The following is a 45,198-nucleotide window of genomic DNA, read 5'->3' as shown; positions in this document are numbered from 1 at the left end:
CCCCGCGGGGGGGGGGGGGGGGGGGGGGGGGGCGCCCCCCCCCCCCCCCCCCGAAACGGCGAAAGGGCGGGGCGGGGAGACGACCCCCCTGTCAGCCCCCGGTGGGACACTCGCACTCGTGAGCGACCACCCCACCCCCTGGGCCCTGACCGAAGCCCCCGACGGCACCTGGCACGCCACCCCGGTCCCCCCTCCCCCCACGGGCCCCCTCACCTTCCGCACCCCCGCGGAAGCGATCCGCACCGCACCCCCCGCCACCCGCTGGATCTGGCGCTCCACCCCCGCCGTCTACCCCCGCCTCCTCGCCGCCGGCCTCCGCGTGGACCGCTGCTACGACGTCGAGGACGCCGAGCTCCTCCTCCTCGGCCACGAGGGCCGCTCCGGCGAACCCCGCTCGGCCGCCGCCGCCTGGGCCCGCCTCACCGGCGCCCCCGTCCCGCCGGACCCCCCGCAGCGCACCGCCGTCCCCGCCACCGCCCGCACCCAGGACTCCCTCTTCGACGCCGCCGGGCTCGCCGACCCGCACCACCGCCCCGCCACCCACCTCCCCCTCGACGCGCTCCTCGCGGTCCACGCCGACCAGGCCCGCCGGCACGCCGCCACGGCCCACCCCGACCGGCTCCGCCTGCTCACCGCCGCCGAGTCGGCGGCGTTCCTGATCGCCGCCGAGATGCACCACACCGGCCTGCCCTGGCGGGCCGACGTGCACCGGGCCCTGCTCACCGAGCTCCTCGGCGAGCGCTACGCCGGCGGCGGCGAACCCCGCCGCCTGGCCCAGCTGGCCGACGAGGTCTCCGCCGCGTTCGGCCGCCGGGTCCGGCCCGACCTGCCCGCCGACGTGCTCAAGGCGTTCGCCGAGGCCGGGATCAAACTCCGCTCGACCCGCCGCTGGGAGCTCCAGGAGGTCGACCACCCGGCGGTCGAGCCGCTCCTCCTCTACAAGAAGCTGTACCGGATCTACACCGCCCACGGCTGGTCCTGGCTCACCGACTGGGTCCACGACGGCCGCTTCCGCCCCGAGTTCGTCCCCGCCGGCACCCTCACGGGCCGCTGGGTGACCCACGGCGGCGGGGCCCTGCAGATCCCCAAGGTGATCCGCCGGGCCGTCGTCGCCGACCCGGGCTGGCGGCTCGTCGTCGCCGACGCCGACCAGATGGAGCCGCGCGTCCTGGCCGCGATCTCCCGCGACCCCGCCTTCATGGAGGTGGCCGGCCGTCCGGAGGACCTCTACACGGCCGTCTCGCGCCAGGGCTTCTCCGGCGACCGGGAGCAGGCGAAGATCGCCGTACTCGGCGCGGTCTACGGGCAGACCTCCGGCGACGGCCTCAAGAACCTCGCCGCCCTGCGCCGCCGCTTCCCCCGCGCGGTGGCGTACGTGGACGACGCGGCCCGCGCCGGCGAGGAGGGGCGCCTGGTGCGCACCTGGCTGGGCCGGACCTGCCCGCCCCCGGCCGGCGCCGCCGAGGACGGCGAGGCGGGCATCCCGCAGGACCGCGACGACGAGGCCGCGGCCACGGGCTGGACCCCGTCCTACGCCTCGACCGACAGCCGCGCCCGGGGCCGCTTCACCCGCAACTTCGTCGTCCAGGGCAGCGCCGCCGACTGGGCCCTGCTGATGCTCGCCGCGCTGCGCCAGGCCACCGCCGGCATGCGCGCGGAGCTGGTCTTCTTCCAGCACGACGAGGTGATCGTGCACTGCCCCGCCGAGGAGGCCGGGGCCGTCGCCGCGGCGATCCGCGCGGCGGGCGACCGCGCGGGCCGCATCGCCTTCGGCGACACCCCGGTCCGCTTCCCGTTCACCACGGCGGTCGTGGAGTGCTACGCGGACGCCAAGTAGGGCTCCTCACCCCAGCTCACGGAAGTAGATGTAGTACCCCTCCCGGACGAACCCCTCCGACTCGTACAGCCCCTGCGCGACCTCGTTGTCGAACCCGGTCTCCAGCTGCACGCCCGCCACCCCGGCCTCCCGCGCCCGCTCCAGCACCTCGCGCAGCAGCGCCCGCCCGGCGCCGGTGCGGCGTCCGGACGGGGCCGTGAACAGGTCGCCCAGCACCCAGACCGGCCGCATCGCCAGCGACGAGAACGTCCGGTAGACCTGCGCGAACCCGACCGTCCCCACGCCCTCCACCTCGGCGAGCAGCACCAGCGACTCGTCCTTGGCGATCCGCTCGGCGAGGAACTCCCGGGGCCGCCCGGGGTCCTCCACGGCCACCTCGTAGAACTCCAGGTACCCGCGGAACAGCTCGGCGGCCACCTCGAGGTCCGCCTCGACGGCGACCCTCACCCGAACCGGAACCGGAACCCCACCCTGCGCAGCCATCCGACGCTCCTCGCTCACTCGCACCTGACGGCCCATTGTGCGCGCGACCGGGAAGCCGGGGCCAGCAGCTTCCTCAGCGCCCGGCGGAGGGCCGGGCGGCCTGCGCCCACTTCTCGCTCGCCGCCATCTCCTTCAGCTGCGCGATCGTCAGCGCCGGCTCCTTGCGGGTCGCGTGGTCTCCTCGACGCTGCGGTCCTCCCAGTACCGCAACACCAGCACCGCCCGGTCCTTCGACGCCAGCTCCCCCAGCGCCTGCAACAGGGTCTCCGGCACCAGGTCCTCCGCGAGGTGCACGTCACCGCTCGCCGGCAGACAGGCCGACGGATACAGAGGCCCCGACCGCCCCGCCGCGAACTCCCGGAACCCGTACCTGCGCCCCTGCCGCATCCACCCCCCCCCTCGCGTCCGTCCCACCCCTTCGACGCGATGACGACCCGGGAATGTTTCAACCGGGTTCACCACTCGGCGTGACGCCTGGTCCACTCGCTCACCGGGGCCCGCCGGGCGGAACCCGGTGCGGCAGTGCTCGCCCCGTGATGAAATCGACACGACCGCCGTGGTCCGGCGGCTCGGCACAACGGACTCGATCATCACGGCAGCGGTGGAACCACTGAGAGTCCAGCAGGACGGGGGAGGAATCGTTGAGCGGGCTGAGCTTCTTCGACGTCTGCTCGGGGGCAGGTGGACTCGCCCTGGGAATGGAACGAGCGGGTTTCACGCCTCGGCTCCTCCTGGACAACGAACCGACTGCCTGCGACACGCTCAAAGCCAACCGGCCGCATTGGAACGTGCTGAAAGCGGACCTTCTCGAGTTCGACCCCGTGGACCATCCCGAGGTGTACGACGTCGATCTGCTGGCAGCCGGCCTCCCCAGGGTGAGGTCGAGCGCGACGGTGACGCGTCGGTCGGACATCGAATCACGCCTCATCGAGGCGACCGCCTACCTGGTCCACGCCGTCCAGCCACGTGCGCTGATCATCGAGAACGTGCCCACCCTGATCGACGAGGCCTCTCTGGCACCGGTACGGGACTTTCTCCGCGAAGAGCTGGAGCACCTCGGCTACGCACTGACCTGGTTCATCCTGAACGCGGCCGACTTCGGAGTGCCCCAGCACCGCTTGCAAGGCATCGTCGTGGCCGTCAAACAGCAGTGGGCCGGTGCCTTCCGACCGCCCCGACCCAGCGTTCGCCGGCACGTGTCGGTCGGGGCGGCACTGGCACCGTCGATGCGTTCCCGCGGCTGGCCGGCCGCCGACCGTTGGGCGGCCCAGGCGACGAGTGTGGCACCCACCTTGGTGGGTGGATCCAAGACGCACGGCGGCCCCGACTTCGGACCGAGCGGTACGAAGGCCAGGTGGCGAAGGATGGGGGTCTACACGAAGTCCTTCGGAAACGAACCGCCCGGCCCCGACTTCACGTGGGATCCGTCACTCGGTGACGACGGACTGGTACGGATCACGGTGGACCAAGCCGCCCTGCTCCAGGCCTTCCCCGAAACGTGGCGGATCTCCGGCCTCAAGACCGCCCGGTACCGCCAGATCGGACATGCGACCCCGCCGCCGGTCGGAGAGGCCCTGGGACGGGCGGTCGCCGAAGCGTTGAACGCGGATCCGCGAGCGCTCGCGGCCGGCTAGACTTCCGCCACATGACCAGCTCGGCACACCATCAGCCCATCCTCGACAATCCCTTTGTCCTGGACCTCTTCGCAGGACCCGGAGGGCTGGACGTCGCCGGGCAGGTGCTCGACATCCCGAGTCTCGGTATCGAGTGGGACAGAAGTGCGTGCCTCACGCGATACGCGGCCGGGCTGGACACCCTTCACGCCGACGTGAGCGCGGTACGCAGGAACTCCTTCGAGTCCCTGCCGCCTGAGATCAACGTGCTCGCAGGTGGCCCTCCATGCCAGACGTACTCGGTGGCCGGGCACGGCGCCGGACGCCAGGCCTTGGACCGGGTCAAGGGGTACATCGAGCGGCTGATGGCGGGCGAGCCCGACGAGAAGATCGACGAGAGCCTCAAAACCCTCCCCGATCCGCGCACCGCGTTGGTTCTCGAACCTCTCCGATACGCGATTCAGGCGACCAGAAGCCCGAATCGGGAGTTCCGCCCGTACGACGTCATCGTCCTGGAGCAGGTCCGCGAGGTCGAAGCGCTCTGGTTGCACTATGCCAAGGTGCTGGAGGAGACCGGGCTCGGCGGGTTCAAGTACGAAGTCGTCGTCGACGTCCTCGACACCGAGACCTACGGGGTTCCACAGACGCGATCCCGCGCTGTGCTGATCGCGCGGCGTCAAGGGCTCGGCAAGCCCTCGCTTCCCTCGCCGACTCATTTTTCCTACGAAGCCAAGGAATGGAACCGAAGGAACGGGAAGAACGGACACGATCAGGTCCACCAGGCGACCCTCTATGAGGACACCGAACCGCAGTCCGACGAGCCCCAGGCAACGAGCGGCAAGGAGCGGCAGGCCTGGAGATCGATGGGTGATGCCCTGGCAGGCCACGGGCGCCCCACTCCGTTCCTGGTCCGCTCGAACTACGGCAGTTCCAGCAACCCGGGACGACGAGGTGTACGAAGCGACCGGCAGCCGGCTTTCACCGTCACCGGCAAGATCAGCCGCTTCGTGGTCTTCCAGCACCTCGACGAGGACATCGTCTACGAGGGCTCGCGGTTCAGCATGAACGAGGCCGGACTGCTGCAGACCTTCCCGCCGGACTATCCGTGGTCCGGTACGGCGCAGGCCCAGCAGGTGGGCAACGCGGTACCGCCGCTGTTCGGTGCCCACCTGCTGAGCGCCGCCCTGGGGCTCCCCCAGCCGGGCCCGGAAGCGTTGCAAAAGCCGTGGCCGCCGGCCACGGAGGACCAGCAGGCCAAGCTTCGGAGCAGTGGCTGTGGGGCCGCCGACGCCTGCACCGACAGGTGCCCGCCCCCCGAGGACCAGGTGCCGCCCCCTTCCTCCGTGCGCCCTCGTAAGAAGAAGGCGTCGGCGAAGTAGTCCGACGCACCACTCCCGGTCAATCCCCGCTCTTCCTGCCCCTGACCGGCGCGGTCTCGAACAGCTCCGCGAAGTAGTCGGTGAGCGCCGCCACGGATTCCTCCGGGACAGGGTCCTCGTCGGGCCCGTCCGGCAGTTCGTACCGCTCGACCGGTGGCGCCGATTCCGCCTCCGCGATCCAGTCCCTCAGTCGGGCGGGGTCACGGGGCTCGTCCGGCGCGAGGATGTCGTAGATCAAGGTCGCTCCCGCCGCATTGATCGCGACGCTGAGGCCGTTGATCGCTCGCCCGCCGGTGACCTGGCCGCTCTCCAGAAGACGGACCAGGGCCTGGGCGGTGGGACGGTGGTCGATCAGCTCGCTTCGGAGAACCGTATGGATGAGGTCCTGATTTCCGCAGGCAACCCCGACCGGCTCGTAGTCGGACCCGTTCCTGAAGAGTTCGGCCGCCCACCACAGGCGCGAGAAACACTGGCGGTCCGCAGGGCCACGGAAGCGCTCGGCGGCGACGCGCTTTTCCGGCCTGTTCGCCGTCGGCTCCGACAGATGCCGCCAGACCACATAGTCCGGGGCCACAGCCAGGGCGAGGTGGGTCCACAGACGTTTGTCCGCCGCTTCTCGCCGCGTCAGACGCAGCGTGGCATGGAGGCGTGGCGCGAGCCAGGCGTCGGCGCGGGTGCGGTCCTCCCGGAACTCGAACATGGCGTCCTCCACCAGGCTCCGGATCGGCTCGACCCGCCACCTGGCGTCGTCCTCGGGGAGCGGGTCGACGACCTTCGCAAGATCGATGCCACCGTGAACCTGGTCGCCTTTGAGCAGCTCCTCGGTGAGGAAGGAATCGACGGCAGAGGTGGCGAGCAGCCCCAGGCGCTCCGGCACGTGGTTCGGTTGGGTGATCACGTCTCACTCTCGCGGTTCATCTGTTCCAGACTGCGGATGACGAAGGCAAGCGCCTTGGTGGCGTCGGCGCGGCGGACCGCCGCGTAATGGATGCGCGTCTGCAACTCCACCCAGCCCGATTCGCCGGTGCGCCGGCGGTGGACCTGCCGTAGGGCCTCCTCGACGTGGACGCCGGGAATCACGTCCGGAAGCATCTCCCGCAACACCTCGCCCTGCCAGTCGGTGGGGAAGACCGGCCCACCACCGGGTTCCACCTCCAGATCGCCGATGGCACCGTGGAAGACCGCGGTCCAGACGTCGGTGGACATCTGGGCGACCAAGAGGTCACGCACCTTGCCGTCCACAGCCGAGCCATTGCCGTCCAGCAGATCGATGACACCTTCGACATCGGTGTTCACGAACACGGTGGGGACTCTGGCCGAGGTGTCCACGATCCAGGGCGCGTCGGCGTAGGCCTGGAGCCATGCCCGGGAGCTCTTCTTGAACGACGCTTTCTGAACGTCGAGCTGGAGCCCGGCGACCGGCTCGTCGGAAACCGTGTCGATGATCCAGCTCCGGTCGGTCTCGGCGATCGACCGTCCGCGCACCCCCTCCACCGTCCCGACGGCGTACACGGCGACGGAAGCCCGCCCCAGGTGATCGTCACGGCAGACCTCCAGCGAACCGGACCAGTCCCGGCCGTCCTCCGCGTCGAGCATGAGATGCACAGAGGTCCGGACATTGGTCTCACCGTCGGTGAGCACGGCGAGGACGCGCAGATCCGACCAGGGCGCGTCCGGTGCGTTCGCTCCGGGCGGCAGCGTCGCCGAAACGCCGATCCTCGCACTCACCCATTCCGTGTGGCCCGCGATGCCGAGCGCGACCGCCTGCTGTTGGTTCGAGTACGCGGTGGTCTCCAACTGGTCGCGGGTGCCGTCGGAGAGCTTGAGGGAAACAGAGGTCACTCTGAGCGTGATCGGCCTGTTGAGCCGCTTGTAAGGGTAGAACTTCACGTGTCACTCCCCCTTACCGGCACGAAGTTCGACGACGAGACGGGTGAGCATGGTCCTGACCGGGTGGCTGGTGACGTCGGTGGTTCCTCGGAACTTCGCACGCCGCGCGCCGGGCGTGAAGCACAGCATTCCATCCACCACCTCGCAGCCCTGGACCCCCACCAGCTCCGCCCAGTCCAGCTTGGGGCGGCTCCCCGAGCGCACGTCCAGCTGGGCCACCGGCACCATCGGGGTGATCTCGTCGCCACGCGGAATGCTCACTTCGCCGGTGATCCTCCACTCCCCGGCCTCGCCGACCGTCGCGTCGAGCCCGTCCAGGAAGGGAACCGCGGGACCGACGGGTGTCTTGGCCTTGGGCCTCGTCCGCACCGTCAACGCCTTGCGCAGCGCCTCACCTCCTTCGCCGCTTCCCCGCTTCGGCCGTGCGACGAGTTCTCGCGCCGCATTGTTGGCCTCGGCGGTCAGGGCGTTGATCCGCCGGTACGCGGACGGTGACCACCGCAGTGTCAGCTCTTCCGTCTGACCCCAACGGTCGTGCTCGGGAGGTTCCGCCGCACGCAGGAAGTCCTCGGCCTCCTTCGCGAAGGGGGCCGTCTCTCCGGCTGCCTCCCCGACCAGCAGAACGGCCTGGAACGGGTTGGTGCTGTTCGGCAGCCGCGGGACCACGGTCTTCTTGACGGTCATGCGATTGCCGCGCAGCGAGTGCATCCGGTTCTTCGCCCCGTCCCTGTCCCCCTCGGCCTCCGTGACGAGCAGGACCGCCTGGTGGGTACCGAAGGTCCCATGGGCGCCCCCGGACAGCGGCAGCTTCAACGGGACGGTCCGCACCGCCACCTGCCCGGCCTCGGTGAGGCGATCCACCGTGGTGCCCTCGTAGTGCGCCCTCAGGGCACGGGTCCGCGCGGGCTGTTGGACAGACGGGTCCACCTGCTGCTCCGCCACGACCTCCTTGCCGTTGCGCAGGGCTCGGACGGAGACCTCCAGGAGGGGGAGCTTGCCGCCCCCGCCGGTCATCGCGGCCCAGAAGTCACGTCCCAGTGCTTCGACCAGTCGGGCATGCATCGTGTTGATGTCACGCGTGTCCTCATCGCTCTCCTCCTCGCCGATGAATCCGTCGTCGGACTCGGAGGAGTTCGCCGCGAGGCCGGCCACATCGTGCGCACCGACGATGAGGAAGGACGTGCCGGGTTCGTCGCTCTCCCGAGCCAGATACAGGTTCTCCACGGTCTCCTCGTCCGCCCACCAGGAGCGGGCGACCATGGCCCCCGGCGAGTCGGGATCAGGGCGCCCGAACCAAGCCGGCCCTGCATACGACTCGCCGTCGACCTCACGCCAGGGAAGTTCGAGGCGGCCGATGACCCGTCGTTCGGTGCGCCCCTCGTGAGGCACGGAGAGAGTGGAGTTGATGAGCACGAGCCCGAGGGAGCTGGTGGCCCACAGCGTCGCCTTGCCCAAGCCGTACGACCCACCGGCACCAGGACCTGACTTGAGGCTCTCGAGTTGGCGTCTGACCACGGCGGCGAACTTGCCGTCCGCGTAATCGTCGCCGATCAGCCCGGAAGCGTTGTAATCGTCGACCCGCAGCAGGATCAAACGTCCCTTTTCGTACATGTCGCGCACCCCGGCGTCCACGACCCGACCGACCTTCTGGTTGCCGGCGGTCTCCGAGACGGCGACGTAGTGCGGAAAGAGATCGTTCCAGAGGATCGCCTCGCGGAAGGCGTCCAGGGCCTCGCCGGTGAGCTCGTGCAGGGTGTAACGGACCTTGACGGGTCGGCCGTTCTCCGTCAGCCGCTCGTCCAGGCTGTTCTGGCACGTCTCTCGCGCGAGGACCTGCACGTCGGCGTCGAAGGCGAAGGCGGCGGCATTGCCCAGGTCGCGGCCGCCATCGGGATAGCCTGGGCGGTGGTACCAGGTGACCGGGAGGCCGGCTTGGGTATCGGTGGTGCGGGTGTGCACCGTACCCACGTCCGTACCGAGCGCACTGGCGATGTCCGTCATGACGATCGGACGAGGAGTCGACCTGCCGGTGATCCATGCGGACACTGCTGCCCGAGTCAGCTTGAGTTCGTCGGCCAGTTCGGCCTGGGTCTTGCCCGCAAGCTTGAGCTGTCGGGCCAGCCAGGGCCCGAACTCCTCACCCGTCTCCACGCGCCGCCTGCTCTCTCCCGGGATTCCCATGCCGGTCGCATGGTGCAGACCACGAGGCTAATTTGACAAGAGCGTGACTGTCAATCAGTAGTTGATTGGGACCGGCCAGCCGAACCATGTCGACTGGATGTCCAACTTGCCCTGAATGGCATGGCATGCGCCCTATGTGCGATGCTTTCACAAGCGGATCCGCCAACTCCCTTCAAGCGGACGGGAGTTCGGGTTGCGCGTTCGACGGAATACCCGATAGCGTCACCGACGATGGGGATCCCATCTCGCTCGCGAAACCCGAAATTCGGGAGGCCGGGCGGCCCGGGGTGAACTCTGCCCAAATTCCGACTCCCTGCCCGGCGGACCCTCCAGAGCCACGGAGAAAATCCTTGCGTAAAGGACTGGCTGCACGCGAACTTCATCCCCTAGCTTGACGGGGCAGAAAGACTCGCCCAAGACTTAGATTTCGCCATCTCGCTCCACACGGGGGATGTAATCCCAAATACACCCCTTTTCAGCTGCAGGATAAAATCGAACAGGGGTGGATCAAGTGAACGAGAATGAGCAGGACAGCGAATCGTTGGACTCGTTCCGGGAGTCGAGTGCATTCGAACTGGCGATCAGGACGGCTGAAAGCAAGGCCGCGATCCTCCGGATCCTTCACGCATACGACCTGACCGAGGAGGATTTCACCAACCGGTTCCCCGTACTGGCGGAGTGGGTCCAAGGCCTGCCGGACGTTCCTGACGAGGCCGCTTCCGCGGCTTGATTCAGCACGTCAAAGGCCTTCAAGTCTCGGTCTCGCAACAAACTGTGCCTTAGCGACGGGCCCTCCGCTCCACGAAGGCATTGTGGAAACAACGCCCAGCGCCCCGACGGACACGGGCCGGCCGGCCCGTGTCCGCTCTTTCATCCGAATCCCTGCCACCCAGGAGCGCAGAAGCAGTGCCGTCATCGTCCTCTTCGGTCGTTCAAACCGTTCTCGAACAGTCCTCGCGCGTCCTGCAGACCTACGCCGTGGACCCCGGTCTCGTGGCCGAGCACGCCAATGGAGAGCGCCGCATCACCCAGGGCGGATATGGCGATCGCCAGCTTTTCGAGCTCGTCCAGAACGCGGCGGACGAAATGGCCGGGGAGTCGGACGGGCGGGTCTACGTCATCCTCACGGAAACCCACCTTTACTGCGCGAACGAGGGTAATCCGGTTACCCCGGAAGGCGCGGAGACAATTCTTCGGATGAGCATGTCGAAGAAACGCGGCGGGCAGATCGGGCGTTTCGGAGTGGGTGTCAAATCAGTCCTCGTGGTGACCGATGCCCCCGAATTCTTCAGCAGCACCGGAAGCTTCGGATTCGACCGCTCCTGGTCGTACGAGCAGATCAGGTCGGTGCCCGGCGTGACGGCGCGCTACGGCCCCGAGTTCGATGCGCCCGTGCTTCGGATGGCCCGACCTCTCGACGTGCAGGCCGAGCGTGCCTCCGACCACGTCCTCAACGAGCTGCTGAACTGGGCCACCACCGTCGTCCGTCTGCCCCTGCTCCCGAAGGCGGACGACCGGCTGGGCCGCGACATGCACGGCGGACGTGGCAAGGACCACGGCGAGCCCCGCGAGGAATTCCCGGTCGGCTTCCAGCTCTTCTCTCCGCACGTCGCAAAAGTAGTGCTGGAGGACCGCCGGCCGCGGCCCATGGCGCGTCGGACACTGACCGCCCGGCGGGCCGGCGACCTGCACACCTTGGTCGAGGAGCGGACCGGGAAATCCGTCGCCACCGACCGGTGGCGCGTGTTCACCACCACCCACGAACCCGGTCCCAGTGCTCGCGCGGACGCCGGCGAGCTGCACGACCGGCTCTCACTCGACCTCGCCTGGGCCGTCCCCGCCCTGGAGAAAGACCCGGAGAGCGGTCTGTACGTCAGCCCGCGTGCACGTGGTCGCGGCACGTTCTGGTCCTTCTTCCCGACCAAGTACGAGATGTCGCTGAGTGGGATCCTCAACGGTGCCTGGAAGACGAACGAGGACCGGCAGAACCTCCTCGACTCCTCTCCCTTCAACCAGGAGATGATCCGGATGTCGGCAAAGCTGGTCGTCGACTCCCTCCCCGCCCTTGCGCCCGACGAGGACCCTGCGGCCTATCTCCCCCTGCTGCCCGGCCGGGCCAAGGAGGCCATCAGCTGGGCCGACGAATTCCTGACCCGAGAAATCTGGGCCCGCACCGCGGACCGGCCGGCGTTGCCCGACCAGGAAGGCGTCCTGCGCATCCCGACGACACTGAAGATCCACCCGCGCCTCGACAGGGACCTGAAGAAACTGTCCAAGTGGCTTCGGATGTGGCATGAGAGTCCCGGGCGCCCCTCGAACTGGCTTCACCCGAGTGTCGAGGCGGACGCCCTGCGCTCCGGCAAGGTCGAGCACATCCTCGGTGCGGCCGGGCATGAGCGGACCGGTGTCCGGGAATGGCTCGAGGCTCTGGTCGGCAGCGGCACCCCCGAGGCGTCGGCGGTGGCCGTCCGCATCCTCGCGGACATGATCGAGAACCGCTCCCCCTATGCAGACGAGGCCCGTAAGGCCCATGTCGTGCTCACCGAAGAGCACGGTCTCGTCGCGCCCGTACACGGCAGGGTGTTCCGCCGTGCCACCCAGGGCGGCCTGCGCGAGACCCTGGTGTACGTGGTCGACGAGCTCGCCCAGGACCCGTCGCTGGCTCACGCCCTCAACGTCCTGGGGATCCGGGAGGCCGATGTCGAGGGCCGGTTCGCCAGCGTCCTCGATCAGGGTTTCGACCACTACGGCGACTCCGACTGGGAACGGTTCTGGGAGCTGTTCCGTCAGGCGGGGGTACGTCGGCTGGCCCACACCGTCCTGGAGAAGGTGCCCACTCCGCGCTCGGCTCTCCGGGTACGCACCGCCGACGGTCGTTTCCGGCCGGTCGAGGACTGCATGCTGCCGGGTGTCGTGGTCGATGCGAAGCGCGACCCCGCCATCGCTGTCGACATGGCGTTCCACTCCGACGACACCCCCTTCTTCTCACAGGTCGGCCTGCGCGAACGGCCGTCCGGTGGGGTCCGCCCCGAGGAAGACGAGGCGTGGTTCGTGGAGTACCGCGAAGCCCTCCACGCCTCCTACCTGCGCGGCTTGGACAGTCGCGCCCCTCGCCCCGCGCTGAGCCGGATGAAGGTCGAGGGCGCCGCGATCGGCGGCCCGCTCCATCTCTTCCGCGCCCTCTCCGAGGAATCCCGTGCCGCCTTCCTGAAGGTGCTGCCCGACGACGCCGTGGTGGACAACTGGACACGCCAGATCGGCGCCCAGACCAACACACGACAGGCCGTACCCTCCCCGATCCGATGGATGCTGAGGAAGTTCGGCACGATCGCCACCTCCCAGGGGATCAAGCCTGTCAAGGAGGCCGTCGGCCCCCAGCTCGCCGGCTACCGAGATGTGTTGCCGGTCGCCGACATCTCGCCCGAGAAGGCCCGCAGGCTGCGCCTCCCGACCACCGTCGACGAGGTCCCCGCCGACCGCTGGGACGCGCTCCTCGAGGAGGTGGCCCGGAGCACGGACGACTCCTTCGTCGGTGCCACCTACGTGATGCTGACCCGATTCGGGGCGGACTTCCCCGAGGACTCCCTGACCCGGTGTCGCATCGGTGACGCCTGGGAGACCCGGCCCGACGGCGAGATCACCGTCGCCGTCGGGAGCGCCCAGTACCAGGCGCTGCGTGCCGAGCAACTCCCGGCGCTGCTCGTACCGACCACCGACGACGCCGAGCTGATGATCGAGAAGTGGGGCATGCTCCGCTACGCCGATGTGATCAGTCTGGAGACCCGTGAGGTACCGGTCGGCGACCCCGTGGCGCTGGTCGAGCTGTTCCCTGCCCTGCGGCAGCGCCTGAACAGCTCGAACCGGAGCAGCATGGTGCAACGTTGCAGCGAACTGGAGGAGGTCACCCGCACGCCCAAGGGCACGCACGCCTCCCCCCTGGACGCCGTTCGCCAGGACGGCACCGTCAAGCTCCGAGTTCCTCTGGCCCCGGAGCCGATGCTGCGCCTGATCGACCGCGAGCTCGGTTTGGGCCTCGGCGCTGCCGGCTGCCGAGCGGTGCTCGATCACCAGGACCGTATGGAACGCGACGGCGAGTTGAAGGCGGCACAGAAGGCGGTACGCGAAGCCGCGGACGTGGTGACCAAGATCGAGCTGCTGATCGGCGCGGATGCGCTTCGCGCCGGCCTCCCCGAGGGATTGATGGAGGCCGAACTCCAGTCGACCGACGGAGTGGAGCCGACCGGGCGTCGCATCGCACAGATGGCGTTCAACGCGCACGGTGACGGTGTGCTCCAGCAACACGCCAGAGACGTCCAGGCCCGTTTCCCCAGTGCCCCTGTCGCATACGGAGGTTCGTCCGCGGCCATCGCGTTCGTCTCGGAGCTGAGGCTGCCGATCGCGTTCGCCGGTTCGAAGACCCCGTCCCCACCGCCGTTCGAGACCGTCGAGGGCCCTCGGGACTTCCCGAGTCTCCACGAGTACCAGGAGGACCTGGTACGGAACATCTCCACCATGCTCGACCGACTGGCCCCCCAGCGCGGCATGCTGTCGCTGCCGACCGGCGCCGGCAAGACCCGGGTCACCGCGGAAGCCGTGATCCGCTGGGTGAAACGAGTCGGGGACCTCAAAGGTCCACTGCTGTGGATCGCACAGACCGAGGAATTGTGCGAGCAGGCCGTCCAGAGCTGGAAGTTCGTCTGGAGCAAGGTCGGTGCCGAACGTCCGCTCACCATCAGCCGGCTGTGGAGTACCAACGAGGTGGGTGACGTCGTGGACCACCCCCATCTGGTGGTGGCCACCGACGCCAAGTTGGAACGGTGCCTGGGCACCGATCAGTACGCCTGGCTGCGTCAGGCCGCCCTGGTGATCGTGGACGAGGCACACACCGCCATCTCCAAGCGATACACCGAGATCCTGGGCCGGCTGGGACTCACCCAGTATGAGACGGGCCGGCACCTGCTCGGCCTGACCGCCACGCCGTTCCGGAACACCAACGAGGAAGAGACCCGCCGCCTGGTCCGACGCTTCGGCAATCGGCGACTCGACGAGGGCGTCTTCCCGTCGGGCGACCCGTATCGCGATCTCCAGGACTGGGGCATGCTCGCACAGGTCGAGCACCGCACCCTTGAGGGGGGTCGTATCGAGCTCACGCAGGACGAGAAGACCCACGCCGACCGCATGGCCATGCTCTCCCGCTCCGCCGAGCAGCGACTCGCCGACGACCACACGCGCAGTCGGCGCATCGTGGACTCGGTGGCTGCTCTGCCGGACGATTGGCCGACGTTGCTCTTCGCCACCTCAGTCGATCACGCCAAGTACCTGGCGGCCATGCTCAACGACCGCGGCGTCCCGTCCGCTGCCGTGGACTCGACGACCAGTGCTCAGGACCGTCGCACGCGCATCGAGAACTTCCGCAGCGGTCGTATCCGGGTTCTCACCAACTACGGCGTGCTCACCCAGGGGTTCGACGCACCCGCCACTCGTGCCGTGGTCGTCGCACGACCGGTCTACAGCACCAACGTGTACCAGCAGATGATCGGCCGCGGATTGCGTGGACCGCGGAACGGCGGCAAGGACAGCTGCCTGGTCCTCAACGTCAGCGACAACGTCGCCAACTTCGACACCAACCTCGCCTTCACCCAGTTCGAGCACCTCTGGAGCCGGAAGTGACCGACATCTACCAGGACAGCCCTCCGCTCACCGACGAGCAGCTGGCCGTCGTCGGGCAACCCTGGGATGCCCGCGTACTGGTCACGGCCGGCGCAGGCACCGGGAAGACCCACACCCTGGTTCGCCGGCTAGACGCGCTGTGCAGTGCCGAGGACCCCGAGCAGGCGTTGGAAGCCGCCGAGATCCTGGTGCTCACCTTCTCCCGAGCGGCGGCTGGGGAATTGCGCACACGGATCTCCCGACACGGGGAACGAGCTCACCGGGTACGCACCCGTACCTTCGACGCGTGGGCCTATGAGGTGCTCCTTCAAGCCGACCCTGACGGTGAATGGGGTGCGGTCGGATTCGACGCGCGGATCGCCGCCGCGACCCGCGCGATCGAGAAGGGCGCGCTGGAGGCCGGCGACACGGTACCCCCGGCCCATGTCGTGATCGACGAGGTGCAGGACCTGCTGGGCGGGCGCCGTGAACTGGTGGAGGCGCTCCTCGACCGGTACCAGGACAGCTGCGGCTTCACCGTCGTCGGAGACGCCGCCCAGTCCGTGTACGGCTTCCAGATCGAGGACCCGGGCGAGCGCGCCGACGAGACCGGTCGGTTCTTCGACTGGCTGCGCTGCTCCTACCCCGACGATCTCGTCGAGCTGCGTCTCACGAGGAACTTCCGGGCCGGCACGGCCGAGGCCGGGATCGCGTTGGCGCACGGACCTCTTCTCCAACGGGTTTCCGATCCGGACGAGGCCGGGCGGCTCTACGACGAATTGCGCGATCTGCTGCTGGACCCGGCGAACGGCATGGGTGATCTCGGCGACGAGTTCACCCTGGACGGTCTACGGAACCTCTCCGACACCTGCGCTGTCCTCACCCGCGACAACCGGCAGGCCCTCGTGATCTCCGCGCTGCTGCACGCGCACGGCATCGACCACCGGATACGGCGTCCGCTGGAGGAGCGTCCGGTGCCGTGCTGGGTGGCAGAGCTCCTGCGTCGCACGGAGGCGACGGGCCTCACCGAGGACCGGTTCCGTACGCTTCTCTCGGACATCCCTCTTCCGTACGACCCCGACGCCGCCTCCCTGTGGACGGTGCTACGCAAGGTCGCGCGCGGAGCGGGGCGTGGGGTACTCGATCTGGACCGGCTGCGCCAGGCGGTCGCCGGCGGCAGGTTCCCCGACGAAGCAGCCGATCCGGAGAGCGCCCGCATCGTCGTCTCGACGGTGCACCGCGCGAAGGGCCTGGAGTTCGACCGGGTGATCGTCCTGACTCCACCGACCACCGCCGAGCTCCACAAGCAGCACCAGGGGGAGCTGGACCTTCCCGCCGAAGCCCGCGCCCTGTACGTGGCCATGACGCGCGCTCGCCAGGATCTCCATCACGTGGCCCCTCCCGAACTGCCGCACTTCAAACGAGCAGGGAACCGGCGCAACGGCCGCCGCTACCTCGGGTCGTGGCGGTCGTACGACAGGTACGGGATCGTCGCCGAGGCAGGTGACGTCTGCCGTGACGACCCGCCCGGCCACCGCAGCGACGCCGTCGCCGCCCAGGCGTATCTCCTGGGACGGGTGCGGCCCGGCCAGGAGGTGCTGTTGCGCAAGCGCCACGACATGCCGATGGGCGAGTCGGAGAGTCCGCCGTACGCCCTGATGCACGACGGCATGGAGATCGGGGAGGCTTCGCAGCGGTTCCGTGAGGATCTTTTCCAGGTACAGAAGGTCAACCGCACCTGGGACCCCTGGTGGCCCGACGAGATCCGTGGCCTGCGGATCGACACCCTGGAGACCGTGACGGGCAGCACCGCCGCCGGCACGAACGCCGGACTGGGTGAGCGCGGTGTGTGGATCGCCCCGCGGATCACCGGCATCGGCCGGTACCGGAGAGCCCACGACTACGAGGAGCAGCGCTCATGACACAGGTGGCCGGTCCCCACTCCGAGCACTACCGGGTCCGGGACGAGGAGCTACTGGTGGGGCTTCGCCGTGAACTTCTCGGCCCTGCCCCGGAGGCCCTGCCGGACGATCGGGACGAGGTGCTCACCCAGGACGCACCGATCGACCGCTACCTGGCCGGCGTCCTCTATCCACAGGCAGTGGACAGGGCAGCCAAGGAACGCAGGGACGAGGACGAGGAGGAGCAGAACGGCCTGGACGCCGCCCCTCTGCTCAACCGGGGGGAGGGCGAGGAGTCCGGCACCGCGCAGGAGGTGGGCGCGTCAGGGGACCGGCGTCCTTCCTCGATGGGCCTCACCTTCGCGGTCCGCCCCACCATAAGCAGAGTGATCGTGATCTCTGCGCGGGCGGCTGCCTACGTACCCACCGACTCCGACGGCACGCCCGTCCCGGCTCGCCGCGCCGAGGCCCGCACCACCGCCGACCAGAGGGAGCAGTGGCGGCGCAGGGAGCTCGACCTCCCGGACCAGCACATCGACGTGACCCGATCGGATCCGAGGATGACGATCCAGCTCACTTCGGAGGCATCACTACATGTCAACGTCCGGCCCGTCGATCCGGTCCACGACACGGTCACGGTCACGGTCACACTGATCAACAGCCAGAAGATCGGCGAGCGGGATCTTCAGGACGCCTTCTCCCTGTTCCAGTGTGGTCTGACGGTCCGGGCCGCCGACGGCTCCACCGCCTTCGTCGAACGTCCGGCCCCGGCCGCCACCCACGACCCCGAGATCGCCACAAGTCGGTTGCTGCACCGACACGCCCCGACGTTCGCGGTCGGTCACGGATGCGCCGCCGAGTGGGACTGGACCCCCCAACCGATCGGTCTGACCGAGACCGAAACGCCCGCCGTCCTCGAGGTGCGAAGCCAGTTCGTGCCCACCGTGGAGGTGCTGCTCACCGACTCCAACCCGGAGATCGACAGTTCGGCGCTGTCCATGCTCGGGCTGGCCGAGCAGTCCGATGGCGCGCTCCTGGCCGCTCTGGAAGGTCTCGCCGCGGGTTACGCTCAATGGATCGACGGCAAGTCCGCCGAAGCGGATGCCCTGACCGGTAGCGCTCACGAGAAGCCCGCGCGGGATCAGGTGAAAGCCTGTGTCGAGGCGCTCGACCGAATCCGTGAGGGAATCGAGCTGCTGCGGACCAAGCCCGATCTCATGCACGCGTTCCGTCTCGCGAACCGCGCCATGGCAGACCAGCGTGCCCGAAGCAAGTGGGTGAAGGACGGCAGGGTCGGGGCCCCCGATCCGGCCACTGGCCACTGGCGCCCCTTTCAGATCGCATTCGTGCTGCTGTGTCTGGCCGGCATCGACGATCCCGAGCACCCCGACCGGCAGATCTCCGACCTGCTGTGGTTCCCCACCGGTGGTGGCAAGACGGAGGCCTACCTCGGACTGATCGCCTTCACGTCGTTCCTGCGTCGGATCCGCAAGGGAGAGGACGGCGGCGGTGTCACCGTCCTCATGCGCTACACACTGCGGTTGCTCACCCTCCAGCAGTTCGAGCGGGCCGCGACTCTGCTCTGCGCCATGGAGCGCATGCGGCGCCGAACGCCCGAGTTGGGCCACGAGGAGTTCTCCGTCGGCATGTGGGTGGGACGTTCGGCCACCCCCAACAAGCTGGCCGTGGCAGGAGAGAAGCTGGACGAGCTGCAGAGGAATCTCGACAAGCGACTCGCCACCGAGAATCCCGTTCAGCTGCACGCCTGCCCCTGGTGCGGGACCCGCCTCGACGCGCGGAACTACGAAGCCGATGTGGACGCCCGGCGGATGCACGTCCGATGCCCCGGCGCGGACTGCGACTTCGCCGACGGCCTGCCCGTCCATCTGATCGACGAGGCGGTGTACGCCGCACGGCCGACCCTGGTGATCGCCACCGTCGACAAGTTCGCGTCGATGCCATGGCGCCCTGCGACCTCCGCGCTCTTCAACCGCGACGACGCCCCGGAGGGCGGCACTCCGCCCCCGGAGCTGATCGTCCAGGACGAACTCCACTTGATCTCCGGACCGCTCGGTACGCTCACAGGGCTCTACGAGACCGCCGTGGACGCACTCGCCGACCGGCCCAAGGTGATCGCCTCCACTGCGACCATCCGTCGCGCCGCCGATCAGGGGCGCCACCTCTTCGCCCGCGAAGTGCGGCAGTTCCCGCCCGCCGGGCTGGACGCCCGCGACTCGTGGTTCGCCGTGGAGACCCCACGTGAGGAGAAGGCGAGCCGCCGCTACGTCGGCCTCCTGGCCCCCGGCACCAGCCAGTCCACCCTCCTGATCCGCACGTACGCCACTCTGCTGCACCGGGCCAAGCAGGCGGAGACGGAGGACGAGGTGCGCGACGCGTACTGGAGCCTCGTCGGCTACTTCAACAGCCTCCGACTCTTGTCCGCAGCCGAACTCCAGGTCCATGACGACGTGGTGGCCTATCTGGAAGTACTCGCCGAGCGCGAGGGGGTGGAAGTCCGGTCGGTCGCCAACTACTCGGAACTGACGAGCCGTATCGACGCCAGCGAGATCCCCAGCCGCCTCAAGGGCATCGAGAGGCGGCTGCCCGGCGACGACACCGTGGACGTCCTCCTGGCCACCAACATGATCGCGGTCGGCGTGGACGTGGACCGTCTCGGTCTCATGGCCGTGATGGGCCAGCCACAGACGACCGCCGAGTACATCCAGGCCACCAGCAGAGTCGGCCGTGCCCACCCGGGGCTGGTCGCGGTCATGTTCAACTCGACCAGGTCCCGGGACCGCTCCCACTACGAGAGCTTCCAGCATTTCCACTCGGCCCTGTACCGCGAGGTCGAGTCCACTTCCGTCACCCCGTTCTCCGCCCGTGCCCGCGACCGGGGCCTGCACGCGGTGATCGTCGCCCTCGCCCGCATCATGATTCCGGCCGCTCGACCGAATGACGGCGCCGGCCGGGTCGAGGCGTACGAACCCGTGCTCCGGGGTCGTATCAAGTCGATCCTCTTGGAACGCGTGGAGGCGGTTGCCGGGGAGGAGGCCGGCATCGTGTCGCAGGCCTTCGACGAGTTCGTCGAGTGGTGGTGCACCGAGGCCGACAACCACCCCGGCCTGCTGTTCGAGCCTCCTAAGGGGAGGCATGCCCCTTCGCTCCTGAAGGCGTACGACGACGAATCTCAGAATGCCGAGGCATGGCCCACGCTGTGGAGCCTGCGCGACGTGGACGCCGAGACGGCCCTGTTCATGGAGGGAACCCGATGACCCCGCCCCCCGCCCGCCGTCGACGGACCGGCGCCTACGGAACCGCACCGGCCCACAACCTCCCGCGGCGTGGTGCGGTCCGCCGCGCCCAGGTGATCACCACGTACGGCGTCGGGTCGCTCATCGCAGTCGACCACGAGTCCTTCATCGTCTCGGGACTCGACCATGCCGAGCAGAGCTGGAGCCGTGACGAGTCCCCGAAGATCCACGAACGGCGCTTGGCCCGGGTCCTCGACGTCGATTCCTTCCGACTGCCACCCGCTTCGGACGACACCAGCAAGGACGGTCTCCGGGTCCGACGATTCCCGTTGATGCACTTCTGCACCGAGTGCAACGACCTGCAACGGCATCGCGACTTCAACCCGCCTGCCGGCCGGAGCATCTGCAACACGTGCGAGGTCGACCTGGTCCCCTCCCGTTTCGTCGCCGCCTGCGAGGCCGGCCACCTCGACGAGTTCCCGTACTGGCAGTGGTTGCACCGCTCCACGGACCGTGGCGCCGCGAGGCCGGCGCAGTGCGGTGGGAAGCTCAAGATGCGCACGTCAGGACGCACATCTTCACTCCGCTCCATTCTCGTCTCCTGCACCTGCGGGCAGGTTCCCGAGGTCTCGATGGAAGGTTCCTTCCGCAGGAATGCGCTCCAGGATCTGGGCCTGCGGTGTCAAGGAACGCGCCCGTGGCTCGGTTCGTCCGTTCCGGCTCAGGGGTGCGGACTCGCTCTGCGCACACTTCAGCGAGGTTCGTCGGCATTGTGGCAGCCCGTGCTGAAGTCGGCTCTCTCCATCCCGCCGTGGAGCGACGGCCGGTCGGATCCGCTCGCCGAGCACTGGGCAGCCCTCCGCGAGTACGACGCACGGGAGCACGTCGAGATCTACCTCAAGGGTGCCTTCGCGGGAAAGTGTCCGATGCCGCTGGACGAGGTGATGGCACTCCTCGCCGCGGAGCGTGAGGAGGACCCCGACAGCGAGTCGGCCCCTACCTTCGAGCACCGCTACCTCGCCCTGCGCAACAAGGAGTACGAGCGGCTCCGAGCGGGCAACGAAGAGAGCGACCACTCCCACGACGAGCAGTTCGTCTGTGAAGCCCCGCTGGGCGACCAGAGCGTGCTCGACCCGCTCGGCGTCACCGGTCCGATGCTGGTCAAGAAGCTACGCGAGGTGCGCGCACTGAAGGCGTTCACCCGGCTCGTCGATGCCGGGTCGACGACGGACTCCGCGGAGATGCCCCTCTCGGAACGTCCCCTGCGCTGGCTTCCGGCCATGGAGGTGCGGGGTGAGGGAGTCTTCCTACGATTGGACGAGGACCGGCTCGGCACCTGGGAGAAGAGCGTGGCAGTGGCAGCTCGGGTCGAGCGGATGCATGCCGCCCACCAGCGGGTGCTCGCACAGAGGGCTGACGACCCGAGCAAGGTCGCACCCTCCCCGGCCACCCCCCGCATGGTGCTCCTGCACACGCTGGCCCACGTCCTCATCAACGAGTGGAGCCTGGAGGCGGGCTACCCGGCCGCTGCCCTGCGCGAGCGCCTGTACGCCGCCGACGACATGGCCGGGGTGCTCGTGTACACGGCGACGAGCGACTCGGCGGGCAGCCTTGGCGGTCTGGTCGCCCAAGGCGAACCGGAGACTCTCGGTCGTACGGTGCGTTCGGCCGTCCACCGCGCCGAGTGGTGTTCGTCGGACCCTCTCTGCATGGAGACCGAGGCATCCGGTATCGGCGGGATCAACCTGGCGGCCTGCCACGCCTGCGTGATGCTCCCGGAGACGAGCTGCGAGCACAACAACATCCTGCTCGACCGCGCCCTCCTCGTCGGTACCCCTGACGACCCTCGACTCGGTTACTTCGAGGACGTCCTGAGGCACTGACGTCGGATCATTCGCGCTGGACGCCAGCGGTGACGGTGATCCGGCGCATCTCGCTCTCCCGGTTTCCGGAGCCGAAGTATCTGCCGCAACGACCCCGAATCCGGGAGGGCACAACCCCAAGCGTCGAATCGCTCACTTCACGAAGAGGGCGCAGGCGGGACTTGTCATGCTCAAACAATAGAAAACCCCAGGTCACAGGCGATGTGGCCTGGGGTTCCTCGGAGCCGCCTTCGAAATTCGAACCCGAAACATACTCACTACGAGTCGTCCGATTTTGATCCGACTCAAGGCGGACCACTCCAGATTCCCTGCCAACCGAGGCCACAACTGGGACTGAGGAGGCCCCGATTCCATGCACCTCTCGCCATCGCTCAGCCGATACTGAACCAACATGCGGAACACGTACGCTCCGTGCTGGAGAGCGAGACATCCAGCCGGCCTGCAGAGGGGAATGAGATGGGAGCACGCAGTCGGCCGTCGGGCAAGGAAAGGTTGACGGTCACCGCTCGCCACAGGAGTCGGCGGGTCCTGCGGTGACGGACTCCACTTTCCAGGCGATAGGGGCCGGATCCGTCGCCGCCCATCACATCGGGACAGCAGTCACAGGTCCGGTCAACGTTCTGACGGCCGAGTTGCTGAATTCTGCGCGCGATGTCCAGGCACCAGCCGGGCTCACCAACCTGCTGCCGCTCCCTCTGTGTTTCGGCCGTACCAGCGAGCTGGACTGGCTACGCGACACGCTCGGGCAGCCGACCACCGGAACTGCCGTCGTCCGAGGTCTCGGTGGCGTAGGCAAAAGCACCGTCGCGCTTGCATACGCCCATAGACACCGTGGCGACTACATCGTGACGTGGTGGATTTCCGCCGCATCGCCCGACCACATCGAGCAATCGTTGGCCGGCCTCGCTCTGCGGTTGATCCCCGTGTGGGCCGGCAGCGCGTCTACCGAAGATCGCGTCGCCTGGGCGATGTTGTGGCTGCAGTGGCATTCGGGGTGGCTGCTGATCTTCGACAATGTCGAGAATCCGGCCGATCTGCAGCCGTACGTCAGCACGTCCAACGGCCACGTCATCGCCACCAGCCGACGATCAGCCGGCTGGCCGACGTCCGTCGCATCGCTGGCACTCGACGTACTCGACCTGGCAGCAGCAAGTGATCTCCTCTGCAGCCAGGTGCTCGGCGCGACTTCACCGACCCACCGTCAGATACAGGAGACCCGAGCCCTGTCAGCCGACCTGGGGCAGCTTCCCATCGCCCTGATACAGGCCGGCGCCTACCTCGCGCAGAACCCGACGATCAGCATCGAACGTTACCGCCGAGGGCTGATGGGTGCGCTGGACAAGGCTCCCGAAGGTGTAGACCCAGAGCGCACCGTAGCCCGGATCTGGCGCCAGACGATCAGCACCCTCGCGGAGCGCAACCCCCTGGCAGTCCAGGTCCTGTCCACATTGGCGTGGCTGGCCCCCGAGGACATCCCCGTTGGACTACTGACCCCCCTCACCGACGACAGCGACGACCTTCATGAAGCCCTAGGGGTGCTAGCCGTCTACTGCATGGTCTCCCTCACTCAGGACTCGATAAGCATCCACCGCCTCGTCCAGACCACACTCCGGAACCAGACGCCCATCGGTGACAGTGCGCCAACCGGCAGGCCAGAGGCCGAACGGCTGCTGAGCGCTGCGGTCGCCCACCTGGGAGAACCGCCCGACTCTGGCCGGTCCCCCGCCTGGGATCGGCTGCTCCCGCACCTGGTCTCGCTTGCCGCCAGCACTCCTGGCGGACACGCTGACACCTTTCCCGCCGGACGGTACGCAAGCGCTGCGGCCTACCTCCAAGGCCTCGGTCACGACGCCCGCGCCATTCCGCTGCTCAAGGCGGCCCTCGCCCGCTTGGAAGCAATCGTCGGCGCCGAGCACGAACTCACTTTGAAGGTCCGTGCAAACCTGGCCAACGCATATTACGGAGCCGGGGACTTCGATCAGTCAATCGCAATCCTCGAACCGATGGTCGCGCAGTGCGCGCAGGTATTCGGCGGCTCACATCAAGGAACGCTGACCGTCGTCTCCAACCTTGCCAACTCCTACCGTGAATCCGGCGATCTGGCCCGTGCCGTGACACTCCACGCGGAAACCTTGGCCCTGCGTAGTAAAATACTTGGCAACGATCACCCCGACACTCTCGTCAGCGGCGATGAACTGGCACGCACCTACCATGCGTCCGGCGACTTGGATCGCGCTGTCTCTCTGTATGAGGCCACGCTCACGCAGTACCAGCGAATTCTAGGACCAACTCACCCTGCCACACTGTCCAGCCAGCACGGTCTGGCAGCTGTCTACCTCGATTCAGGCGACCTGTCCCGCGCCATTCCCATGTACACCGCCGTCTTCGCACAACGGCAGCAGGCGCTCGGCGACAGCGATCCCCAAACCATCACCAGCCGGAACAACCTTGCCTACGCCTATCTGACCGCCGGACGCCCTGACCAGGCAGCGCAGCACTTCAAGACGGCCCTGGCCCGGTGCGAGGAGGTCTACGGCGAGGCACACCCAGAGACCATTGCCGTCCGTGCGAACCTCGGCTGCGCCTACCGGGACGCCGGAGACTCCGCCCGTTCGCTCCCATTGCTGGAGACCGCGGCCGCGCAGAGCGCCCACCTCCTCGGCGATGCCCATCCCCATACCCTGACCGCCAGGAACGGGCTGGCGCGGGCATACCAGGCCGCCGGCCACGATGGCCAGGCGATCGCCCAGTACGACACCATCCTCAAGCACCGTGCCACGCTGCTCGGCGATACCCACCCCCACACCCTCGCCACCCGAAGCGGCCTCGCGAATGCATACCTCGCGGCGGGCGACCCGGATCGCGCCGTCCCGCTGTTCGAAACCGTCGTCGCCCAATGCGAGCAGGTCTTCGGCGAGTCCCACCCGGACACCCTGTCCAACTATATTGGCCTGGCCGACGCACTACGCCGGACGGACAATCCGGCACGGGCCGTTCCTCTCTCTGAGTCAACGCTGGAGCGGTGCGTCCGTTCACTCGGCGAAGACCACCCGCACACCATGGTGTGTCGAAGCAACCTGGCCCTCGCACACCTCACAGTTGGCGACGCTCCGCTCGCCGTCCAGCTCCTCGAAGCCGCCGTGCGCGACGCCGGCCTCATCTTCGGCGACACACACCCGCACACGGTCACCAGCCGGATCAACCTGGCCGCCGCTCATATGGAGTCCGACAACGCGGCACAGGCAGTCGCCGTCCTGGAAGGCGTTCGCGCCCAGCTGGAGGCCGCCCTCGGCCGCGTCCACCCGCAAACACTTCACTGCACCGCCATGCTGGCCCGCGCCCTCGGTGGGTCCGCCGGCCTCCCCCGGGCGATCGAACTGCTGGAACACAGCGTTGTGCTCGCAGAGAAGGAACTCGGTGTCACCCACCCGGACACGGTCAGGCAACGGCAGTACCTGGCTGAAATCTACCGGGCCAACGACCAACCCGACTTGGCTGTGCCGCTGTACGAAGCCAACCTCACTCACTGGCAGCAGACCCTCGGAGATCATCCCGACGTCCTGAACGGCCAACTCACCCTGGGGGACACTCACCAGGAAGCCGGCGCACACCAAGAGGCGATCGCTGTCTATCGCGCAGCCCTCGGCCGGATAGAACCCACCCTGGGCCCAGAGAACCCGCTCGTTGCACAGATCCGCGCAAGGATCGACGCGGCCGAATACGCCACTTCGCGGTCTGACCCTTAGTACTCCTTTGAAATTCTTTGTTCCCTGGGCAGCGGCCTGGCAGTCGGGAGCGTAGCCAGGCCGCGACAGCGGCAGGAGGGCTTTCGCTTGGCGCGCACGAAGTGCGGCCGACCAACGGTCCGTGAATACGGAATTGCTGCATGCGCGCCGGCTGGACAGCTTAGTCTGTTCCCCCGACGTCAGTCGATGACAGGATTTCAGGGGTGGGTTGTGAGTTCGGAGATCGTGCAGTTTCTGGAGCAGGCAGGGCCGTATCTGAGCGCCGCTCTGGGTGCCTACGGTGCGGGGGTAATGGCCAGAGCGGAGGACGCTGCGGTGGGAGCCACCGCGAACGCAGGGCGCACAATTTTGCACGCGGTCTGGCGGCGCCGGAGCCCGGCCGGACGGGCCGAGCTGGAGGCGGCGGTGCGTGAGGCGGCCGAGGAGCCGGAGGACGCCGATGCTGCAGCCGCGCTACGCCAGCAGATCAAGCGGACGCTAAGGGAGGATCCGCAGCTGCTTGCCGAACTGGCCGCTCAGCTTCCCCCTGCCTGTGCGGTCACGATCACCGCGTCCGGTGAACGGTCTATCGCCGCACAGACAATCGGCATGGCCGTCACCGGAGACAACGCAACGATCCGTCCGTGACCCCACCCCCATCTCGAACCCAGGGCCGGTCCCGACGGGAGCCGTCACACGGTCGGCACGATCCTGAACGAGCTGGGGGCGGACATGCCGACGATCATGGAGATCCTCCGACACGCCCAGATCAGCCAGACTCGGCGCCAAGTGAAGGAGCGATCCGACCTCTCACGCGGCACCACCACAAGGTCATCTGAACCACAGAACCCCAGCTCAGAAGGATCTGAGCTGGGGTTCTCATGGAGCCGCCTTCGGGATTCGAACCCGAGACCTACGCATTACGAGTGCGTTGCTCTGGCCAACTGAGCTAAGGCGGCACCGCTGGGAAGACAAGAATTCCCCCGGAGGGAGCCTCTCATCAGCAGCGTCGCCAAGTCTACAGGGTTCAACCCGGTGCCCCGAACCAGGGGCCGCCGTCGGGGGCCGAGGGGTCAGCAGCGCTTGTCGGCGGGTGGGGCCTGGCCTTCCAGGAGGTAGCGGTTGATCGCCGAGTCGATGCAGTCGCTGCCCCGCCCGTACGCCGTGTGGCCGTCGCCGTCGTAGGTGAGGAGGGTGCCCGAGTCGAGCTGGTCCGCCAGGGAGCGGGCCCACTTGTACGGGGTGGCCGGGTCGCGGGTCGTGCCGACCACCACGATGGGGGCCGCGCCGGGGGCCTTGAGGGGCTTGGCCGTGCCCGTGGCCTTCACCGGCCAGTACGTGCAGTTCAGCGAGGCCCAGGCCAGCCCCGCGCCGAAGACCGGTGAGGCCTTCTCGAAGGAGGGCAGGGCCTGGTCCACCGCCTCCGGGCCGCTGAAGGCGGGCGGCTGGTCGAGGCAGTTCACGGCGGCGTTCGCGAACATCAGGTTGGCGTACTTGCCGTCCGCCTCGCGCTCGTAGTAGCTGTCGGCGAGGGACAGCAGGCCGGCCCCGTCGCCGTTCATCGCGTCCGTGAGGGCCTGGCGCAGGTGCGGCCAGGCGCTCTCGTCGTACAGGGCCGCGATCACGCCCGTCGTCGCGAGGGACTCGCCCAGCGGGCGGCCCGGGTCGCCGGAGGGGACGGGCTGGGCGTCGAGCTTGCGGAAGAGGTCCTTCAGGCGGCTGCCCTGCTCCTCCGGCGTGCCCTGCCCCAGCGGGCAGTCGGCCTGCTTGGCGCAGTCCTTCGCGAAGGAGCGGAAGGCCGTCTCGAAGCCCGCCGTCTGGTCGCGGTTGAGTTCGAGCGCCGGGCGTGAGGGGTCCATCGCCCCGTCGAGGACCATCCGGCCCACCCGGCCCGGGAAGAGGTCCGCGTACGTCGCGCCGAGGAAGGTGCCGTAGGAGGCGCCGACGTAGTTCAGCTTCCCGTCGCCCAGGACCGCCCGGAGCAGGTCCATGTCGCGGGCGGCGTCCACGGTGGAGACGTGCGGCAGGATCCGCGCCGAGCGCTGCTCGCAGCCCGCCGCGAACTCCTTGAACGCCGCCACCAGCCGGGCCCGTTCCGCCTGGTCGTCCGGGGTCTGGTCCACCTGGGTGAACCGGTCCATCGCCGGGCCGTCCAGACATTCCACGGGACTGCTGCGGGCCACCCCGCGCGGGTCGAAGGAGACCATGTCGTAGCGGGCGCGGACGGGCGCCGGGTAGCCGATGCCCGCGTAGGCCTGGAGGTAGCCGATGCCGGAGCCGCCGGGGCCGCCGGGGTTGACCACCAGGGAGCCGAGCTTCTTGCCCGGGCCGGTGGCGGTGCGGCGGGCCACCGCGATGTCCACGTCCTGGCCGGCGCCCGGATGCGCGTAGTCCAGCGGTGCCTTCATCGTGGAGCACTGGAAGCCCTGGACACCGCAGTCGCGCCAGCCCAGCTTCTGCGTGTAGTACGGGCGCAGCCCGGCCGGGACCGCGGACGGCTCGGCCGACGCGGAGGCCACGCCCGGGCTGCCGGAGGTGCAGCCGGAGAGCAGCAGCCCGGCCGCTGCGAACACGGTCCCGGTGGTACGCAGCACTCGCCTGGTGTCCATGCGGCGAGCGTACGTCCTGCCGGGGGCGCTGTCCGTCGGCCGCCGCCCGCGCGGCGGCCCGCCGACCGGGCACGGACCGGCCATCCGGCGACCGGAACGGATTCCCCGCGCCCGGCCCGGAACCGCTCGTACGGGTGAAGGTCAGCCCGCGCGCAGGGCCATGGTCATGGCCTCCACCGCCAGCAGCGGGGCCACGTTCCGGTCGAGGGCCCCACGGCAGGCGATGATCGCCTCGATGCGCCGCAGGGTCCGCTCGGGGCCCGAGGCGCGGGCGATCCGGTCGAGATCGGGGCGGACGTCCTCGTTGGCGATGGCCAGGGCCGAGCCGAGCTGGAGGGCGAGGACGTCCCGGTAGAAGCCCGTCAGGTCGGTGAGGGCGAGGTCGAGGCTGTCGCGCTGGGTACGGGTGCGGCGGCGCTTCTGGCGGTCCTCGAGCTCCTTCATGACCCCGGCCGTCCCGCGCGGCAGCCGGCCGCCGGCGCCCGCTCCGGCGCCGAGCGCGGCCCTCAGCTCCTCGGTCTCCTTCGCGTCGACCTCCTCGGCGACCTGCTTGGCGTCCTCCGCGGCGGCGTCGACCAGCTCCTGGGCGGCCTTGAGGCAGCCGCCGACGTCGTCCACCCGCAGGGGGAGCTTGAGCACGGTGGCGCGGCGGCTGCGGGCGGCCTCGTCGGTGGCGAGCCGGCGGGCCCGGTCGATGTGGCCCTGGGTCGCGCGGGCGGCGGCCGCGGCGGCGGCGGGCTCGACGCCGTCCCGCCGGACCAGCAGCTCGGCCACCGCCGCCACGGACGGGGTGGTCAGCGTCAGGTGGCGGCAGCGGGAGCGGATGGTGGGCAGCACGTCCTCCAGGGAGGGCGCGCACAGCAGCCACACGGTGCGCGGGGCGGGCTCCTCCACGGCCTTGAGCAGGACGTTGCCCGCGCCCTCGGTGAGCCGGTCGGCGTCCTCCAGGACGATGACCTGCCAGCGGCCCACGGCCGGCGACAGCTGGGCGCGGCGGACCAGGTCGCGGGTCTCCTTCACACCGATCGACAGCAGGTCGGTGCGGACGATCTCCACGTCGGCGTGCGTCCCGGCCATGGTGGTGTGGCAGCCGTCGCAGAACCCGCAGCCCGGTTCGCCGCCGAGGGCGCGGTCGGGGCTGACGCACTGCAGGGCCGCCGCGAAGGCCCGGGCGGCGGTGGCCCGTCCGGAGCCGGGCGGGCCGGTGAACAGCCAGGCGTGGGTCATCTTGGAGCCGGGCGGGAGCGGCTCGCCCCCGGCGGCGGCCGTGACCAGGGCGTCGGCGTCGCGGGAGGCGGCGGCAAGCTGCGCGTGCACGCGCTCCTGTCCCACCAGGTCGTCCCACACGGGCATCCCGCCCACCGCCTTTCACCGTCCGTGGATGCTCCGCACCCGTCTGCTCACATTGTGGCGCGCGCCACCGACAACCCGACCGCGGCGGGAGGGGACCCCGCCCGCCGGGTCAGCGGCGGCGGCGCCGTCCGCCGCGGCCGTCGTCGTCGCCGCGCCCGTCCCCGCCGTCGGGGCGGGGGCCCAGCAGTTCGTCCGCCAGGGTCGGCAGGTCGTCCATCGGGGTGGCCTCGGCCCAGTCGGACGGGGCCCTGCGCGGCCGGCCGTCCTCGTCGAAGACGGGGAGCTCGCGGGTCACGTCGTTCGCGGAGTCCCGGAAGATGCCCGGCGGCACCCGGTCGGCCGGGGCCTCCTGGGTGTGCGGGGCCGTCGGACGCTCCGCCGGCCGGGTCCGCCCGCCCGGGGCGGCCGGGGACGGGCCGTCGGGCCGCACGGCGGGCAGGACGGCCGTCTCGTCCGACGGACGCGACGCGGACGCCGTCTCCGACGCCGACGCCGACCCCGACGCCGGGTCGATCTTGGGCACGGGGACGGTCTGCGTCACGTCGTCCGGCTGGACCACGCGCCGCACCACCGGCGTCTCGACCGTGACGGCCTCGTCCGCCGGGAGCGGGTCCTTGCGCATCCCGACCTTGGGCGCGGGCGCCTCGGCGGCCTTGGCCGAAGCGGCGGCCGCGGCGGCCGAGGCCTCCGCCAGCTTGCGCGCCTCCTCCGCCCGCAGCAGGGCCTCCTCGGCCCGCCGCTGCTTCTCCAGCCGGCGTTCCTCCGCCTCGGCCCGCAGCCGGGCCTCCTCCGCCTCCTGGAGCCGGATCCGCTCCCGCTCGGCGGCGAGGGCCCGCTCCTCGGCCTCGGCGCGCAGCCGCTCGGCCTCGGCCCGGGCCCGGGCCTCCGCCTCGGCCCTGCGCCGCTCCTCCTCGGCCCTGCGCCGCTCCTCCTCCGCCTTGCGGGCGGCCTCCTCCTGAGCCAGCCGACGGGCTTCCGCGGCCTCGCGCTCGGCCTTGAGCCGCGCCGCCTCGGCCTCCTGCTCCGCCTTGATCCGGGCCTCCTCGGCGAGGCGCTCGGCCGCGAGCCGGGCCTCCTCGGCCTCCTTGGCCAGGCGGGCCTCCTCCTCGGCCTTCAGCCGGGCCTCCTCCGCCTTGCGCGCGGCCTCCTCCTCGGCCTTGCGCCGGGCCTCCTCCTCGGCGAGCCGGCGCGCCTCCAGCTGCGCGGCCACCTCGGCCTCGGACAGCGGGAGCATCCGGTCCAGGCGGTGGCGCACGACGGTGGTGACGGAGCCGGGGTCCTGGCCGGCGTCGACCACCAGGTAGCGGCCGGGGTCGGCGGCGGCGAGCGTCAGGAACCCGGCCCGCACCCGCTGGTGGAACTCGGTCGGCTCGGACTCCAGCCGGTCGGGGGCCTCCGTGAACCGTTCCCGCGCGGTCTCCGGGGAGACGTCGAGCAGCACGGTCAGGTTCGGCACCAGGCCGTCGGTGGCCCAGCGGGAGATCCGGGCGATCTCGGTCGGGGACAGGTCGCGCCCGGCGCCCTGGTAGGCCACCGAGGAGTCGATGTAGCGGTCGGAGATCACCACCGCGCCCCGCTCCAGGGCGGGCCGGACCACGGTGTCCACGTGCTCCGCGCGGTCGGCGGCGTACAGCAGCGCCTCGGCGCGGTTGGACAGCCCGGCGGAGGAGATGTCCAGCAGGATCGAACGGAGCCGCTTGCCGACCGGGGTGGCGCCCGGCTCCCGGGTCACGACGACCTCGTGGCCCTTGCCCCGTATCCAGTCGGCCAGCGCCTCGACCTGGGTGGACTTGCCGGCGCCGTCGCCGCCCTCCAGGGCGATGAAGAACCCGGTCGCGGAAGGGGCCTGGACGGGCTCCCCGCCGCGCAGCGCCTCGCGCAGGTCGCGGCGCAGCGGTACGCCGCCGCGGTCGTCGGCCCGGGTGAGGACCACGACGGCGGCGGGCAGCAGCAGTGCGCCGACCAGCATCAGGGTGTAGGCGGCTCCGCCGTGGGCGAGGGTGATCCGGCCGGCCTCCAGCCGGTGCGGGCCGATCGCGGCGGCCAGCAGCGGGGCGGCCACCGCGCCGAGGGCCACGGCCACCCGGACCACGGCCTGAAGGTGCGCGGTGACCCGGGCGCGGCGGAACTCCTCGGTCTCCTGGTCGAGCAGGGTGTGGCCGGTGTTGGCGGCGACGCCGGCGGCGGTGCCCGCGAGCAGCGCCAGGAACAGTACGGTCGCCGTGTCCCGGACCAGACCGGTCAGCAGCAGCGCCAGCCCCGCGACGGCCATGGCCAGCGCGAGCAGCCGGCGCCGGGAGAGCCCGGGCAGCACCTTGCCGGCCTGGGTGGCCCGGATCCCGGCGGCGGTGCCGCCGACGAGGGCGAGCACCATCAGGGCGTACGAGGAGGGCCCGCCGCCCAGGTCGAAGGCGTGCAGCACGGCGACGGAGGCGGCTGCGGCGACGGCCGCGGCGACGGCCGCGCAGGCCAGCACGAGCAGCCGGATCGAGCCCGTACGGCCCTTCTCGGTCCGGTCGCCCGCGCGGGGGGCGCGCAGCCCCTCCAGCGGGGAGCGCGGCCTCGGGGTCTTCACGTCGGGCAGGGTCAGCGGGAGCAGCAGCGAGAGGGACGCGGCGAACAGGCCTGCGGCCACGTACGAGCCCAGCGCCGACCGGTTCACGGCGAACCAGTCCACGCCCAGGCCCAGCGCCCGCCCGACCAGCGTCGCGACGAGCAGGGCGGCGGCCGCGACGGGCATCGCCGCGAAGGCCGTGCGCAGGCTGAGGCGGCGCAGGGCGTCGAGGTGGTCCGGGAGCGGTCGGACCGTCGCCCCCTCCGGCGGCGGCGCGGGCAGCAGGCCGGGCGCGGCGCTTTCCTTGGCCAGGGTCCACACGCGCTCGGCGGCGCCCGAGACGAAGACGGTGGCCAGCAGGGCGACCGTGGCGTGCGCCGGGATCCAGTCGAGCCAGAGCGGGGCGACGACGAACAGCACGATCCGCAGCCCGTCGGCGCCGGCCATCGTCCAGCGGCGGTCCAGCTTGCCGCCGGGGGCGGTGAGCCGGGCCAGCGGGCCGAGCAGGACCGCCCCGAACAGGACGGTGGCGAGGACGCGCACCGCGAAGACGGCGGCGACGGCGAAGGCGGCGCCCCGGTAGCCGGTGCCGAAGAGGCCGCCGGTGGTGGACGTGACGGTCGCCTGGAGGGTCAGCAGGACGAGCACCAGCAGGGCGAGGGCGTCACCGATGCCGCTCACCAGCTGGGCGCTCCACAGCCGCCGCAGCCCGGGCGTGCGCAGCAGGGCGCGCACCGCTCGCTCGCGGGAGTCCGCGGCTAGGGCTTCGTCGTAGGCGGGGTTCTCGGAGGCGGTCACGACCGGTGGCTGCTCGGCTCGCGTCATCCGCCCAGCCTATCCGCTGCGCTGGGCCGTTGCCGTGGCCTGTGGACGGCTCCGGATGTGACCCCGCACCCACCTTCCGAGGGCGGGGCCGGGCCCCGCCCCCGGAGGGGCTACTCGTCCGCCGGAGCCGCCGCGGCGGCCTTCTTCGCGGCCGCGGTCGTCGTCTTCTTCGCCGCCGTCTTCTTGGCCGCCGAAGCCGTCGTCTTCTTCGCCGCCGCGGCCGTCGTCTTCTTGGCCGCGGTCTTCTTGGCCGCGGTCGCCGCGGTCGCCGTCTTCTTGGCCGCCGAAGCCGTCGCCTTCTTCGCGGGGGCCTTCTTGACCGCCTTCTTCGCGGTCTTCTTCGCCGGCCCCTTGGCCCGCTTCTCCGCGAGCAGCTCGTAGCCGCGCTCCGGCGTGATCGTCTCGACGTCGTCGTCCCGCCGCAGCGTCGCGTTGGTCTCGCCGTCCGTCACGTACGGGCCGAAGCGGCCGTCCTTGACGACCACCGGCTTCTCGCTGACCGGGTCGGTGCCGAGCTCCTTCAGCGGCGGCTTGGCCGCGGCGCGGCCCCGCTGCTTGGGCTGGGCGTAGATCGCGAGGGCCTCGTCCAGGGTGATGGAGAACAGCTGGTCCTCGGTCTCCAGGGAGCGCGAGTCCGTGCCCTTCTTCAGGTACGGGCCGTAGCGGCCGTTCTGCGCCGTGATCTCCACGCCCTCGGCGTCCGCGCCGACGACGCGCGGCAGCGACATCAGCCGCATGGCGTCGTCGAGGGTGACCGTGTCCAGGGACATGCTCTTGAACAGCGAGGCCGTCCGCGGCTTGACCGCGTTCTTGCCCGTCTTCGGGGTGCCCTCGGGCAGGATCTCCGTCACGTACGGCCCGTAGCGGCCGTCCTTGGCGACGATCTGGTTGCCGGTGATCGGGTCCGCGCCCAGCTCGAACTCGCCGCTCGGCTTCGCGAACAGCTCCTCCGCGTACGCGACCGTCAGCTCGTCGGGCGCCAGGTCGTCGGGGACGTCGGCCCGCTGGTGGCCCTCGGCGTCCTTCTCGCCGCGCTCCACGTACGGCCCGTAGCGGCCGACGCGCAGCACGATGCCCTCGCCGACCGGGAAGGAGGAGATCTCCCGGGCGTCGATCGCGCCCAGGTCCGTGACCAGCTCCTTCAGACCGCCGAGCGCGTCGCCGTCGGCCGGCACGACCTCGGTCGCGTCCTCGGAGCCGAAGTAGAACCGCTTCAGCCACGGCACGGACTGCGCCTCGCCGCGCGCGATGCGGTCGAGGTCGTCCTCCATCTTGGCCGTGAAGTCGTAGTCGACGAGCCGGCCGAAGTGGGTCTCCAGCAGGTTCACGACGGCGAAGGAGAGGAAGGACGGGACGAGCGCCGTGCCCTTCTTGAAGACGTAGCCGCGGTCGAGGATCGTGCCGATGATCGACGCGTACGTCGACGGGCGGCCGATCTCCCGCTCCTCCAGCTCCTTGACGAGCGAGGCCTCGGTGTAGCGGGCCGGGGGCTTGGTCGCGTGGCCGTCGGCGGTGATCTGCTCGGCGGTCAGCGCGTCGCCCTCGGCGACCTGCGGCAGCCGGCGCTCGCGGTCGTCGAGCTCGGCGTTCGGGTCGTCGGCGCCTTCGACGTAGGCCTTCATGAAGCCGTGGAAGGTGATCGTCTTGCCGGAGGCGCTGAACTCGGCGTCCCGGCCGTCGCTCGCCCGGCCGCCGATCTTCACGGTGACGGAGTTGCCGGTGGCGTCCTTCATCTGGGAGGCGACGGTCCGCTTCCAGATCAGCTCGTACAGGCGGAACTGGTCGCCGGTCAGACCGGTCTCGGCGGGGGTGCGGAAACGATCACCCGAAGGCCGGATCGCCTCGTGCGCCTCCTGCGCGTTCTTGACCTTGCCCGCGTAGACGCGCGGCTTCTCGGGCAGGTAGTCGGCCCCGTAGAGCTGCGTGACCTGCGCGCGGGCCGCCGTCACGGCGGTGTCGGAGAGCGTGGTGGAGTCCGTACGCATGTAGGTGATGAAGCCGTTCTCGTACAGCTTCTGGGCCACCTGCATCGTCGCCTTCGCGCCGAAGCCCAGCTTGCGCGAGGCCTCCTGCTGGAGGGTCGTCGTGCGGAACGGGGCGTACGGGGAGCGGCGGTACGGCTTGGACTCGACCGAGCGGACGGCGAAGTCGGCGCCCTGGAGCGCGGCGGCGAGCGCCCGCGCGTTCGCCTCGTCGAGGTGCAGCACCTCGCCCTTGAGCTGCCCGTTCGACCCGAAGTCGCGGCCCTGCGCGACGCGCTTGCCGTCGACCGTGTTCAGGCGGGCGACCAGCGAGGACGGGTCGGACGCGTCACCGGCGCGGCCGGTGCCGAAGGTGCCGGTGAGGTCCCAGTACTCGGCGGAGCGGAAGGCGATGCGCTCGCGCTCGCGCTCGACGACGAGGCGCGTGGCCACGGACTGGACCCGGCCGGCCGACAGCCGCGGCATGACCTTCTTCCACAGGACCGGCGAGACCTCGTAGCCGTAGAGGCGGTCGAGGATGCGGCGGGTCTCCTGGGCGTCGACCATGCGCTGGTTGAGCTCGCGCGGGTTGGCGACGGCGTCGCGGATGGCGTCCTTGGTGATCTCGTGGAAGACCATCCGGTGGACGGGGACCTTGGGCTTGAGGACTTCCTGCAGGTGCCACGCGATGGCTTCGCCCTCGCGGTCCTCATCGGTGGCGAGGAAGAGTTCGTCGGACTCGGCCAGCAGGTCCTTGAGCTTCCTGACCTGGGCCTTCTTGTCCGCGTTGACGACGTAGATCGGCGCGAAGTCGTGCTCGACGTCCACGCCGAGGCGGCGCACCTCGCCCGTGTACTTGTCGGGTACCTCGGCGGCGCCGTTCGGGAGGTCGCGGATGTGCCCGACGCTCGCCTCGACGACGTACCCAGGGCCGAGGTAGCCCTTGATCGTCTTCGCCTTGGCAGGGGACTCGACGATGACGAGTCGGCGGCCGCCCTGTGCGGTCTCGCTAGTCGGGGACAACTTGGCTCTTCTCTCCGGTCGGCACTCGGTCGCAGTACGGCGACGCTGCGGAGTGTGACGGTACAACCCGCCCCCGTGTCAAACGGCACAAGCCCGCAACGGCCACTCGAACGGTAACCCGACAAGTGCCGTTTCTGCCGCCCGGATGCCGCGCCGGGCCCCTCCCGGTCACCGGGCCGGGTGGCCCGGGGGCCGTCTGGCCCCGCCCCCGCACCCGCTGCGACGTCGTGTTTCACACCCCGCTGGAGATCATCGCCCGTCCGCGCCTCAGAACCGCTGGAGGCACCACACTCCCAGGGCCAGCGAGCCCGCGCCGGCGAGCAGGGCGAGCGGTACGGCCACCGCGGGGCGCACGCCCTCGGCGACCGGCGCGCGACGCCCGGCCCGCGCCCCCGTCCAGACCAGCAGAGCGGCCCCGAACAGCAGGAACACGCCCGCCGCGAAGACCGCCGGACCGCGTTCCATGCCGTTCCCCCTCCGTTCGGGCCGCCCGGGGGATCCCCCCGAATCCCCCGCTGCCGGGGAGCCTGCCACCCGTGGGGATACGGCGGGCGAACCCCGGGTTACATCACGGGTTCGCCCGCGGCCCGGGCCGGGAACGGCTACCGGACCGGCCCCTGGACGGGCTCCAGGAAGCCCTGCTCGACCAGCATCCGGATCGCCTCCGGGGTCCGGTCCCGCAGCAGGACCGGGTCCTCCTCGACCAGCTGGGCGATCGCGTCGAGGATCCGGCCCGCGCTGAGTGAGCCGTCGCACACCCCGGCGAAGCCCGCCCCGACCGTGTCCACCTTGGTGGCCCGGCGCATCCCGCGGTTCTGCCGGAGCACCACGTGCTCGGGGTCCTCCGCGCCGGGGGCGCCGACCTGCTCCTGGACGACCTCCTCGGTCAGCTGGAAGTACCCGGCCAGCAGCGCGGCGTCGTCGTGTTCGCGCAGGTAGTCCTGGCGGGCGAAGTGCGCCAGGACGGTCTCGCCGAGCGGCTGCTCCACCGTGTGCGGCCACTCCTCGACCACGATCGAGGGCTCGGCCGCGTCGGTGCGGCGCAGGGTGATCCAGCCGAAGCCGACGGCCTTGGTCTTGCGGGACTCGAACTCGTCGAGCCAGTCCTCGTAGCGCGCCGCGTACTCGGCCGGGTCGCTGCGGTGGTCGCCGGCGTCGCGCAGCCACAGCTCGGCGTACTGCGTCACGTCCTGCACGTCACGCTGCACGATCCACGCGTCGCAACCGCGCGGCACCCAGGACCGCACCCGGTCGTGCCAGTCCTCGCCCTCGACGTGCTGCCAGTTGCCGAGGAACTGGGCGAACCCGCCGGGGTTGAGGTGGTCCCCGGCCTGCTGGACCAGCGTCCGGCACAGGTCGTCGCCGCCCATCCCGCCGTCGCGGTAGGTGAGCCGGGCGCCGGGGGAGATGACGAAGGGCGGGTTCGAGACGATCAGGTCGTACGTGGCGTCGCCGACGGGCTCGAACAGGGAGCCCGTGAGCAGCTCGGCCTCCGGCGCCCCGGAGAGCGCCAGCGTCAGCCGGGTGAACTCCAGGGCCCGCGGGTTGACGTCGGTGGCGGTGACCCGGGTGGCGTGCTGGGCGGCGTGCAGGGCCTGGATGCCGGATCCGGTGCCCAGGTCGAGGGCCGAGCCGACGGGGACGCGGACGGTGATCCCGGCCAGGGTGGTGGAGGCCCCGCCGACACCGAGGACGACGCCCTCCTCGCGGCTGCCGATGCCGCCGGCCCCGCCGACGGCGCAGCCGAGGTCGGAGACGATGAACCAGTCCTCGCCGTCCGGACCGCCGTACGGGCGCACGTCGACGGTGGCGTGCACCTCGTCCCCCTCCCGCCGCAGCCACCCGTCGGCGAGCGCCGCCTCGACGGGCAGCGCCCGCGCGGCGTGCACGTGGGGCACGGGGCACTGCAGGAGGAACAGCCGCACCAGGGTGGCGAGGGGGCCGTCACCGTGGCTGCGCGTGGCGCGCAGGGCGGGGACCGTCTCGCTGCGGGCGAGCGCGGCGTAGGCGGGGGCGCCGAGCAGGTCGAGCAGCCCGTCGGCGGTGAAACCGGCGGCGAGGAGGGCTTCGCGGAGCTCGGCGGCGCGGTCGGGCTGGGGGAGGCTGGTGGTACTCACCCGTCCATTGTGGCCGCTGGGGCCGGTGATCCGTGCGATCCCCGGGGCGCGGCCGCCCGCGCCCCGTGCGGCGGCAGCGGCTACTTGGGTGCCGAGACCTGGCAGCCCTTCTGGGTGTAGATCACCTTGAGGCCGGTCGAGTTGAGCTTCTCCTTGCTCGCCGTCTCGTTGGCCGCGACCTCCGTGAGACCGCCGGCGACCTGCTGGAGGCCGTCCGCGAACTTGCTCTGGTCCTTGGGGTCCAGGGCGTCGATCTTCGTCTTGAGGTCGGTGTAGCTCTTGGAGATCTCGCCGTAGCTCTTGACCACCGAGTCCTGTGCGGCCTTCCCGTCCTTGACCGGTGCCTCACCGGCCGCCGTCAGGGAGGAGGCCATGCTCTTGTAGGAGTCCGAAAGGGTCTGGAACGCGGCCGAGTCGGTCTTCTGGACCTCCTCGGGCTTGCTGCTCTGGGAGGCGACCCGCTTCAGCTCGTCGTTGGTGCCCTTGATCTTCGTGAGCTCGGGCTCCCACTTGTCGCAGACCTTCTTGGCCCAGGCGTCGGCCTTCTTGTCGCCGCCGTCGTCACCGCCGCAGCCGGACAGCACGAGCATCAGTACGGCGCCGCAGGACAACGCGGCCGCAAACTTCTTGTTCACCGGATTGGTCCCTTCGAAGGCTCTCGGCCGGAAGATACACGCCCGCCTTCCGAGCACACAGAAAGGCGGACGGACGGCGCGTCAGTACGCGCCGCCCGTCCGCCGTTCGGGCGCACCCGCGGTGTCAGGAGACGGTCGCCGGGTCCACCGGCTGGGCCACGCGCTCCGCGCCCGCGCTCCCGGCTTCGTCGTCGCCGACGGCGATGCCGCGGCGCTTGGACACGTACACCGCGCCGATGATGACGAGAAGCGCGATCGCCGCGACCACGGCCCGGACGGTCGCGCTGGTGTCCGCGCCGTAGCTGAACTGCACGACGGCCGGGGCGATCAGCAGGGCCACCAGGTTCATGACCTTCAGCAGCGGGTTGATGGCCGGGCCCGCGGTGTCCTTGAACGGGTCGCCGACGGTGTCGCCGATGACGACGGCGGCGTGGGCCTCGCTGCCCTTGCCTCCGTGGTGGCCGTCCTCGACGAGCTTCTTCGCGTTGTCCCACGCGCCGCCGGAGTTGGCGAGGAACACCGCCATCAGGGTGCCGCAGCCGATGGCTCCGGCGAGGAAGGAGCCGAGGGCGCCGACGCCGAGGGTGAAGCCGACGGCGATCGGGGTGAGCACGGCGATCAGGCCCGGGGTGGCCAGCTCGCGCAGGGCGTCCTTGGTGCAGATGTCCACGACGCGCCCGTACTCGGGCTTCTCGGAGTAGTCCATGATCCCGGGGTGCTCGCGGAACTGGCGGCGCACCTCGTAGACGACGGCACCCGCCGAGCGGGACACCGCGTTGATGGCCAGGCCCGAGAACAGGAACACGACGGCCGCGCCGAGGATCAGGCCGACCAGGTTGTTGGGCTGGGCGATGTCGAGGCTGAGGTTCATCTCGCCGGCCTTGGCCCCGACCGTCTTGACCGCGTTGCTGATGGCGTCGTTGTACGAGCCGAAGAGGGCGGCCGCGGCCAGGACCGCGGTGGCGATGGCGATGCCCTTGGTGATGGCCTTGGTGGTGTTGCCGACGGCGTCGAGGTCGGTGAGGACCTGGGCACCGGCGCCCTCGACGTCGCCGGACATCTCGGCGATGCCCTGGGCGTTGTCCGAGACCGGGCCGAAGGTGTCCATGGCGACGATGACGCCGACGGTGGTGAGCAGGCCGGTGCCGGCCAGGGCCACCGCGAAGAGCGCGAGCATGATCGACGTGCCGCCGAGCAGGAACGCGCCGTAGACGCCGAGGCCGATGAGCAGCGCCGTGTAGACGGCGGACTCCAGGCCGACGGAGATGCCGGCGAGAACCACGGTGGCCGGGCCGGTCAGCGAGGTCTTGCCGATGTCCCGGACGGGGCGGCGGTTGGTCTCGGTGAAGTAGCCGGTCAGCTGCTGGATCAGGGCCGCGAGCACGATGCCGATGGCGACGGCGACCACGGCCAGGATCCGCGGGTCCCCGGAGTGGTTCAGGATCGCGGCGTCCTCGACCCCGGTGAGCTCCTTGTAGGTCGCCGGGAGGTAGGCGTAGACGGCGGCCCCGACGAGCACCAGGGAGATCACGGCGGAGATGAAGAAGCCGCGGTTGATGGCGGTCATCCCGCTGCGGTCGGCGCGGCGCGGGGCCACGGCGAAGATGCCGATCATCGCGGTGACGACGCCGATGGCGGGAACGATCAGCGGGAAGGCGAGGCCGAGGTCGCCGAAGGCGGCCTTGCCGAGGATGAGGGCGGCCACGAGGGTGACCGCGTAGGACTCGAAGAGGTCGGCCGCCATCCCCGCGCAGTCGCCGACGTTGTCGCCCACGTTGTCGGCGATGGTCGCGGCATTGCGCGGATCGTCCTCCGGAATGCCCTGCTCGACCTTGCCGACCAGGTCGGCGCCCACGTCGGCGGCCTTGGTGAAGATGCCGCCGCCCACGCGCATGAACATCGCGATGAGCGCGGCGCCGAGACCGAAGCCCTCCAGCACCTTGGGGGCGTCGGCGGCGTAGACGAGCACGACGCAGGAGGCGCCGAGCAGGCCGAGGCCGACGGTGAACATGCCGACCACGCCGCCCGTGCGGAAGGCGATCTTCATGGCCTTGTGGGAGACCTCGGTCAGGTCCTTGGCCGGCTCGCCCTCGGCGGGGGTGGCCTCGCGGGCGGCCGCGGCGACGCGGACGTTGGCGCGGACCGCGAGGCGCATGCCGATGTAGCCGGTGGTGGCCGAGAAGAGGGCGCCGACGAGGAAGAAGGCGGAGCGCCCGGAGCGCTGCGTCCAGTCGTCGGCGGGGAGCAGGAAGAGCAGGAAGAAGACCACGACGGCGAAGGTGCCGAGGGTGCGCAACTGGCGGCCCAGATAGGCGTTCGCGCCCTCCTGCACCGCCGCGGCGATCCGCTTCATGCTGCTGGTGCCCTCATCGGCCGCCAGGACCTGGCGGACCAGGATCTGGGCGACGACCAGGGCGGCCAGTGCGATGCCCGCGATGACGAACACGATGAGCCGGTTGTCATCCGTGAGTACTGCGGCCGCCAGATCATCTGCCTGATCCACGGCATTGGGGGTGAAGAGCCCCGTCATTCGTCCTCCTTGACGTGATGAGCTCAAGATGTGGACGGATTGTAGGGAGCGCACCCCGATCAAAACAGTGGGCGTGAAACGGAATTGGCGTGCTCTTGCTCCTCAGCAATAGATCGCGTCACTCCTTTACCCCCGAAAGAGGTAATGGGGCAAAGGCATTGACGGCCGATCAACGATCTAGAGGATTTCCCGGGAAATGAAAAAGGCCCTGCTCAGCAGGGCCTTGATAAAGATCGGAAGATAGGACGGGCGCCGGCTTACGGAAGATCGGAGACCCCGGCGACGGGCCAGCGCATCCGGATCGTTCCGCCCGATTCCCCACTGGTCACGGAGACGTCGTCGACGAGCCCGCTGATCACGGCGAGGCCCATCTCGTCCTCGCCGTCGGCGTCGGGGTCCAGGGCCGCGTCCATCCCGGGCACCGGCTCGGAGGAACCGCCGGCCGGGCCGGGCACCTCGTCGCCGACCTCGATGGAGAACACCTTCTCCTCCTCGGTCAGCACCACCCGGACGGGCGCGTCCAGCCCGTTGCTGCGGTGCAGTCCGACGGCACGCGAACACGCCTCGCCCACGGCGAGGCGGACCTCGTCGAGGACGGCTTCCTCCACCCCCGCCCGGCGCGCCACGGCGGCCGCGACCAGGCGGGCCGTGCGGACGTGTTCGGGCTGGGCGCTGAAACGCAGTTCAACGGTGGCCATGTGCGTCCCCCTCGGACTACAGGCGTGCCTTGACAGGGGCCCGGACCACCCAGGGTCCGGGTACCCCCTCCTCGGCGGCTCCTCGTATCCGGAGCCGTATGTCAGTCGGTGGCCTGGACGGCGTCGTCCACCGAGGTGTGGATCGGGAACACCTTCGTCAGACCGGTGATCCGGAAGATCTTCAGGATGCGCTCCTGGTTGCAGACCAGACGCAGCGAGCCCTCGTGCGCACGGACGCGCTTGAGGCCTCCCACGAGCACACCGAGGCCGGTGGAGTCGAGGAAGTCCACTCGCTCCATGTCGACAACCAGGTGGTAGCTGCCGTCGTTCACCAACTCCACCAACTGCTCGCGCAGCTTGGGCGCGGTATACACATCAATCTCGCCACCGACCTCTACGACCGTGCGGTCGCCGACAGTGCGAGTCGACAGGGACAGGTCCACGGATCCTCCAGCACCTTGCTATCGAGCGGCGCCCCCCAGGGGCCTCCCACCCGAAGGTAGGGGAGGGATCGGCTGCCGCGATGGCATTCAATCACTTACCGGCAGGCGCGCACGACGCCTTGAGACCATTGTCCCGCACGCCGGTGACACACTCGGTTCCAATGGCCAACACTCACCGCCCCGGTCCGGCCACGGCACCGGCGGACCCACGACCCACCCCCGGCACCGTTCTGGACCGCCTGTCACGGGGGCCTTCCCGAGCTGCGCGCATCACCCATACGGAGCACTTGCCCCCTCGGGAGGGCCGTCATGCGGTCTGGCCGCACCGGGTCCGAACGGATGTAGTAGCCGCGATCCAGGCGGCGGGCATCGAACACCCGTGGGAACACCAGGCCGCGGCCGCCGAGCTCGCGCTGGACGGCGAGTCGGTGGTCATCGCCACCGGAACCGCCTCGGGCAAGTCCCTGGCCTATCTGGCCCCCGTGCTGTCGGCCCTCGCCGACGGGGCCGAAGCCCCGAACGGACGCGGTGCGACCGCCCTCTACCTGGCCCCGACCAAGGCTCTGGCCGCCGACCAGCGGCGCGCCGTCCGGGAACTCGCCGCACCCCTCGGGAACGCCGTGCGACCGGCCGTGTACGACGGGGACACGCCCGTCGAGGAACGCGAGTGGGTCCGCCAGTACGCCAACTACGTCCTGACCAACCCCGACATGCTGCACCGGGGCGTCCTGCCCTCCCATCCCCGCTGGTCCTCCTTCCTCAAGGCACTGCGCTACGTCGTCGTCGACGAGTGCCACAGCTACCGGGGGGTCTTCGGCTCGCACGTCGCCCAGGTGCTGCGGCGGCTGCGCCGGCTGTGCGCCCGCTACGGCTCGGAGCCGGTGTTCCTGCTGGCCTCCGCCACGGCGAGCGACCCGGCGGCCGCCGCCTCCCGGCTGACCGGGGTCCCCGTCACCGGGATCACCGACGACGCCTCGCCGCGCGGCGAGGTGGTCTTCGCCCTGTGGGAGCCGCCCCTGACCGAGCTCAAGGGCGAGAAGGGCGCCCCGGTGCGCCGCACCGCGACGGCGGAGACCGCCGACCTGCTGACCGACCTGGTCGTCCAGGGGGTCCGGACGGTGGCCTTCGTCCGCTCCCGGCGCGGCGCCGAGCTGATCTCCGTGATCACCCGGGAGCGGCTGGCCGAGGTCGACCGGTCCCTGCCCCGGCGGGTCGCCGCCTACCGGGGCGGCTACCTGCCCGAGGAGCGCCGCGCCCTGGAACGGGCCCTGCACTCCGGGGAACTCCTGGGGCTGGCCGCCACCACGGCCCTGGAGCTCGGCGTGGACGTGTCCGGCCTGGACGCCGTGCTGATCACGGGCTATCCGGGCACCCGGGCCTCCCTGTGGCAGCAGGCCGGGCGCGCCGGGCGCTCGGGGCAGGGCGCCCTGGCGGTGCTGATCGCCCGTGACGACCCGCTGGACACGTATCTGGTCCACCACCCCGAGGCCCTCTTCCGGCAGCCGGTCGAGGCCACCGTGCTGGACCCCGACAACCCCTACGTCCTGGCCCCGCACCTGTGCGCGGCCGCCGCCGAGCTGCCCCTGACCGAGGCCGACCTGGACCTCTTCGGCCCGGCCACGTCCGGGCTGCTGCCCCAGCTGGAGGCGGCGAAGCTGCTGCGGCGGCGGACCGCGGCCTGGCACTGGACCCGCCGGGAGCGGGCCTCGGACCTGGCCGACATCCGCGGCGGCGGGGGCCGCCCGGTGCAGATCGTCGAGGCCGGGACCGGCCGGCTGCTGGGCACGGTGGACGAGTCCGCCTCCCACACCGCGGTCCACGAGGGCGCCGTCCACCTCCACCAGGGCCGCACCTACCTGGTGCGGCGGCTGGACCTGGAGGAGTCCGTGGCCCTGGTCGAGGAGGCGGACCCGCCCTTCTCCACCACGGCCCGCGACACCACCTCGATCACCGTCCTGGAGACCGAGACCGAGGTCCCCTGGGGCGCGGCCCGGCTCTGCTACGGCTCCGTCGAGGTCACCAACCAGGTCGTGTCCTACCTGCGCCGCAAGCTGATCACCGGCGAGGTGCTCGGCGAGGCCAAGCTGGACCTGCCGCCGCGCACCCTGCGCACCCGGGCCGTGTGGTGGACGGTCACCGAGGACCAGCTCGACGAGGCCCGGATCAACCCGGAGATCCTCGGCGGCGCCCTGCACGCCGCCGAGCACGCCTCCATCGGCCTGCTCCCGCTGTTCGCCACCTGCGACCGCTGGGACATCGGCGGGGTCTCCGTGCCGCTGCATCCGGACACCCTGCTGCCCACGGTGTTCGTGTACGACGGCCACCCGGGCGGGGCCGGTTTCGCGGAGCGGGCCTTCCACACGGCCCGGGAGTGGCTGACGGCCACCCGGGACGCCATCGCCGCCTGCGAGTGCGAGGCGGGCTGCCCCTCCTGCATCCAGTCCCCCAAGTGCGGCAACGGCAACGACCCCCTCCACAAACGCGGCGCGATCCGGCTCCTCACCCGCCTCCTGGCCCCGCCCCCCTGACCCCCGGGCCAGGGGCGGGCCGGCGCGGGCGGCGGCCGCCGGGGCGAAGGGGCCGGCCCGGACCACGGCGGTGACCTCGGCCACCTCGCCCCCGACCCGGCACCGGGCCAACTCCGCCCCCTGGGCC

General features: G+C 70.4%; 25 protein-coding genes, 1 tRNA gene and 1 pseudogene. 11 read left to right on the top strand and 16 right to left on the bottom strand.

Annotated elements, in window-relative coordinates:
- Positions 1–118 precede the first annotated feature (118 nt).
- On the top strand, positions 119–1,837 hold the full coding sequence (locus ACFVXK_RS16130; protein ID WP_389612145.1) for a bifunctional 3'-5' exonuclease/DNA polymerase: 1,719 nt from the start codon (positions 119–121) through the stop codon (positions 1,835–1,837).
- A 6-nt stretch (positions 1,838–1,843) separates the two neighbouring features.
- Here the strand turns inward: ACFVXK_RS16130 and ACFVXK_RS16125 are convergent, their stop codons facing one another.
- The gene (locus ACFVXK_RS16125; protein WP_389612144.1) at positions 1,844–2,320 is read right to left on the bottom strand and encodes a GNAT family N-acetyltransferase; all 477 of its coding nucleotides are present in this window, start codon (positions 2,318–2,320) and stop codon (positions 1,844–1,846) included.
- A 174-nt stretch (positions 2,321–2,494) separates the two neighbouring features.
- Positions 2,495–2,707: pseudogene (locus ACFVXK_RS16120) on the bottom strand (hypothetical protein); the annotation flags it as partial.
- 254 nt (positions 2,708–2,961) lie between these two features.
- Between ACFVXK_RS16120 and ACFVXK_RS16115 the strand changes: the two are divergent.
- Together ACFVXK_RS16115 and ACFVXK_RS16110 are read left to right on the top strand one after the other, a co-directional pair.
- Positions 2,962–3,954 (top strand): DNA cytosine methyltransferase, encoded by a 993-nt coding sequence (locus tag ACFVXK_RS16115; protein WP_389612143.1) that lies wholly within the window; start codon positions 2,962–2,964, stop codon positions 3,952–3,954.
- Between the two features lie 11 nt (positions 3,955–3,965).
- On the top strand, positions 3,966–5,312 hold the full coding sequence (locus tag ACFVXK_RS16110) for a DNA cytosine methyltransferase (RefSeq protein WP_389612142.1): 1,347 nt from the start codon (positions 3,966–3,968) through the stop codon (positions 5,310–5,312).
- 19 nt (positions 5,313–5,331) lie between these two features.
- On the opposite strand, the gene ACFVXK_RS16105 is transcribed toward ACFVXK_RS16110, so the two are convergent.
- Genes ACFVXK_RS16105 through ACFVXK_RS16095 form a run of 3 tightly spaced genes read right to left on the bottom strand, consistent with a single transcriptional unit; the run spans position 5,332 to position 9,353 of the window.
- A complete protein-coding gene (locus ACFVXK_RS16105) occupies positions 5,332–6,210 on the bottom strand; it encodes a DUF6339 family protein (protein WP_389612141.1) in 879 nt (292 codons plus the stop codon).
- Entirely contained in the window at positions 6,207–7,202 is a 996-nt protein-coding gene (locus ACFVXK_RS16100) for a hypothetical protein (RefSeq protein ID WP_389612140.1), read from the bottom strand. The genes ACFVXK_RS16105 and ACFVXK_RS16100 overlap by 4 nt, the downstream gene beginning before the upstream one ends.
- Before the next feature lie 3 nt (positions 7,203–7,205).
- Positions 7,206–9,353: a helix-turn-helix transcriptional regulator gene (locus ACFVXK_RS16095; protein ID WP_389612139.1), complete on the bottom strand. Its 2,148-nt coding sequence runs from the start codon at positions 9,351–9,353 to the stop codon at positions 7,206–7,208.
- A gap of 541 nt (positions 9,354–9,894) precedes the next feature.
- Here ACFVXK_RS16095 and ACFVXK_RS16090 point away from each other — a divergent pair.
- The 7 genes from ACFVXK_RS16090 to ACFVXK_RS16060 all read left to right on the top strand — a co-directional run bounded on the left by ACFVXK_RS16090 (position 9,895) and on the right by ACFVXK_RS16060 (position 26,443).
- Positions 9,895–10,113, top strand: coding sequence for a hypothetical protein (locus tag ACFVXK_RS16090; protein WP_389612138.1), 219 nt, complete (start codon positions 9,895–9,897; stop codon positions 10,111–10,113).
- 176 nt (positions 10,114–10,289) lie between these two features.
- Positions 10,290–15,053 carry a DEAD/DEAH box helicase gene (locus ACFVXK_RS16085; RefSeq protein WP_389612137.1) on the top strand — a complete coding sequence of 1,588 codons (4,764 nt, stop codon included), beginning with the start codon at positions 10,290–10,292 and terminating at the stop codon, positions 15,051–15,053.
- A complete protein-coding gene (locus ACFVXK_RS16080) occupies positions 15,050–16,954 on the top strand; it encodes a UvrD-helicase domain-containing protein (protein WP_389612136.1) in 1,905 nt (634 codons plus the stop codon). Before ACFVXK_RS16085 ends, ACFVXK_RS16080 begins: the two co-directional genes overlap by 4 nt.
- Complete coding sequence (locus ACFVXK_RS16075; protein WP_389612135.1) at positions 16,951–20,208, top strand: helicase-related protein; 3,258 nt, start codon at positions 16,951–16,953, stop codon at positions 20,206–20,208. Before ACFVXK_RS16080 ends, ACFVXK_RS16075 begins: the two co-directional genes overlap by 4 nt.
- Positions 20,205–22,070, top strand: a complete 1,866-nt coding sequence (gene drmB / locus ACFVXK_RS16070) for a DrmB family protein (protein WP_389612134.1) — start codon at positions 20,205–20,207, stop codon at positions 22,068–22,070. The genes ACFVXK_RS16075 and drmB overlap by 4 nt, the downstream gene beginning before the upstream one ends.
- Positions 22,071–22,603: 533 nt before the next feature.
- Entirely contained in the window at positions 22,604–25,816 is a 3,213-nt protein-coding gene (locus ACFVXK_RS16065) for a tetratricopeptide repeat protein (RefSeq protein ID WP_389612132.1), read from the top strand.
- Between the two features lie 210 nt (positions 25,817–26,026).
- Complete coding sequence (locus ACFVXK_RS16060; protein ID WP_389612131.1) at positions 26,027–26,443, top strand: hypothetical protein; 417 nt, start codon at positions 26,027–26,029, stop codon at positions 26,441–26,443.
- Between the two features lie 234 nt (positions 26,444–26,677).
- Here the strand turns inward: ACFVXK_RS16060 and ACFVXK_RS16055 are convergent.
- From ACFVXK_RS16055 to bldG, 11 genes are all read right to left on the bottom strand, one after another.
- A tRNA-Thr gene (locus ACFVXK_RS16055) sits at positions 26,678–26,754 on the bottom strand.
- Positions 26,755–26,868: 114 nt separating this feature from the next.
- Entirely contained in the window at positions 26,869–28,404 is a 1,536-nt protein-coding gene (locus ACFVXK_RS16050; RefSeq protein ID WP_389612130.1) for an alpha/beta hydrolase, read from the bottom strand.
- Between the two features lie 141 nt (positions 28,405–28,545).
- Positions 28,546–29,757 (bottom strand): DNA polymerase III subunit delta', encoded by a 1,212-nt coding sequence (locus ACFVXK_RS16045; RefSeq protein WP_389612129.1) that lies wholly within the window; start codon positions 29,755–29,757, stop codon positions 28,546–28,548.
- A gap of 109 nt (positions 29,758–29,866) precedes the next feature.
- Positions 29,867–33,136: a dTMP kinase gene (gene tmk, locus ACFVXK_RS16040; RefSeq protein ID WP_389612128.1), complete on the bottom strand. Its 3,270-nt coding sequence runs from the start codon at positions 33,134–33,136 to the stop codon at positions 29,867–29,869.
- Between the two features lie 110 nt (positions 33,137–33,246).
- A complete protein-coding gene (topA, locus tag ACFVXK_RS16035) occupies positions 33,247–36,120 on the bottom strand; it encodes a type I DNA topoisomerase (protein WP_389612126.1) in 2,874 nt (957 codons plus the stop codon).
- 267 nt (positions 36,121–36,387) lie between these two features.
- Complete coding sequence (locus ACFVXK_RS16030) at positions 36,388–36,585, bottom strand: hypothetical protein (protein ID WP_042820710.1); 198 nt, start codon at positions 36,583–36,585, stop codon at positions 36,388–36,390.
- Between the two features lie 137 nt (positions 36,586–36,722).
- Positions 36,723–38,237: a methyltransferase gene (locus tag ACFVXK_RS16025; protein WP_389612125.1), complete on the bottom strand. Its 1,515-nt coding sequence runs from the start codon at positions 38,235–38,237 to the stop codon at positions 36,723–36,725.
- An 80-nt stretch (positions 38,238–38,317) separates the two neighbouring features.
- Positions 38,318–38,872 (bottom strand): small secreted protein, encoded by a 555-nt coding sequence (locus ACFVXK_RS16020; RefSeq protein ID WP_389612124.1) that lies wholly within the window; start codon positions 38,870–38,872, stop codon positions 38,318–38,320.
- Between the two features lie 124 nt (positions 38,873–38,996).
- Complete coding sequence (locus ACFVXK_RS16015; RefSeq protein ID WP_389612123.1) at positions 38,997–41,402, bottom strand: sodium-translocating pyrophosphatase; 2,406 nt, start codon at positions 41,400–41,402, stop codon at positions 38,997–38,999.
- Positions 41,403–41,659: 257 nt separating this feature from the next.
- Positions 41,660–42,100: an ATP-binding protein gene (locus ACFVXK_RS16010; RefSeq protein WP_389612122.1), complete on the bottom strand. Its 441-nt coding sequence runs from the start codon at positions 42,098–42,100 to the stop codon at positions 41,660–41,662.
- A gap of 101 nt (positions 42,101–42,201) precedes the next feature.
- On the bottom strand, positions 42,202–42,543 hold the full coding sequence (gene bldG / locus ACFVXK_RS16005) for an anti-sigma factor antagonist BldG (RefSeq protein ID WP_004939779.1): 342 nt from the start codon (positions 42,541–42,543) through the stop codon (positions 42,202–42,204).
- Positions 42,544–42,623: 80 nt separating this feature from the next.
- Between bldG and ACFVXK_RS16000 the strand changes: the two genes are divergently transcribed.
- A complete protein-coding gene (locus tag ACFVXK_RS16000) occupies positions 42,624–45,071 on the top strand; it encodes a DEAD/DEAH box helicase (protein WP_389612121.1) in 2,448 nt (815 codons plus the stop codon).
- Positions 45,072–45,198 lie beyond the last annotated feature (127 nt).

Origin of the sequence: Streptomyces sp. NPDC058157 (assembly GCF_042884105.1) — a bacterium.
Taxonomy (GTDB): domain Bacteria; phylum Actinomycetota; class Actinomycetes; order Streptomycetales; family Streptomycetaceae; genus Streptomyces.
Note: the sequence above shows the minus strand (reverse complement) of the source record. Positions and strands in the feature narration are given on the sequence as shown.

Coding starts and splice junctions, on each gene's coding strand:
- ACFVXK_RS16125 (WP_389612144.1), bottom strand. CDS start 2,320: ATGGCTGCGCAGGGTGGGGTTCCGGTTCCGGTTCGGGTGAGGGTCGCC.
- ACFVXK_RS16110 (WP_389612142.1), top strand. CDS start 3,966: ATGACCAGCTCGGCACACCATCAGCCCATCCTCGACAATCCCTTTGTC.
- ACFVXK_RS16075 (WP_389612135.1), top strand. CDS start 16,951: ATGACACAGGTGGCCGGTCCCCACTCCGAGCACTACCGGGTCCGGGAC.
- drmB (WP_389612134.1), top strand. CDS start 20,205: ATGACCCCGCCCCCCGCCCGCCGTCGACGGACCGGCGCCTACGGAACC.
- ACFVXK_RS16050 (WP_389612130.1), bottom strand. CDS start 28,404: ATGGACACCAGGCGAGTGCTGCGTACCACCGGGACCGTGTTCGCAGCG.
- ACFVXK_RS16045 (WP_389612129.1), bottom strand. CDS start 29,757: ATGCCCGTGTGGGACGACCTGGTGGGACAGGAGCGCGTGCACGCGCAG.
- tmk (WP_389612128.1), bottom strand. CDS start 33,136: ATGACGCGAGCCGAGCAGCCACCGGTCGTGACCGCCTCCGAGAACCCC.
- ACFVXK_RS16030 (WP_042820710.1), bottom strand. CDS start 36,585: ATGGAACGCGGTCCGGCGGTCTTCGCGGCGGGCGTGTTCCTGCTGTTC.
- ACFVXK_RS16015 (WP_389612123.1), bottom strand. CDS start 41,402: ATGACGGGGCTCTTCACCCCCAATGCCGTGGATCAGGCAGATGATCTG.
- ACFVXK_RS16010 (WP_389612122.1), bottom strand. CDS start 42,100: ATGGCCACCGTTGAACTGCGTTTCAGCGCCCAGCCCGAACACGTCCGC.
- ACFVXK_RS16000 (WP_389612121.1), top strand. CDS start 42,624: ATGGCATTCAATCACTTACCGGCAGGCGCGCACGACGCCTTGAGACCA.